The 57,239-nt window shown below is 55.6% G+C and carries 53 protein-coding genes and 4 pseudogenes (1 of these 57 running past the window's edge); 35 read left to right on the top strand and 22 right to left on the bottom strand.

Translation table 11 applies throughout. The features are described from left to right. The 12 genes in view from HX846_RS02815 to HX846_RS02760 are tightly spaced (at most 18 nt apart) and all read left to right on the top strand, a layout consistent with a single transcriptional unit that may run on beyond the window. A protein-coding gene (locus tag HX846_RS02815; RefSeq protein ID WP_178964936.1) for a hypothetical protein crosses the window boundary here: on the top strand, positions 1-288 show its 3' end. Its footprint begins 387 nt before the window's first position; the window shows 288 of its 675 coding nt (coding positions 388-675); its start codon lies beyond the left edge, outside the window; the stop codon is at positions 286-288. A 3-nt stretch (positions 289-291) separates the two neighbouring features. Then, positions 292-990, top strand: coding sequence for a DUF6682 family protein (locus tag HX846_RS02810; protein ID WP_177046964.1), 699 nt, complete (start codon positions 292-294; stop codon positions 988-990). Further along, complete coding sequence (locus HX846_RS02805; protein WP_177046963.1) at positions 987-1,532, top strand: hypothetical protein; 546 nt, start codon at positions 987-989, stop codon at positions 1,530-1,532. The genes HX846_RS02810 and HX846_RS02805 overlap by 4 nt, the downstream gene beginning before the upstream one ends. Beyond that, positions 1,529-3,145, top strand: coding sequence for a hypothetical protein (locus HX846_RS02800; RefSeq protein WP_177070476.1), 1,617 nt, complete (start codon positions 1,529-1,531; stop codon positions 3,143-3,145). Before HX846_RS02805 ends, HX846_RS02800 begins: the two co-directional genes overlap by 4 nt. Further along, positions 3,145-4,908, top strand: a complete 1,764-nt coding sequence (locus HX846_RS02795) for a DUF1983 domain-containing protein (RefSeq protein ID WP_177070478.1) — start codon at positions 3,145-3,147, stop codon at positions 4,906-4,908. The genes HX846_RS02800 and HX846_RS02795 overlap by 1 nt, the downstream gene beginning before the upstream one ends. Then, the gene (locus HX846_RS02790; protein ID WP_177046959.1) at positions 4,905-5,180 is read left to right on the top strand and encodes a hypothetical protein; all 276 of its coding nucleotides are present in this window, start codon (positions 4,905-4,907) and stop codon (positions 5,178-5,180) included. Before HX846_RS02795 ends, HX846_RS02790 begins: the two co-directional genes overlap by 4 nt. Further along, positions 5,177-6,010, top strand: coding sequence for a hypothetical protein (locus tag HX846_RS02785; RefSeq protein ID WP_177070480.1), 834 nt, complete (start codon positions 5,177-5,179; stop codon positions 6,008-6,010). Before HX846_RS02790 ends, HX846_RS02785 begins: the two co-directional genes overlap by 4 nt. Positions 6,011-6,028: 18 nt before the next feature. Next, positions 6,029-7,840, top strand: a complete 1,812-nt coding sequence (locus HX846_RS02780; protein WP_177070482.1) for an SGNH/GDSL hydrolase family protein — start codon at positions 6,029-6,031, stop codon at positions 7,838-7,840. 10 nt (positions 7,841-7,850) lie between these two features. Next, positions 7,851-8,315, top strand: a complete 465-nt coding sequence (locus HX846_RS02775) for a hypothetical protein (RefSeq protein WP_177070484.1) — start codon at positions 7,851-7,853, stop codon at positions 8,313-8,315. Beyond that, positions 8,312-9,001: a hypothetical protein gene (locus HX846_RS02770; protein WP_177070486.1), complete on the top strand. Its 690-nt coding sequence runs from the start codon at positions 8,312-8,314 to the stop codon at positions 8,999-9,001. Before HX846_RS02775 ends, HX846_RS02770 begins: the two co-directional genes overlap by 4 nt. Next, positions 9,001-9,417, top strand: coding sequence for a hypothetical protein (locus tag HX846_RS02765; protein WP_177070488.1), 417 nt, complete (start codon positions 9,001-9,003; stop codon positions 9,415-9,417). Before HX846_RS02770 ends, HX846_RS02765 begins: the two co-directional genes overlap by 1 nt. Positions 9,418-9,421: 4 nt before the next feature. Continuing rightward, positions 9,422-9,670 (top strand): bacteriocin, encoded by a 249-nt coding sequence (locus tag HX846_RS02760; RefSeq protein ID WP_178964935.1) that lies wholly within the window; start codon positions 9,422-9,424, stop codon positions 9,668-9,670. Here HX846_RS02760 and HX846_RS02755 read toward each other — a convergent pair. Then, positions 9,663-10,076, bottom strand: a complete 414-nt coding sequence (locus HX846_RS02755; RefSeq protein WP_177070490.1) for a hypothetical protein — start codon at positions 10,074-10,076, stop codon at positions 9,663-9,665. The two genes, HX846_RS02760 and HX846_RS02755, sit on opposite strands and share 8 nt — an antisense overlap. Before the next feature lie 118 nt (positions 10,077-10,194). Between HX846_RS02755 and HX846_RS02750 the strand changes: the two genes are divergently transcribed. The 4 genes from HX846_RS02750 to HX846_RS02735 all read left to right on the top strand — a co-directional run bounded on the left by HX846_RS02750 (position 10,195) and on the right by HX846_RS02735 (position 16,605). After that, positions 10,195-11,784, top strand: a complete 1,590-nt coding sequence (locus HX846_RS02750; RefSeq protein ID WP_177070492.1) for a hypothetical protein — start codon at positions 10,195-10,197, stop codon at positions 11,782-11,784. Continuing rightward, positions 11,784-14,942, top strand: coding sequence for a hypothetical protein (locus HX846_RS39420; RefSeq protein WP_256349121.1), 3,159 nt, complete (start codon positions 11,784-11,786; stop codon positions 14,940-14,942). The genes HX846_RS02750 and HX846_RS39420 overlap by 1 nt, the downstream gene beginning before the upstream one ends. 231 nt (positions 14,943-15,173) lie before the next feature. Then, positions 15,174-15,740, top strand: a complete 567-nt coding sequence (locus tag HX846_RS02740) for a hypothetical protein (protein WP_177070494.1) — start codon at positions 15,174-15,176, stop codon at positions 15,738-15,740. A gap of 97 nt (positions 15,741-15,837) precedes the next feature. Further along, the gene (locus tag HX846_RS02735; RefSeq protein WP_177070496.1) at positions 15,838-16,605 is read left to right on the top strand and encodes a DNA adenine methylase; all 768 of its coding nucleotides are present in this window, start codon (positions 15,838-15,840) and stop codon (positions 16,603-16,605) included. A 181-nt stretch (positions 16,606-16,786) separates the two neighbouring features. On the opposite strand, the gene HX846_RS02730 is transcribed toward HX846_RS02735, so the two are convergent. Next, positions 16,787-17,218: a VOC family protein gene (locus tag HX846_RS02730; RefSeq protein ID WP_177046941.1), complete on the bottom strand. Its 432-nt coding sequence runs from the start codon at positions 17,216-17,218 to the stop codon at positions 16,787-16,789. 267 nt (positions 17,219-17,485) lie between these two features. Between HX846_RS02730 and HX846_RS02725 the strand changes: the two genes are divergently transcribed. Continuing rightward, positions 17,486-18,055: a TetR/AcrR family transcriptional regulator gene (locus HX846_RS02725; RefSeq protein ID WP_177070498.1), complete on the top strand. Its 570-nt coding sequence runs from the start codon at positions 17,486-17,488 to the stop codon at positions 18,053-18,055. A gap of 24 nt (positions 18,056-18,079) precedes the next feature. On the opposite strand, the pseudogene HX846_RS02720 reads toward HX846_RS02725, so the two are convergent. Both HX846_RS02720 and hchA read right to left on the bottom strand, forming a co-directional pair. Beyond that, positions 18,080-18,740: pseudogene (locus HX846_RS02720) on the bottom strand (SOS response-associated peptidase family protein). A gap of 350 nt (positions 18,741-19,090) precedes the next feature. Beyond that, entirely contained in the window at positions 19,091-19,969 is an 879-nt protein-coding gene (gene hchA / locus HX846_RS02715) for a glyoxalase III HchA (protein ID WP_177046935.1), read from the bottom strand. Positions 19,970-20,136: 167 nt separating this feature from the next. On the opposite strand from hchA, the gene HX846_RS02710 reads away from it, so the two are divergent. Beyond that, entirely contained in the window at positions 20,137-20,868 is a 732-nt protein-coding gene (locus HX846_RS02710) for a PA1136 family autoinducer-binding transcriptional regulator (RefSeq protein ID WP_177046933.1), read from the top strand. A gap of 187 nt (positions 20,869-21,055) precedes the next feature. Continuing rightward, positions 21,056-21,958 carry an acetoacetate decarboxylase gene (locus tag HX846_RS02705; protein WP_177046931.1) on the top strand — a complete coding sequence of 301 codons (903 nt, stop codon included), beginning with the start codon at positions 21,056-21,058 and terminating at the stop codon, positions 21,956-21,958. Between the two features lie 634 nt (positions 21,959-22,592). On the opposite strand, the gene HX846_RS02700 is transcribed toward HX846_RS02705, so the two are convergent. Continuing rightward, the gene (locus HX846_RS02700; protein WP_178964934.1) at positions 22,593-23,594 is read right to left on the bottom strand and encodes a hypothetical protein; all 1,002 of its coding nucleotides are present in this window, start codon (positions 23,592-23,594) and stop codon (positions 22,593-22,595) included. A gap of 654 nt (positions 23,595-24,248) precedes the next feature. After that, complete coding sequence (locus HX846_RS02695) at positions 24,249-24,704, bottom strand: hypothetical protein (RefSeq protein ID WP_178964933.1); 456 nt, start codon at positions 24,702-24,704, stop codon at positions 24,249-24,251. A 568-nt stretch (positions 24,705-25,272) separates the two neighbouring features. Between HX846_RS02695 and HX846_RS39415 the strand changes: the two are divergent. Then, positions 25,273-25,397 (top strand): annotated as a pseudogene (locus HX846_RS39415) (MFS transporter); the annotation flags it as partial. Between the two features lie 205 nt (positions 25,398-25,602). Here the strand turns inward: HX846_RS39415 and HX846_RS02690 are convergent. The 5 genes and pseudogenes from HX846_RS02690 to HX846_RS02670 all read right to left on the bottom strand — a co-directional run. Further along, positions 25,603-25,907, bottom strand: a pseudogene (locus HX846_RS02690) (DeoR family transcriptional regulator); the annotation flags it as partial. A 114-nt stretch (positions 25,908-26,021) separates the two neighbouring features. Next, positions 26,022-27,365: a CitMHS family transporter gene (locus HX846_RS02685; protein WP_087694034.1), complete on the bottom strand. Its 1,344-nt coding sequence runs from the start codon at positions 27,363-27,365 to the stop codon at positions 26,022-26,024. A 119-nt stretch (positions 27,366-27,484) separates the two neighbouring features. Beyond that, complete coding sequence (phbB, locus tag HX846_RS02680) at positions 27,485-28,228, bottom strand: acetoacetyl-CoA reductase (RefSeq protein WP_087694035.1); 744 nt, start codon at positions 28,226-28,228, stop codon at positions 27,485-27,487. Positions 28,229-28,361: 133 nt separating this feature from the next. Beyond that, positions 28,362-29,150: a hydroxypyruvate isomerase family protein gene (locus HX846_RS02675; RefSeq protein WP_178964932.1), complete on the bottom strand. Its 789-nt coding sequence runs from the start codon at positions 29,148-29,150 to the stop codon at positions 28,362-28,364. Positions 29,151-29,179: 29 nt separating this feature from the next. Further along, a complete protein-coding gene (locus tag HX846_RS02670) occupies positions 29,180-29,839 on the bottom strand; it encodes an aspartate/glutamate racemase family protein (protein WP_087694037.1) in 660 nt (219 codons plus the stop codon). A 163-nt stretch (positions 29,840-30,002) separates the two neighbouring features. On the opposite strand from HX846_RS02670, the gene HX846_RS02665 reads away from it, so the two are divergent. Beyond that, a complete protein-coding gene (locus HX846_RS02665; protein ID WP_178964931.1) occupies positions 30,003-30,941 on the top strand; it encodes a GntR family transcriptional regulator in 939 nt (312 codons plus the stop codon). Here HX846_RS02665 and rraA read toward each other — a convergent pair. After that, the gene (gene rraA, locus HX846_RS02660; RefSeq protein ID WP_087694039.1) at positions 30,934-31,416 is read right to left on the bottom strand and encodes a ribonuclease E activity regulator RraA; all 483 of its coding nucleotides are present in this window, start codon (positions 31,414-31,416) and stop codon (positions 30,934-30,936) included. The genes HX846_RS02665 and rraA overlap by 8 nt on opposite strands. Before the next feature lie 260 nt (positions 31,417-31,676). On the opposite strand from rraA, the gene HX846_RS02655 reads away from it, so the two are divergent. The 5 genes from HX846_RS02655 to HX846_RS02635 all read left to right on the top strand — a co-directional run bounded on the left by HX846_RS02655 (position 31,677) and on the right by HX846_RS02635 (position 37,130). Next, positions 31,677-32,747: an isocitrate/isopropylmalate dehydrogenase family protein gene (locus tag HX846_RS02655; RefSeq protein ID WP_087694040.1), complete on the top strand. Its 1,071-nt coding sequence runs from the start codon at positions 31,677-31,679 to the stop codon at positions 32,745-32,747. A gap of 106 nt (positions 32,748-32,853) precedes the next feature. Then, entirely contained in the window at positions 32,854-34,122 is a 1,269-nt protein-coding gene (gene otnK / locus HX846_RS02650) for a 3-oxo-tetronate kinase (protein ID WP_087694041.1), read from the top strand. Further along, the gene (locus HX846_RS02645) at positions 34,112-34,993 is read left to right on the top strand and encodes a LysR family transcriptional regulator (RefSeq protein WP_087694042.1); all 882 of its coding nucleotides are present in this window, start codon (positions 34,112-34,114) and stop codon (positions 34,991-34,993) included. Before otnK ends, HX846_RS02645 begins: the two co-directional genes overlap by 11 nt. A gap of 35 nt (positions 34,994-35,028) precedes the next feature. Beyond that, a complete protein-coding gene (locus HX846_RS02640; protein WP_178964930.1) occupies positions 35,029-36,093 on the top strand; it encodes a lactonase family protein in 1,065 nt (354 codons plus the stop codon). Further along, positions 36,090-37,130 (top strand): AbrB family transcriptional regulator, encoded by a 1,041-nt coding sequence (locus tag HX846_RS02635; protein ID WP_087694044.1) that lies wholly within the window; start codon positions 36,090-36,092, stop codon positions 37,128-37,130. The genes HX846_RS02640 and HX846_RS02635 overlap by 4 nt, the downstream gene beginning before the upstream one ends. A 37-nt stretch (positions 37,131-37,167) precedes the next feature. Here the strand turns inward: HX846_RS02635 and HX846_RS02630 are convergent, their stop codons facing one another. Beyond that, positions 37,168-37,908: an ABC transporter substrate-binding protein gene (locus tag HX846_RS02630; RefSeq protein WP_087694045.1), complete on the bottom strand. Its 741-nt coding sequence runs from the start codon at positions 37,906-37,908 to the stop codon at positions 37,168-37,170. A gap of 214 nt (positions 37,909-38,122) precedes the next feature. Between HX846_RS02630 and acnA the strand changes: the two genes are divergently transcribed. Continuing rightward, positions 38,123-40,807, top strand: a complete 2,685-nt coding sequence (gene acnA, locus HX846_RS02625; protein WP_178964929.1) for an aconitate hydratase AcnA — start codon at positions 38,123-38,125, stop codon at positions 40,805-40,807. 65 nt (positions 40,808-40,872) lie between these two features. Here acnA and HX846_RS02620 read toward each other — a convergent pair whose 3' ends face one another. The 3 genes from HX846_RS02620 to HX846_RS02610 all read right to left on the bottom strand — a co-directional run bounded on the left by HX846_RS02620 (position 40,873) and on the right by HX846_RS02610 (position 44,252). After that, positions 40,873-41,511 (bottom strand): aldolase, encoded by a 639-nt coding sequence (locus HX846_RS02620; protein ID WP_178964928.1) that lies wholly within the window; start codon positions 41,509-41,511, stop codon positions 40,873-40,875. A gap of 20 nt (positions 41,512-41,531) precedes the next feature. Next, entirely contained in the window at positions 41,532-42,473 is a 942-nt protein-coding gene (locus HX846_RS02615; RefSeq protein ID WP_087694048.1) for a GntR family transcriptional regulator, read from the bottom strand. 156 nt (positions 42,474-42,629) lie between these two features. Beyond that, positions 42,630-44,252, bottom strand: a complete 1,623-nt coding sequence (locus tag HX846_RS02610; RefSeq protein ID WP_178964927.1) for a methyl-accepting chemotaxis protein — start codon at positions 44,250-44,252, stop codon at positions 42,630-42,632. A 309-nt stretch (positions 44,253-44,561) separates the two neighbouring features. On the opposite strand from HX846_RS02610, the gene pyk reads away from it, so the two are divergent. The 7 genes from pyk to HX846_RS02575 all read left to right on the top strand — a co-directional run bounded on the left by pyk (position 44,562) and on the right by HX846_RS02575 (position 52,394). Beyond that, a complete protein-coding gene (pyk, locus tag HX846_RS02605) occupies positions 44,562-46,010 on the top strand; it encodes a pyruvate kinase (RefSeq protein ID WP_087694049.1) in 1,449 nt (482 codons plus the stop codon). 14 nt (positions 46,011-46,024) lie between these two features. Beyond that, positions 46,025-46,186 (top strand): hypothetical protein, encoded by a 162-nt coding sequence (locus HX846_RS02600; RefSeq protein WP_177409858.1) that lies wholly within the window; start codon positions 46,025-46,027, stop codon positions 46,184-46,186. Next, a complete protein-coding gene (gene eno / locus HX846_RS02595) occupies positions 46,179-47,480 on the top strand; it encodes a phosphopyruvate hydratase (RefSeq protein ID WP_178964926.1) in 1,302 nt (433 codons plus the stop codon). The genes HX846_RS02600 and eno overlap by 8 nt, the downstream gene beginning before the upstream one ends. A gap of 3 nt (positions 47,481-47,483) precedes the next feature. Beyond that, positions 47,484-48,281, top strand: a complete 798-nt coding sequence (gene tpiA, locus HX846_RS02590) for a triose-phosphate isomerase (protein WP_178964925.1) — start codon at positions 47,484-47,486, stop codon at positions 48,279-48,281. Positions 48,282-48,359: 78 nt separating this feature from the next. Next, positions 48,360-49,985, top strand: coding sequence for an NADP-dependent glyceraldehyde-3-phosphate dehydrogenase (locus tag HX846_RS02585; protein WP_087693302.1), 1,626 nt, complete (start codon positions 48,360-48,362; stop codon positions 49,983-49,985). 8 nt (positions 49,986-49,993) lie between these two features. Then, positions 49,994-51,517 carry a 2,3-bisphosphoglycerate-independent phosphoglycerate mutase gene (gene gpmI, locus HX846_RS02580; RefSeq protein ID WP_087693303.1) on the top strand — a complete coding sequence of 508 codons (1,524 nt, stop codon included), beginning with the start codon at positions 49,994-49,996 and terminating at the stop codon, positions 51,515-51,517. A 160-nt stretch (positions 51,518-51,677) separates the two neighbouring features. Continuing rightward, positions 51,678-52,394, top strand: a complete 717-nt coding sequence (locus tag HX846_RS02575) for a TerC family protein (RefSeq protein WP_077182840.1) — start codon at positions 51,678-51,680, stop codon at positions 52,392-52,394. A 52-nt stretch (positions 52,395-52,446) separates the two neighbouring features. Here the strand turns inward: HX846_RS02575 and HX846_RS02570 are convergent, their stop codons facing one another. Genes HX846_RS02570 through HX846_RS02560 form a run of 3 tightly spaced genes read right to left on the bottom strand, consistent with a single transcriptional unit; the run spans position 52,447 to position 54,439 of the window. After that, positions 52,447-52,932, bottom strand: coding sequence for a MaoC family dehydratase (locus tag HX846_RS02570; protein WP_087693305.1), 486 nt, complete (start codon positions 52,930-52,932; stop codon positions 52,447-52,449). A gap of 31 nt (positions 52,933-52,963) precedes the next feature. Beyond that, positions 52,964-53,797, bottom strand: coding sequence for a 3-methyl-2-oxobutanoate hydroxymethyltransferase (gene panB, locus HX846_RS02565; RefSeq protein WP_087693306.1), 834 nt, complete (start codon positions 53,795-53,797; stop codon positions 52,964-52,966). Between the two features lie 24 nt (positions 53,798-53,821). Continuing rightward, positions 53,822-54,439, bottom strand: a complete 618-nt coding sequence (locus HX846_RS02560; protein WP_087693308.1) for a LysE family translocator — start codon at positions 54,437-54,439, stop codon at positions 53,822-53,824. Positions 54,440-54,586: 147 nt separating this feature from the next. Between HX846_RS02560 and HX846_RS02555 the strand changes: the two genes are divergently transcribed. Next, a complete protein-coding gene (locus HX846_RS02555; protein ID WP_087693310.1) occupies positions 54,587-55,039 on the top strand; it encodes an Lrp/AsnC family transcriptional regulator in 453 nt (150 codons plus the stop codon). Positions 55,040-55,325: 286 nt separating this feature from the next. On the opposite strand, the pseudogene HX846_RS02550 reads toward HX846_RS02555, so the two are convergent. From HX846_RS02550 to HX846_RS02540, 3 genes and pseudogenes are all read right to left on the bottom strand, one after another. Then, a pseudogene (locus tag HX846_RS02550) lies at positions 55,326-55,609 on the bottom strand (Arm DNA-binding domain-containing protein); the annotation flags it as partial. 245 nt (positions 55,610-55,854) lie between these two features. Continuing rightward, entirely contained in the window at positions 55,855-56,697 is an 843-nt protein-coding gene (locus tag HX846_RS02545) for a CmcJ/NvfI family oxidoreductase (protein ID WP_178964924.1), read from the bottom strand. A 28-nt stretch (positions 56,698-56,725) separates the two neighbouring features. Further along, a partial coding sequence (locus tag HX846_RS02540; protein ID WP_178964923.1) for an SDR family NAD(P)-dependent oxidoreductase occupies positions 56,726-57,239 on the bottom strand: 514 nt, incomplete at its 5' end.

Here is a 57,239-nt window from a genome sequence, read left to right as displayed (position 1 = left end):
GGGCGTCACGTTGGGCCTATCTCCGTGAACGGCGAAGACGGCCAGGTGTACATCCCGCAGGCACTTGTCGATGAGATGAGCATCCCCGGCATCAACATGAAGTTGGTGGCAGGCGATCCACCGAAAGCCCAGCCCGAAGCTCATGCGCCGGACCTCGAAGACGTTGACGATGAGCAGGAGCGTTCGGTGCCCGTCACCGGCAATCGCCTGCTGCGCAACACCAGAACCGGCTGTGAGTTCGTATGGACCACCGAGCTGGCGAAACTTTCCTACATGCACGAGGTGTAAACCGTGGCCGTGACGACTGTAGGCAACATCCTGACCCGAGCCAAAAAGATCCTGCAGGAAGTCACTTCCAACGGCACCCGGTGGGCAAACACCGAGCTGCTGGACTGGCTGAACGAAGCGTATGCGGCGATCTGCAACATCAAGCCCAACGCAAGTTCTGTCACGGCCGAAATTACTTGTTCCCCGGGCACCAGGCAATCCATTCCCGAGGGCGGTCTGCGCCTGCTGGAGGTGGTGCGAAACATCACCCCCGCGGGCGGTGGGCTGAGCGTGATTCTCACGACCCGGGGTGCCATCGACTCAACCAGGCGGCGGTGGCACGCCGAGCAGCAGGTTGAGGAGATTGAGCAGTACATCTTCGATGAGGCGGCGCCGAGACAGTTCTACGTCTACCCGCCGGCGATGGCCACCAGCAAGCTGGAGATCATTTACTCGTCGGTGCCAGACCCGCACACCCAGGCAATGGCGACCGATTCAGCCGCTGAGAAAATTCGCCTGGACGATTCGTTTGCGCCGGTGTTGGTGGATTACATCCTCTCCAGGGCCTACGCGAAAGACGCCGAACACGCGGCAAACCTCAACCGCGCAACGATGCACTTTCAGATGTTCCAGACTGCCCTGGGCATGAAGGTGCAGACGGATCGCATGCTTGGCCCTCTGCCGGTCGCCGCCACATCTCAGCAACAGGTACCGCAGCAATGAACGTGAGCCAGCTGGTCGACCAGATCCTGCCGAACTTGCCGGGGGTGGTAATCGCCTCCATCCGCGATGGTGTGGCCTGGGCGTTGCGCGAGCTGTGTACGGAGGTGCCGGCCTGGAAGGTCAGAATCCAGCTGTCCGATGGTGAGCAGCAGATCACCGCCGGGCCAGGCCTGGAGCCTATCCGCATCCAGGCGCTGTATCAGGATGGTCGGCCTGCATATTGCCAGGTGTTCCAGCCTTCGCCGGACACGGTCATTGTCACCGGCGGCACTCCGGGGCTGACCGCTGATGTGGTTGTGCGACCCACGTTTGGTTCCTCCGTAGCTGTGCCCCCGGACTGGCTGCTGGATCGTTATTGCGAGGCGCTGACGCTCGGCACCCAGTACTGGCTACGCAAGATGCCCGAGAAGCCGTGGTCCGACATGCAGCGCGCCTTGATGGACCAGGCGGCGTTCTATGCCCTCTGCACCAATGCCCGATCTGAGGCGCTGGCCGGTCACCAGTACGGCAGCACAAGGATGAAAACACCGAGGTTCCCATGACATCGATTGCGATCACGTCTTTCAAGGGCGAGTTGCCAGCACTGACTCCGCGTCTTTTGCAGCCGACCAACGCCCAGGCGGCCCGCAACGTAAATCTGCGCAAGGGTTCACTGCGGGCTGAAAATGCGCCGCTGCCCGTGCTTGGAATTGGCGGTGTGATCAATCCGTCATCTATCTACCGGTACCCATTCGGTAACAATGGCGCCGGGTTCTGGTTTGCCTGGGGCGCTGGCCAGCAGGTCAATGCAGCCAAAAGCCCGCTGGCGAAGGATGCTTGGTCGCGGGTTTATTGGACTGGCGACTCATTTCCAAAAATGGCACCGATTGGTGTCGCAACTCAGGGGGCTGGACCTTACCCGTCAGGCTTTTACCGCCTTGGAGTTCCAGCCCCAGACGGCGCGCCGCTGGTGACCGAGGCCGGCGACAGCGGTACTGCCCCGGCCACAGTGGTCAATGCAACGTACATCGTTACCTATGTCACGGCGTACGGCGAGGAAGGGCCTCCCAGTTCAGTATCGAACATCATCACGCGCTGGGATGGCGCCGAAGGTCAGTTGCCTGGCAAGGTCAACGTTCAGTTGCCGGCGGCTCCGGCAGGCCCTTACAACATCGTCACGAAGCGCCTCTACCGGTCAGAAAGTGGTGGCGAGTTCCTATATCTCGCTGACTTTCCCGTGGCCCAAAATAGTTGGGTGGACGATATCAACAGTGACGAACTTGGCATCGCGTGCCCGTCGCTCACTTGGGATATGCCAGACGCCACGATGGTAGGTTTGGTGGAAATGCCGAACGGCATCTTCGCCGGTTTTTTTGACAATACGCTGTGTTTTTGCGAGCCGTACTATCCTCACGCCTGGCCCGTCGACTACCAGATATCGTTTCCCGACAAGATCGTGGGAATTGGTGTGACCACTGCCGGGTTGGTGGTGGCCACCACTGGGCGGCCTCGGCTCGTTACTGGGACTACGCCGGCCGCAATGACGGCCTCAGACCCTGATGCCGACCGCGTATGCATCTCCAGGGGATCAGTGGTGGATATGGGGGAGTATGTCGTCTATGCCTCAACGGAGGGGCTGGTGGCGGTATCTGGAGGCGAGCCCCAGCTGATCACTGACGGAGTTCTAACACCTGAGCAATGGCAGGCGCTCAATCCATCCTCAATCCACGCCTGCCGGTATGAGGGGCGATACCTGGCCTTCTACAGTGGCGGTTGTTTCGCCCTGGCTCCGGGAGAAGGCATTGAGTTCATCGATGCGGCCGCCGCCAATTCCTACTACGACATTGCTGCATCGTCTCTGTACCTCATCCAAGGCAGCAGCATTTCCAAGTGGCGCGGCGGGCCGCCGATGCAGTATCGATGGAGGTCGAAGATCTTCGAGTTTCCACCTGGAGCTGCAAACTTCAACTGCGGAAAGGTGATTGCCGACGCTTACCCAGTTCAATTTCGGGTGTTTGCGGACAAAGCGCTGGTGCTTGATATGCCAATTGAAGCTGGCGGAATGTTTCGGCTGCCTGCTGGGTACGCGGAGGCGCGTGAGTGGCAGGTCGAGGCGGCAGGCTCTAACGAAGTTTTCTCAATCCAAATCGCGAATACGCCCTCTGAGTTGACCTAATGACGACCAAACGCTCAAGCCTTCCTGCACCAAGCAGCAAGGTTTCGGCGGAGTTGCGCCCGTTTTTCAGTGCTCTCACCGAGATCATCGAAACGGGCGAGGGGAATCGCGGGAACGGCCTCGACAAGAAGCTGACCTTCCGGGATCTGCTGGAAAGCGGGGCGTTCACGCTCCGACCAGGCTGGAAGCCAGGTGGTACCGGTGGTTTGGTTCCAACGCCTGGCATTCCAGATCGCGCAGTACCGCCGGCCCCTGTCGGGTTTCAAGCGGTCGGCGTCTTCGGCATGAACACGCTGACCTGGGAAAACCCCTACAAGCTCTACCGCAACCACTCGCTGACCAACATCTACCGCAGCGAAACCGACAACTTCGGCCAGGCCACGCTGATCAGTCGTGCCACCGGCATGATCTACAGCGATCCGATTCGCGGTGATGCGGTAGATCCTGATGACCCGAAGAAAGGCATCAGCTATTACTACTGGATCACCTGGGTTTCGACTTCAAACGTAGAGGGGCCGCCTAACAGCCCTGACGGCACTTACGTTGAGTCTATGCTTGATATCGACTACCTGCTGGAGCTGATAACAAAGGAGACGAGTCAGAGCGAGCTGGCGAAGGCACTGGCCAAGGCCATCGACCTCGAAGGATTGGACCAGACGATAGCGATGCTTGGTGCAGCCGCCCAGTCCGCGAAATTGATGACTTCGGCCGAGCGCTATCTGCGCGATGATGAGAACGTGCAGATCCGGCGCCAGGTATCAGATCTGCGGGTGCAGACTGGAAAAGACATCACTGCCGCTATCACTCAACTGCAGGAGGTGATTACCTCCGACCAGCAGGCTATCGCGCACCAGATTGACCTGATGCAAGCCAGCATCGGCGAGAACTCCGCAGACATCGTCTCTGAGCGTACCGCGCGGATTAATCTGCAAGAGGCCGCCACTGAGGCGCTGAACAGCATGTCCTCGCGCCTTGAGGGCGCTGAGGCTGTGCTGACTCAGTACAGCGAAACCTTTGCCAGCGCGATCGAGGCCCAGGCCAGAAATCTGGAAGGACTGGTATCGCGGATGGATAACACCGCGGCCCAGTACCTCAGTGACCAGCAGACCATCGCCAATGAGTTTGAGGCGACGGCGAATTCGATCACCTCACTGCAAAGTAGCGTGAATGAGCAATCTGCGGCCATCCAGCAAACACTGAGTACGCACACCACGGCGCTTGAGGGGCTTTCCGCTCAATACACGCTGAGGCTCGACGTAAACGGGCTGATCAGTGGTTTCGGTGCGTACAACGACGGCACGGTTGCCGACTTTGCAATCCTGGCCAACCGCTTCTGGATTGCAACGCCAGGCGTGCACGGACCGAACTATGTGAATCCCTTCACCATCGATGGGGAGAAGGTCTACATCAACACGCTGCTGGTGAAAGAGGCATCCATCCAGCAAGCCCAGATTGGACCGATCAGTATCGGCAAGCTCACGGCAAACGATGGTGTAACACCGGTGACAACGGTCGGTGGTCAGCTGCGTGCTGAGGCAATCGACGTTGCCAACATCACTATCGGGTTCGGGCAGGTGTACGGGCAACTCAAAAGCTCGCAGGTCGGCGCCGGTGGCCTGCCGAGGTTCGTGATTGACCCGCAGGCGGGGATTTTCATGAACGGCCTCCTTGGCGGCACCAGAATGGTGATGACCGACAGCTATCAGCGCTGGTACGACCCCGCCGGCGACTTGCGAATTGAAATTGGGGAGTTGCTGCTATGACATCGATCATCCGATGCCGCGACAAAAACAAGCAGGTCACCTTCGACAGTTCGGTGAGGACTATTCGCAAAATGGAGTCGGTCAGAACTCAGAGCAACGCCGCCGGCAGCCTGGATCTGACCCCCTACGCCGGATTGAAGTTGGACATCAGCCTCATGCCCGCCGAAAACGTCGGCCTCTCGCCGGTTCCGCTGGTGGTGGTCAATGGCAACTTGCTTACCTGGTCGGCTGCGCCTGTGTCGTGTTTTCTGATTTTAGGGATTTCGTCATGAGTACCGGTTTCAGGGTGAAAAACGACTGGGGAAACCTTTCGGTCGATGAAAATAACCCCATCTTTGTAGCTGTGGGCGATGGTGCCGGACATATTGATAACGGCGGATGGACAGACGTTCGTCTTTACAAAGAACGGGACGGCATTCCTCCTGTAGCCATATTTTTTGAGTACAGTTTTTTCGGGGTTTCAACCAGCCCGACACCACCTTTAGTGTTCGCACGGCCACGCAACATTGCTTCTCAGGTTGCGACAGTAATCGGGTACATCGCGCCCAAAGGCGCCCCTGGCGCTTGGACGGGCGTAATAGTGGCCTTCACCATCGTTAACTTGCCCGGAAACCCTCAAAACCACGCTCAGCTTTATCCGCTTATGCGCGCTTATATGTGCGAGTTCATGGTCATTGCATCCGGTGGATACATCAGCGGAGAAACCCATGGGATTCGGGTATGGGCGCCTGGTTCTGTAGTCGTGTTTGACTCGGGCAATAACGCGGTCAGCTACAAACGCTCCAGTGGCGTGTGGAACTACAGCAGCAGGGACCAGGTAGAGCCAGACCAATACGTCGAGTTTTGGCAGGGCTCTGACACGTTCGGCGCTCGCAATGAGTGGATGCTCGTCAGCTCCATCGGTACCGGCTATTTCATGCGCTACAACGGTGAAGTGGCTGGCAGCCGACTTTATGTGCCCGGCCTCATCGGCGAGATCATTCCCCGAGTCATCCTGACAGGGCGCTCTGGAACGCTGATTCACATGCCGTTTTTGTTCATCGAAACCAGAAGGCCAGTCGATCAAGGGATCATCCTCCCGGCCGGCCCCGGTCCCGCGTAATCCATCTCAGGAAAACTTATGGCTACCCATATCTACCGCGCCGGAACGGTCTCTATTGCTGCGGGCGCAGTAATTGCGACCGGCGCCGGCACTTCATGGTTATCGAATGCCGTGCGCGGCGACGTTTTGGTGGTGCCTAGTGGTCAGTGCTTCGAGCTGGTCACTGTGGAGACCGACACCCGCGTGACGCTGGACGCCTCACCCAATGCGGAAATAACGAACGTCCCATATGTGTTACTTCGCTTTGTCACAAACCAAGGCATCCGAGATCTGCTGGAAAAGATCGAGGAGTTCCTGAAGGATCGCCAGGTCAATTTGGCTGAGTTCGCCGACTGGACTGCCGGAACCGCCGCCGGCGGGCCAAACCACGACGGCAAATACCCGCTCACCGACCGCTATGGGACAGTTACGCTTGCCGAGTGTCCAGCCAAGCTGGCGGCAATCGCTGGACAGGGTGGCGGTGGTGGCGGCTCGGGCACAGTCAAGCAGCTGAACGATGTGCTGCCCAATCCCGAAGGTAAGCTGACGGTAACTGCTGGAGATATCGGCGCCGCCACGGCTGAGCAAGGTTCCAAGGCTGATAGTGCGGTGCAAAAGGCCCAGGCGATGCTTTACCGGCCGTTGCTGACCGATGTGCTGGTGCTGGGCGATAGCCGCGCCTTTCAGTGCACCAAGGGCAACGTGGGCTTCGCTGACTGGGCTGTCTCCGAAACGGGTGGCCTTGCCGCTTTTCCGCTGACCCTCAACAAAGGGATCGACGGCAACACCACTTCTCAAATGGTGGCCCGCCTGCAAGCTGATGTGATTGCCAACAGCAACGCCTTCGACGTAATGGTGCACTTCGGTACGGGCAACGACCGACTGAACGGGATGAGCCTGGAGCAGACGATCCGCAATCTGGAGTATCTGTATGCCGCGCTAATCAAGCGTGGAAAGGTGGTTATTGCCATTGCGGAAACCCCAGTGATCGGGGCAAACGTTGGACTACCTATTCAGCAGACGGCGAACCACTTCGCGGTGCACAACTGGTACTTGAACGTTGCACCGAGCTTGGGTGTCATCGTAGTTAACCCGTGGGATGAGATGGTCGATCCTGCGTCTGGCACGAGCTACTGGCCCAAAGAGGGTATGACGGGAGACGGCCTGCACCCGACACCAATGGGGGCTCGAATCATCGGCCGTAAGGTGGGTGAAGCGTTGAAGCGGCTGTTCACCTTTCCGGCGATCCTTCCAACATCGAGCGTGCTTTACGACGCTGCAGCGGTGCCCGGGGGCAGCCTGATCCCCAACGCGCTGCTGACCGGCACCAACGGCACGCTGGGCGCAGGGAGCAACGCTACGGGCCAATTGGCGACGTCCTGCACCTTGCAGGGCACAAACCTCAATGGTTTGGCTGTGACGGCGTCGAAAGAGGCAGCAGATATCGGGGAAAAGCAGGTTTTGCGTATTACCGGCATGCCAAGCGCAGCAACCCCGACGCTTACCCTCGAGCAGTCTGTGGACGTCTCCAAAGTTGCCGTTGGCCAGCGCTTGCGCGCTATTGCCGGCTGGGAGTTCTCAAGCGTCAACACCAGCGTGCTGCAGGTTGCCCTGCAAGTCGTGGCGGTGAGCGCAAGCGGTACGACCATTGCTCAGATCGGGCAGAACCAGGAGCTCAATCACGCGATGCCAATCGGCAACATTGCCGGAACCCTGGTGACCCAGATTTTGGCGCTGGCCCAGGCGCCCACAAGCCTGAAATTCAGGCTTTCCATCATTTTCAAAACCGGCACCGGCCAAGACGCAACGATAAAACTGCGCCAGGCCGATCTGACCCGTATTTTCGCGTGAGGGCTAATCGATGAGTGAAACACAAGAGCAGCTACTTGCCCGGGTTCTTAAGGGTGACCCTAACGCCATTACGTTTTGCGAAACGCTTTTCGCGATATCGCAGACGCTCGACGACATCGTCGACGGTGACAAAGCTCTCACCACGAACGACATTTACCATGCCTTCTGGCTGGCACTTATCGAGCTGCCGATCAACCCGTTTTACCGCCATTTCGAGCATTTTGTTCGCCCGTTGATGGCGGCTGCGCTTCAAGATTGGCGCGACAGTGTCACGCTTGAGCTGGACGGCGACCATCATGGACGCAGCCTGGCTTTTGTCCTCAGGGACCAGCTTACCGGCCTGGTGGTGCAGTGTGCGTACCTGATTGGAGGTACCGCCTGGATGGCAGAAGTATCTGCCAGCATTCGCCGACACTTTCACGATGAGACCTTTTCTGCCTACAACCAAGACCTGATCAAGCGAGGCGAATTATGAGCGGCGGAAGCAAGACCGATAACTCAATCCAGGATACGCCGGAGCAAAAGTATGCCGCGCAAGTGGCGGCTGAAAAGTGGAACTATGCCCAGGAGCGCCTGGCTCCGGTTGAAAATGCGTACATGAAGCGTGTTGACGACATGGATTCCGAAGGGAGCATGGCCTACGTCCGCGGCAAGACCAACGCCGGGACGCAAAAGGCGCTGAGCTCCGGAATGGAGCAACTGAACCAGGGTGTCACCCAGCAATATGGACTGAATCCGAATAGTGGTCGCTTCACCTCTGCCCAGGGCGATCTGGCAACAAGTGTAGGGACGGCCGGCGGCGACACTATGGCGCGCGCGCAGTTTGAACAAAAAAGCCAAAAAATCGCCGGGCTCAGCAATGTCGCGGCAATTGGTCAGGGACAATCATCCCAGGCACAGGCCGGCCTGAACACCGTTGCAAGCCAGGCGGCTCAGGATGCCCAGGGGGCGGCCTTCACCAACTTCAACCGTAAGTCAGCGAACCTACAACTCGCTGGCACGGCGCTTGGTGCTGTCGCAGGTGGAGTCTCCTACGGTCTCAACAATATGGCTCCAGCAAAGACAACTGCGGCCAATTCCACCGTTCTCAATCCATCAGGTACCAGCGGCAAGCTTTATGACAATGTCGCAGGCGGTGCCAACTTCGCGGGCTACGCATAATGACCTACTACGTTGATCCGAGCGCCGCGTTCGCCGGCAAACAAGGAGCCTCCAATGTTCTTGGGCAGCTCAGCCGAGCTCAATGGGACGACTGGAAGGCGCGCTTTCAGCCATACGTCGACAAGCTGGCGAACATCGCAACCAGCGATTCTTTTGCCGGCGAACAAGCAGCGACCGCCACCGAGTCGGTGAACAAATCTTTCGATAGCGCGAATCAAGGGCTCCAGCTACAGCAGCAGGGGATGGGCCTCGTCCTGTCACCTGCCCAACAGGCCGCGCAAGACCGGAAAATGCAGCTTGGTCGAGCCTCGGCTTCAGTGGATGCGAGCAATAACGCGCGAATCTCCGCGCGTGACCTGCAGGAGCAAATCATGGCTGGCGGCATGGGCCTCAGCGGCCTGAAGCAGGGAGGGTAAGGCTATGGCATACGGATTGGTTGGACTGAAGCAAGAAATGCAGGGTGAGGCGATGCAAGGCCTCTCCCAGCTGTCACAACAGCAGCAACAGGCAAAGCTGGCCGAGGACCAGATGAATCAGCAGGCGAAGGCTAACAAGCAATCTAGCCAAGTAGGCATGGCAACCACCGGTGCGATGGTGGGGGCTGCGTTTGGCCCAATTGGCACTGCGATCGGCGCGGGCGTAGGGTACATCGCCGGCTCATTTATGTAGCTGCACAGCCAGTCTTTGCATTCCCGATGTAAAAAGATGCCTTATTTCGCGATCCAGCACCGGACCTTGCTTGCGTCATGTACGCCTTGCCAGCGTTGGCGTCGATCGACCAGGTTTCAATTACCGCTTGGTCGTTCGGGTACGCATAAAGGAGCGTGCTTTCGTTGATTTTCATCAGTTCGCCGCCTTCGTAAGAAGCCTTGGCGCCGTTCACGGCGATCGAGGGGCTGTGCTCGCTGATGTTCAACCAAAACACGGTGTTGCCGATCTTGTCGTCGGTCACTGAGTAGTTGTCGCTGGCGAAGGCTGCTTTCCCCTTCAGGTCCGTGATAATCCAGCAACTGTCGGCAAAAGTCTGGCTGGAGATGAGGGCCGTAGCCCCCAACAAAGCATGCATCCATTTCATGAAGGTGTTCCCCTTTTGGGCCATCTTTTTGGCCTGAACTCATGCAGCTTATGCAATTATTTCCGCGCAGACGAATTATCTACGCGGCACCTCAGAAATTATTGTCGGGAGACAACAGATGGCAGGCGGATTAGATACCCGTGGCGGAATGGATGGTTTCGCCCAAGGCTTTGGCCTGGTGACCAACCTGCTCGCGCAGAAGGATCAGAAAGAAATTCAGCGCGCCCAGCTCGCCCAACACGCCGAGGATCGGCAATATGGCCGAGAAATCCAGCAGCAGGAGATGGGACTGCGAAAGGATGATCTCGCATACCGTCGGGAGACGGATCAACGAAATTATGCTGACACACAGGACCAGCGCCAATACCTTCGGCAGCGTGATGCCGATAACGCTTCACGCCAAGATCGGCAGTTTCAGGCGTCCTATGGTCTCCAGGCGGCGGGTCAGCAGCAAGCAGCAGCACGCATGCAGCGGGAAGATCAGCGCTTCGACATGCAACAACAGCAGTTCAGCCGGCAAATCGACCAGCAGGACAAAGCGCAACAGCAGAAACAGGACGCCTTAATCGCAAAGTCCGCGTATGCGAAGATAGCGGCGGGTGGTGACCTCGACGAAAGCGACCTGCAAGTGTTCAAGCGCAACCCGTGGATGGACCCCCGACACGTCCTTTCTCCACAAATGAAAAGTGACGTTGATACCGCTGGGCGTGTATTTGCGGGCGACCTGAACTCAAATGCGCCGGAGGCCCTGGACGCGGTCAATCGTGTGTTCGGCCCGGATATCCAGAAGGGTGGTGGTGGCCAAAAGAAAATCGTGCAGGTGCTTCCTGGGCAAACCAAGGGCACTGTTGTTTTCGAGCTTGAAGTAACTGGTGAGGATGGCCAGAAATACAATGCACCGATGACCAAGAATCGCGGGACCACAACCGACGGTGATGAGGATGTGTTGGAGGTCCCGATCGAAAAACTGGTCGATCGCGTGTCTGGTTACAAGCTCCTCAGCGGTGCTTTCAATACGCCTGAAAACCGTCATGCGGCTTTGCGGTACGGCCAGCAGATGGGTTTGGCGCCTGTGGATGCATCAAGTAAACCACTGGCCGCTCCAATCCAGAAAGCCGAGGACGGCGATCTAGACGCCATCGCCAACGCTCAAACGATGAACCAGTCACTCAGCCGCATCAGCAAGCAGATCTCTGACGGGAAGCTCAATCTTGGCCCGATTGCCAACAGGGTATCCGAAGTGCGCAACTCAACCGGTACCAGCACCGAGGAGTCGCGCAACTACGGATCGCTGAACGCAACTCTAGAGCGACTGAGAAATGACAGCTTACGTCTGAATGCGGGCGTGCAAACCGATGGGGACGCCCAGCGCGCTTGGAACGAGCTTGTTACAAACCTCAACGATCCGAAACTGGTCCAGCAGCGCCTTGATGAGATTTCGTCCCTGAACGAAAGGGCTATTCAGCTCAAGACGAACATGATCCAGCAGCGCCGCCAAAACGCCCGGGCTGAACCCCTGGATATTGGTACCGTTATTCCCCAGGCGGGCACGGCTCAGCAGCGAGGTTTGCAATTGCCGCAAGCAACTCCGCCGGCCCGGCAGCAGAGTGCCGCTGCGCCGAGCATCGCGACTGACGATGACTACAACCGCTTGCCGTCTGGCACGGTGTTCATCGATCCAAATGGAAAACAAAGGGTGAAACCATAATGGCCGCTTGGGAAGATGCCCCGCTCTATGACGCGGGTGCCGGCGCAACGGGTGCGGGCACTGTCGCAAAATCGGAAACAGCCTCTACCAGGCCAGCTTGGGAGGCTGCACCGCTCGCAGACAAGGAAGAGCCCCGAGAACGAGGCTTTCTCCAGGGTGTGAAGGAGATGTTCGCGGGTGCCGAGCGTCAGACGCGCGCCACCAAAGAATTGCCGGAGTTGCAGAGCTCTGGCCTGCTCAAAGGTCTCGATATTCCAGCCGGGCAGCAGGCGGCACTTTTTGCAGCGCTGCCGACCACTACCGATCCGGGCGAAATTGCAAAAATGCTGCGCTCCAGCTCTCCCTACATCGGTATTTCTCAGGATGAAAAGGGAAACCTGATCGCGGCGAACAACAAGACCGGTGTTCAGGCGGTCATCAACAAGCCGGGGCTGACAGGGCTTGATGTCGCCCAGGCTGTAGGCATTGGCGCGGCGTTCACGCCTGCCGGTCGTGTCGCAACATTGGCTGGTGGCGGTCTGGCCCGCCAGGCGGTGGTGTTGGGGGCGGGCTCTGCCGCTACCCAGGCCGGGCTCGAGGGCCTGCAAGAAAATGCCGGCGGTAATTTTGATAGCGGCGATATTGCAATTGCTGGAGCGCTCGGCGCGGCAACTCCATTTGTAGCGAGTGCCGCAGGCGGTGTTGTGGACGCCGGCAGGCGTGCAGTCAGGGCAATGAGAAATCCTGCTCAGGGTGAAAACGCTCAGCTTGTTCGGGCCGCCGAGCAGACCAACATCCCATTGATGACTTCCGATGTATTTCCACCTGAAACGTTCATGTCGCGCAGCGCGCAGGTAGCCGGTGAGCGAATTCCGTTCGCTGGTACGGCTGGGGCGCGGCAAGCGCAGCGAGAAGCACGGATAGCCGCGGTTGAGGATCTCAATACTCAGTACCCGCCTCCCCAGGCTGATCAGATTATGGAAAGCCTTCAGGCAAGGGTGGGCCGCCGCCGCCAAGCTGCTGGTAACAGGATTGGCAGGTACGAGGCCCAGCTGGATCAGGTAGGAGTGGTGCCTTATGCCAGAACCACTCAAGCTGCGGATGACGCTCTTGCCGAGCTAAACCGGCCGGGGATTGTAGGGAGCCCGGAGGCGGCGAACGAAATCCAGCAGTTCATGCAAACGCTGAATGCGGCGCCGCAAACCTACTCCTCACTCCGGGAGAACCGTACAGCCTTGCGAGACATCGTTAAGTCTTTCGACGGTGCCGCGCGAAGCCAGTTGCCGACAAGGGCCAAGGCATTGCTGACACGACTGCAATCGTCGTTATACGACGACATGAATGATGTTGCGCAGGCGAATCTACCTGCTCAAGACGTGCTCAAGCTTCGCCAGGCAAATGCGATTTATGGCGAGGAGGCCGGCAAAGTCAGCAAGTCGCGCATGAAGTCAGTGCTTGATCGCGGAGATGTCACTCCGGAACTGGCCGAGAGCTTGTTGTTCAGTCGCAAGCCAAGCGAGGTTAGGAACCTTTTCCAGAGCCTTGACACGGAAGGTCGGCAGGCAGCGCGGGCAACCATTATCCAGAGACTTCTCAGAAACTCGCAGGGCGCTGACGGGTTGTCTCCCGATCGATTCATCAACAACATGAACAAGATGCCGGCTCAGGCCAACATCTTTTTCAGGGATGCTGACCGTCGGCAGCTTGAAGGGTTACGGCAGGTTTTAGATGCGACTCGTCGTGCGGGCCAGGCTGGCGTCATGACCAACACCGGGCAACAAAACTACAGCATTGGAGGTTTTGCCGCCGCGTCCGCGGCTGGTCTCAAGGCGATCCCTATCGCTGGCTCGATCGGTGGGTTTGCCAGGCTTTACGAGAGCGCACCAGTGCGAAACGCACTGATTCGTCTCGCAGAGAACCCAAATACTGGGGCTTCCGCTGCATCTGCCCGGGCTCTGGCGGCAAGGTTTTTTCCGTACATCCAGGCCTTACAAGCCGGTGGTGGTGACGAGGACAACTCCGAGGCGACTGAGTCTGTGCAAAGGCCTGCCGCCGACGGGCAGCCCGTACTGCCAACATTGCAATCTGCCGATCCAACGCCGGAACCGTCAGGGGGCGCCGCAGTGCTGCCCAATCAGGGCTTACAGGCTCAAGAGCAAGAGCAGCAGGCTGACGATGCTGGCTTGCCTGGATCTGGCAGAGGTGGCCTGATCACCGCCGGCAACATCGACCTGAACGCCAGGCCAACGGTGCGCAATGCGGATGGCTCTATCAGCACCGTGCGCTCGATGTCGATCGGAGTTGACGGTAAGGAGGTTCTAATTCCGACAGTCAGCGATGACGGCAGGATCATGTCCGACCGGGAGGCGATCAAAACGTATGAGCGAACTGGTAAGCACCTAGGGGTCTTCAAGGATGTAAAAAGCGCCGACGACTATGCCCAGAAGCTTCATGAGGACCAGGCAGAACAGTATGGTGACAAGGAAGACACGCAGCCGACTGATCAGCTGCCTTCTTCTAAAGCCGATCGCGCGAGTTTGCCGCCGACGGAAGCCTTGGACCTTGCGGCACGTGACGCAGCAACTTCTCCCGATAACGATCTGCCGGAACCCAGCACCGCCCAGAAAGAGGCGGGTAACTACCGGAAAGGCCATATCAACCTGCAAGGGCTGAATATTGCGATCGAGAACCCCCGAGGCTCGGAGCGCAAAGGCGTCGACAAGGATGGCAATGAGTGGTCGCGTTCAATGTCAGATCACTATGGTTACATCAAAAGAACGACCGGTGCCGATGGTGACCAGGTTGATGTCTATGTGGGGCCTGAGCCATACAGCCAGCGCGTTTTCGTGGTGGACCAGAAGGACCAGGCCTCCGGGAAGTTTGACGAGCATAAGGTAATGCTTGGCTACACAAGCCAGGCTGCTGCTGTGAAGGCCTATAAATCGAACTTTGACAAAGGCTGGGACGTAGGCGATGTAACCGAGATGAAAATGCCAGACTTCAAGGCCTGGCTGAAAGCGGGAGATACCGCCAAACCGCTGGCCTCTACTGGCGCGAAGTCATCGACCCAGGCGATAAACGCCAAAGTGGCGGCCGTGCGCCTCAGCGGCAAGAGTTCGGCGCAGAAAGACAAAGAGCTGGCCATGCTGACCAAGGAAAAGGAGAAGCTTGCCAGTTGATTCAACCGAGTGGCCCGTCTGTTTCGGGGGCACTCTTGCCTGACAATCCGGCCGTGAGGCCCTATACCGCAGGTGCTTAATATGCCTGGAAAACCTCCAGAATCAGTAACGCCGCCGTTTCAAGACCCTGATCGCATCAGGCCCGGCGAGCCCGAACCAATCGCAAACCTCAAACCCGTTCCACTGGCCGGGCAGCCGCTCTGTTCCTGCCGTTGTGGTTGGTTTGGCCCAATGTCTCAGCGCCAGGGGGGCGCATGTCCTGCCTGCACATCAACCAAGGCTCAAAAGCCGAGCAAGGCGTCGGTCCATATCTATGAGGCGATGGTCGGCCTGCTTTGTGCAAAGCAGGACCAGGCGGAGCGCACAAAGGGCGAGTGTCTGTCGCTGCGCTCAATGGTGGATCAATCGATCAGCAACTGCCGAGCGCTACAGGATGTCCATACCCGACTGATGGAGAAGGCGGCCGCCCTCGACGCGGCAATGCAGCTGATTGGCTTTGCTCCAGATGTGGAGCCCAGCGAGTTGCCCGTTGCACTGCAATCAATCATGGCTGACCAGCTGCGTTATGCACTGCATCGCGACGTGCTTCGGCTCGACCCGGCGGCCTGGGACAGCGTTCAGGACTTCCCGCAACAAAAGGTGTCTGCTGCTGAGTACGATCACGCGACCGATCGTCATATCTCGCGCTGGCGACAAATCCAGCAGCATCAGCAGCGGCTTGAGGTGCTTCGCCAAGAGGAAGCTCGTCAGGCCGAGTTGGCAGAGAGCTTGGGTAATCAGGTGGATGCCGCTATTTAGGTCGAGTTATCACGAACCAAGGAGTTACACCGAAACGCGTCACCGTTTCGGACATTTTGCGCCCAGGAAGGGCGCGTAAACGCAAAGGAGTGCAATGATGGCGAATCCAATTGTTCCATGGATGGGCGGTAAACGGCGACTTTCCAAGCGCCTGCTGGCGCTTTTCCCTGATCACGAATGCTATGTGGAAGTGTTTGCCGGCGGCGCCGCGCTTTACTTCAAGCGCGACCAGCCTGCCCGAGTAGAAGTCCTAAACGACCTCAATGGCGACCTGGTGAACCTATACCGTGTCGTTCAGCACCATCTCGAGGAGTTCGTACGCCAGTTCAAATGGGCACTCAGCTCGCGGCAGATCTTTGAGTGGCAAAAAATGGCGGTGCCGCAAACCCTGACGGATATCCAGAGGGCTGCACGGTTCTTCTATCTTCAGCACCATGCTTTCGGCGCCAAGGCAACCGGACAAACCTTCGGTACAGCTACCACCGGCCGACCCATCAACTTGTTGCGGATCGAGGAGAACCTGTCAGAAGCCTGGCAACGCCTTTCTGGGACGTACGTCGAAAATCTTCCATGGCTCAAGTGTGCGGAGAAATATGACCGACCCTACACGTTCCACTATATGGACCCTCCGTATTGGAAGACCCAGGGCTATGGGGAGGACTTCGGCTTTGAGGAGTACGAACGAATGGCCGACTTCATGCGGAAGTGCCAGGGCAAGGTGATGATCAGCATCAACGATCATCCAGACGTGCGCCGTGTGTTCGATGGGTTCCGTCTGGAGATGATGGATATCCGCTACAGCACCGCCAATCCAAGGCAGGGGAAAGCTGCGGTCACCGGTGAGCTGGCAATTATGAACTGGTAGATAGGTCGCCTGGGTTGAGTCCTGCTGTTGCCAACACCGCGACCCGCGACCAAGGGCTGTTCACGCGACGGCCTGCCAGGGGTATATCGGATTGACGCGGATCTGATAGTGGATTGTAAACAGCAGTACCCACCTAAGAAGTGGGTACCGGTGGTGGCTTAGCCTTTCAGTTCCTTAAGGATTAAACCGGCAAACTACCTGTATGGCTGGTGTAGAACGTTATGCCATTTCCATCAGGGTCGGTTAATTGGAAGAAATTGTGTCCGAATAACTGATCCTGAGAAATTTCGCCTACGTCTAAACCGCGGCCGACCAAGGTTGATCTGTATTGTTCGAGGTCGCCCTTGGACGAGCCTGCAATCATCAAGTCCAACTGCTCATTGAAGAAGGCGCTTCGCTGGCCCAGGTGGCTCGAACTGATCTTGAAAGGCAGTTCCTCGTGCTTGCTGAAAATCAAGATGTGGGTCCCGCCTCGCAATTCGATAATCGCCACGTCTGGATATTTTGCGAACGGTCGCAGGCCGAGCTTCGTGTAGAACTCGTAGCTGTGATCTATGTTCTCGACTTTGAGAACGAAGTGTCCGATTGCTGCTGCGGGTAAGGTGCTGTTCATTTTTTAGGCTCTAAATACGGTCAATAACGAGTTTGAGTTACGCACTCTTATCCGTGAGTTTTTTTCTGTAGCGACATGGCTTTTGCGATGGTCACCGATAGAGCTTGCCTTCGTTGGGACCTGTCGCCTCGCTCAATGCGGTGTTGAGTCAGCCCTACTCCGAAGGATGAGCAATGCTGATTTGGTACACTCAACCTATCGATGGAACCATCACCTGACGCTAACAGAATAATCCGTCTAGTAAGACGGATAAAAAGAGGCTAGCACGTGACTCGTAAGAAAACAATAGATCCAGATCTCGTTTTAGATGCCGCAAAATCTGTCGTTATTGAGACGGGCGTCCAGCGATTTACGCTTGAGGCGGTCGCGAAACACGCCGGAATAAGCAAAGGCGGTCTGCTTTATATTTTTCCCACCAAGGACCAATTGATTCTCGCGATGCTTGACAGAGAGGTGAGCCGGTTCGGTGCCGAAGTGTTGCAGAACGCAAAAAAACACTCGGAAGATCTGCATCCGACTTTGCTCGGCTACATAGACACGGCAAGGAGTGAGGACGTATCAATCGCAAACAAAGCTGCGAATTTGATGGCGGCCTTAATTCACGCCCCAGCAATGCTCGAGCCGGCGCGCTTGTTCTACTTCAAAATGCTTGGGCAATTTGATGCGCCTTCGAGCGCGGGGCGTCGCGGCCGTCTTGCCTATCTAGCCGTCGAAGGGGCGTTTTTTCTGAGGGCTCTGGGGCTGAAGGAAATGACAGAAAAGGAGTGGCTCGAAATTTTGGCAGATGCTCAGGAAATGTACCTTGAAGCTAGGACCCTAACTAAAACACCGCAGTGAGTTTTTACGCGTACCAGGCCAACTTCAGGACTGTTGCGCGCTAAAAGGCCGGATAACTTCCGACCTTTTATTCCGCACATTTCCCACGGCCCTGTCGACCTTGAACCATTCGAAGGCCTCGGCCGGTTCGCCCTGATGCAGCACCATTTGCTCGGCGCGCTCCTTGGGCGTGTTCGGATCTAGCCATTCGCGGGCCAGGTCGGGCGTCAGCACTACGGGGCGCCGATCGTGTATGTCCACCATGCCGCCGGCGCTGTCGGCTGTGATGATCACGAAGCCATCATGCTCGCCCGGGCCTTCGTCACTGTCGGGCAGTTGGCCAATGGCTGCACACAGCACGGGCGCGCCATCCCGCCGGCGTACCAGGTAGGGCTGCTTCTTCGTCCCGCCTTCGTCCACCCACTCAAACCAGTTATCGATGGGCGTGATTGCCCGGTGTGGCCAGATCGCGCGGAAGAACGGTCCGTGGGCCACCTTCTCGACGCGGGCATTAATAGGCGCTACGCGGTCCTTGGCCCAATCGCCCTGCAGGTGGAGCAGGGCGACTTGGGTTGTCGGGGCGACGTTGTAGCGCTCGAGCGGTGTTTCACCGACGGAGTTCGCCAAGGCATTGTGCATGCTCAGCGCTGCAACGAAGTGCAACGAAGTCGTGAATGCCGCTGTACTGAGAAAGTCTTCCGCACATAATCGTCTCAGCTCGTCGGCCCCAATGAACCGCCAGCAATGGCCAGACTCTACTCGATAGACACTAGACGCGAAAATTTGTTATGCCGATCAACGTCGAACAGATCAACCCAATGGAGGCGTGGTTCCCCAAGGGCAACGATCTTGGCTTCATCTCAGCCACACAGGAGGAGAGCTACTAATCACCCCTCGCCTGGCTGAAGATATGAATGGGCGCGGCGCCCTTCAATATCCAGGCGTTCCGTGCTTGATGTCAAAATCGGGTGTGGAGCATCTGTCTAAGAACCAGTCGCCCCCCGTAAGTCCTGTACACATCAATGACTCTGAGGGGCAGCTCTTATTGTTTAAAAATCACAGGCTAACTTCTTTCAGCAATGCCTCGGCAGCTAGCTTTCCAAGGTTATTGGAAGCAAGGGGGCTATCGCCTGTAAGCAGTTTTCTGTCTTGAAAACACTGTCCAGTAATGCCTTTGTTTAGGATCTCCACGCCGAGTTTTTGCAAGCTTTCGCCAACTAGCCAAGGTAAGGGACCGGGCATATAGCCGATCTCAAGATTTGCTCCTTTATCCAGAGAGTCCGGAAATACGCAAATTTTGTAGCCCTTGAAAAGATAATCTTCTGTTTTTTCATCGACTGCTGCGGAGAGCAGTGAGGCGGGACCATGACACAACGTAATAATGAATTTGTCGTTGTCCATGGCCCATTGAAGTACTTTTTTTACTTCCTTGCTGTGTGGGATTCCAGCCAGAGCGCCGTGGCCGCCGGGAATGAATACAGCGATATATGGGGAGTTTTCTTCGAGACCTTTTGCCAAAATATCCGAGAGCTTTTGTGGTGATTTGAGTTCAGTCAGATATTTCTCGTAGATACTCCTGACGGCTTCGTCTTCACCCGGCATGGCCCACATTTCAAGTTTTACCGGATTGCCGGAAATGGTTGCGACATCGAATTCGAAACCAGCCATGTCGAGGTGGTACATAGGTAACAACATTTCAACCGGGTGATTACCTGTTGAAAACATCGTACCGTTCTGCATCAGGACATACCGTTCGTCGGTAGCGATTACCAAAACTTTCAGCTTTCCTTTGTAAGGATTTGGATAGTTAGCGCCATCGAAGTCGGTCTTTGAAGATGTGTACTGAGTGAGAGAGTAGCTAGAAGGGAAGAATGCGTTCTGCTCTGCCGGATCTGGCGTGGGCTTTTTGCTTGTATCGATACTTTCGGTGTTCATGATTGCTTCCTTTTTTCAGTGGTTGAGGTATCAATGCTTGGGACCCGGATGGGAATTCAGCCCTCAATCACAACCATATGCGCGCGGGGTAAAATAAGACATGAGGGATTTCCCCTATATGCCTCTGTTCCATACCCATGGATCATAAAAAAAATTCTGGAGGAGCGATGACAGACTTCGCGAAAACCCTGTTCGAAAGCGTAGCACAGGCAAGGAGAGCCCCTGACGCAAAGGCTGTCTGTCAGTGCGTAATCGACTTTTCTGCGAAGTTGGGCTTCGATCGCGTCATTATTTGCGGAATATCGCCAAGGCCGACCGTAGAAAAACTTATCGAGGAGTTGTTCTTCGTGCATGGAGAATGGATTGAGGGGTGCAGTGCAGATGAGCGGGATGCTTACCTCCTGCACTGTCCAATAACCAAGCATATCCTTGAGACGGAAGAGCCATTTTTCTGGTCGAAAAGTCCTTCGCGCAATTCAGACAAAATGACCTATCGCATAGTTAGGGGCGTTCGCGATTTGGGGCGGGTCAACGGGATACAAGTGCCGATCTTTGGTAGGGCAGGTCTGGAAGGTGCTTTTTCGTTCGCCGCTGAGGATATTGACCTGAGTCACGGGGTGAAGTTTAGCGCTCAAGCGTTCTGCAGCATTGCATTTTTGGAGCTAAAACGGCATCGCGGCCCCGGAACGTATAGTGAGATCCAGTCGCTCACCAAGCGTGAGCTCGAGGTATTGCAATGGATTGCACTGGGTAAAAGTCAAGCGCATATAGCAACGATTATGATGATTTCCGAGCGAACAGTGGAAAACCATTTGCGTGCCGCTCGGCACCGTCTAGGCGCATCCTCTACCGCACATGCTGTTGCCCAAGCAATGAAACTGGGGGACATCGAAATTTGAATTGTTAATGACAAAAGTCATAGTCACGCCAGGCTTTCAAACGAACACACAGTTCACGTTTAAATTGCAGGCGATCTAATTAGTATGTGGGCACAGTGTGCGACACCTTTCGTGCCATTTGATTTGCATGGTTTGAATGCAGTTTCTAGTTCATAAAATACATAAAGCCAACCAAGGAGATGTTGATATGAGCAGTCCTATATGCCTTTCCCGCAGAGAGGTACTTGTGACAGCAGGTATCGGCCTTGCTGCAGCGGCGTCACCCCTTCTTGCACAGACCTCGCACGGGGGAACAACTTATGGACGCTCCACGGGAGGCTTATTCCTTCCAAACTTGTCAGCCGGAACGCCGCTAACTTCGGAGAGTATTCGCCAGAAGGCTTTTTCGATGCCGATTCACGCGCCGGCATACGCGCAACCGCCAAGCTGGTTTCTCGACCGGCCCTCGCTAACGATCAGCTATCGAACGGATATCGAGCTCGCACGGGCAATCGTGCCAGAGCCACTTGTCGTAAAGGACGCAATCGTCAGTCTTTCTTTTCTTTCGATGGTTGCGCCAGGAATTGGTGACTATTATGAATTTGCCCAAGGCATCTCGTGCTTCTTGGGTGAGGAAGCGGTTAGCTTCCGTCCTTTGATGGTGGCTGAGAACGTCACCGCAATCATGCTTGGCCGAGAAGTCTGGGGTTTACCGAAGAAGTTCGGACACCCACGTGTTGGTCAGAACAACGAGTCGTATGTCGGAACTCTTGAATACGACGGTGCGCTGGTGGCCCGTGCGAGCATGGCTTACAAATTCAAGGAGGCAGATTTAGCCGAGGCGACGAAGTCAATGCGGGTGCCGGGCGTCGTGCTCAAAATCATTCCAGACGTTGATGGGAAAACGCCACGCATCGCCGAACTGGTTAGGTTCGAGTATTCAACAGTTGATCTCAAAGAGGCTTGGACGGGGGCTGCGAGCTTGGATCTATTCAATCACGAAGCTATACCGATCGCAGCACTACCGATCCTTGAGATCGTTTCTGTACGTCATACGCTCGGCAACTATCTTCTTGAGCCCGGCAAGGTGGTTCACGACTATCTCAAGTAGGTACAGCTAGGACTGTCTAAAACTACCTCAAGCTACCGCGCTTTCATTGACCAAACCCGCAGTTAAATGACGGTAGAGTTTTAGACAGTTGATCTCCGAAAGCCACGAGTAACGTGGCCTATGCACTTCTGCAGCCCATACTGCTGCATTAGAGGCGCTTGAGTCATAACGAGCTCCGCAAATCCACAGCTTGTATCAAGGGCTCTACTTCGGCCAGGGTGAATCTGCTGCCGTCATAGACGAAGTACAGATAGCCCTGTTTGGGGACGTTGAGGTAGGCCATTCTCGCGAGGATTTTCTCGTAAACCGAGAGCACATTAATAACCCTTTTACAATACGGAACCGCAGAAGACAGAGTCCCTTCAACTGCGGCATATCCGTGCCGCTGAACGGAGTCAGCGGCCTTATAGATGTTTTCGTGGTGCTGGAAAATCCTTGTCATTTCTACTCCCTCAGAACACTAAACGCTGTAATTTAGCCCGGCATAACTGCGCTGATTTTGGCCGGTCAGGCACAAAAAGTTACTTGTGGAATTCGCTAAGCACCTGATTTTAAATGATTATTTTGTGGGCGGGATGAGCGCATCTAGCCCACGTAGTACGTGGCTTTCAGCGTTCAAGCTACCATTTTGCTGTCATTCATCCGAGTATGAGTCCCTAAAGATATCCTGCGCTTTCCCAGTGGCGACGTAATCGGCTAGACCTTGAAGGCGCCTGAAATATGCGAGTACGATTTTTACCGCCGAAAGGGGATCGCCGCTTGCAAGGGCTAGTATATGCTCACTATGTTCCTCCAGCCCGAACGCTTTGCAACTTGTGTCAAGAAGCTCAATAAGCTCTTTAAGGTCGGAGTCTGATAAATCAATATCCACGTCGGACTTGCTGAGCCAGTTTCTATTCTGAAGGAAAGTTCTGGCAGCTTTATAACTCTCTTGAGCAGGGCTTTCATCATCATTGATGTCCAAGACCAACTCTCTTATTGAGTCGGCTACGTCGCCGTTCATATAGAACTTGATTTCTCCAGGGGATGCATAATTTATCTCCCTGATCCCTGCTCGATCTTCTTGAGGAATATTCTTGTAGAGTTCCTTGAAGAAGTTTACTGAGCTGAAGCCTCCTCTCCAAGGGTGCTTATGGAAAAGCGAATCAATTTTTTCCTTCGCAGCATTACCGGTGGCACCGAGCAGAGCAAAGCCAAATGAATAGCAGTCTTGTACCAGATCCGAAAACTTCCGAAGGTCGCTTATCTCCCACCGTCCATCGATTTCTACTACTTTGTAATCACTGTTTAGGCTCTCTGGCGCATGACCAGGTATGAACATTCCTGGCTCTGGGAGGAGATCTGGGTCTATCTCAGCGGTGCGCTTAGTTTTAAACTCTTCACCGGCTTTTCCCCATAATTCGCCAAGTTCGTACTTCCCTTTATGTAGCTTTGTAATTACGTAGTGTACATCTATTTTTTCGGCATAGAGTAACTTCAAGTGCTCGGTTTTTACGCGAGAGAAATAGAACTTGTGACCCCGTTCTGCATCGTCATAATTTAATCCAAGAAATCTATCGCCAGTGCCCGACTTTGCAAGAACTACCAGCGGTATTTCGTAGCTCAACAAAACTTTTTCTATCGTGAGCTTAGCCATTTAGCGTCTCCACTTCCCCAATCAGACTCACTGGGTCGGTAGTTAGATATGGCCACCAATTTACATGCGTTTCGCTATCCTTGTGCCAGATGCCGCACAACGGATCGTAAGGGATAGGGACGGCGTGGCTAAATTTCATCCTAGGGCTTTTGACGACAGCGCGGCATACAGCTAAGGAAGTCACCAGAGAAACCGATCTAGCCAAGCACTCGTCATCATAATGACGGGATGGTAGGCGTTCTCTCTGAGAATGAAAATCAGCAGCTGACGGCGACCCTGATTTAATCAGGCGCCATAAAACCGGCTCATTAGGCGCATTCACCGTGGCCGGCGGGCAGCTTTCCGGTAGCTGTTCGAGAAACTCAAGTCCATTTGTCTGAGGCATGAATCTAATCCGAAGGTGGATAGCGAGTGCTTAATCGACGCATTCTGGGTGACCGTTCACTAGCAGTCAAAACCTATATTTCAGTCAACCCCTATCCTCTTGAATGTACTGGCATTTGTATATGTACGATGTTCAAGGAGGAGTAGCTAGGTCTTGTTCCTCGGAGAAATCCTTGCGAGGGAGGGCGCATTTAGATCAGTCGCTTATGGTGCTTTCGGGGTCACCTTGACATGGTGGTCGGCAGAGGCCAGCAGGTACCCCCCGAAAGCTTAAGAGGCCACTAGGTTAGGCGTTACAAAGACCCACGCGGCATAGGTGAAGAAGCACATGCCAGTGCAGAAGCATATAAATCCAATCAGGCCGGCTCCCCACATCCAAATATCCCACCAACCAGATGTTTCCGTTGACTGTTCACCTGAGTCTATCTGCCGGCTGTTGAGTTGGCCGAACCTATAGTCCCTACCCAGCATCAGTAGCAGAGTGAATCCAATCAGCATCATGGCCGCAGTCAGACTCACCCATGCTCCTCTGACTGGATAGATGACCTCGATGGGCAGCACCACTCCTGCCGAAAAAAAACCTGCACACACCGCCAGTGCACCACCACTCACCAGGAAAAACATTTTGACGATATCCTGGGCTCGCTCCGTGATTTTCTCTTGAGACGCATTGTGCTCTTCGACCAGCAAGTTATGTTGATCGACATCCGTTTCGGGCTTTGACACCTTTTATTCCTTTTCGCTGATGGGGTGGGCGACGAGTGTGAAAATGTTCTTTTCGGAAAGGCCATAGCCTGATTAGAGTTTAGCTTTCTATGAGCGCATAAGATCTGCAGTGTGCGCAAAACCTACGCTACAGGCCACGGAATCCCGTTTGCATAAGCACAAAAAAAACGTGTTTTTTGCCACCCAAAATAGGGGTTGTATTCGTTTTATATCAATGAGTTATGCCTGCACAGGCCCCAGCATGGGGTGCTAGGGGTCGAGTGTTCGAATCACTCCGTCCCGACCATATAATTCAAGGGGTTGCGAGATTTTATCTCGCGACCCTTTTTTATTTTTGGTCGTTTTTACCCCTACAAAACGACGGGCTCTGGGTGGGTTTTTCGGATGTGTTACCAATATCGGATTTTGTCCTAGAGGCTTTTGGCAGGCGGATTGCTCCGGCCTACCTAGCGGCCATTCGATGATGGGATGAGAATTCAGTAACGACCAAAGGCACATTACGGCTCTGTCATCACGCCATCAGCTAAAGAGGGGCCCCCTGACTGGCCGATTCCGGCACTCCATTGGTGCTATTGCAGCACCCGTCGGCTGGTGGAGTTGGATTGCGCAAGCGCTACCCGGGACGGCGGCGGCCTGATGGTGGTCGTGATTCAGTTGGCCCTCGCTTTGGGGTCTACCGTTGGCGGCCTGCTCCTGCTGTTCGATTCTTTAGTGCGGCCTAGATGACGAACTGCGGGCCGCGTACCTTTGACGGAGAGCTTTACTCGTGATGCGGCTCGTCGATGAAAGTCAGCGAACTGATTAAGCTCTGCTTGTCTACCGGCACATCTTTGGGCATTGGCAGCGTGACTTGAGCAGCGATGATGTTCAGGCCCTTGTTGCGCACTTTGATGCGTGCACGGCCATCCTTGTTGGCCATGGTCTGCTTCTGTGGCAACTCGACCAACGCCCTGAGCTGATGGCTGTGCTCACTATGGAGCTGACTGGCGATCCGCACCCCACCCGTTACCGAGTAAGCACGACCTTCCTGCTCCAGCAACGCGATGTCGCGGCGAATAGTCATGTGCGAACAGTCGAACATTTCCATCAATTGATGAACGCTCAGTACCTGATGCTTGCGCAACTGTCGCAGCATCAATTCACGGCGCTGTTCAGGGATCATCGGTGCGCCGCTTTCGGCGGGATGTCATTTTGGCTAGGCATTAGGGTTCCAAAGTGATCTTTGATTGAGCGACCACAAAAAATCCCGAAGACATTTCTGTTTCCGGGATTTTTCATTGTTTCGCAGCGGTGACGCCTGCAACTCGCCTCTTTCCCTTAGATACCAGCTGCCAGAGGGAACAGTCCCAGCAGCAAGCAAGCGAGCAAAATAAGGAAGCTCAACGCGAACGCCCATTTCATGGTGTATTTCTGGTGGTCACTGAACTCCACACCTGCCAAGCCACAGAGCAGGTAGGTCGAGGCCACAAGAGGACTGAGCAAGTGGACAGGTTGACCCACCAATGACGCTCGTCCGATTTCTGCTGCGGAGATGCCATAAGCTGCAGCAGCTTTGGCAAGCACGGGCAGAACACCATAGTAGAAGGCGTCATTGGACATGAAGAAGGTGCCCGGAATACTCGCCAACGCAGTGATCGGTGCCATGTAGGGGCCCCAGGTCGCTGGCAGCATGGCCAGGAAGCTCGCTGACATCGCATTGACCATGCCCGTTCCGGACAGAATGCCTGCCAGGATGCCGGCTGCCAGAAAGATCGCGATCTGGTTCAAAGCCGTTGGAGCGTGTGAGGAAATACGGCGACGCTGATCGTTTATATGCGGGTAGTTGATCACCAAAGCGATGGAGAACGCGACCATGAACAAAATGGAAAGTGGCAACACCTCTGTCACCAGGCCAGCCATCAGGCCGATCGTCAGAGCGGCGTTCAACCAGAACATTTTTGGACGACGCAGCTCGGCATTCTCGTCTGACATTGATGGCAGACCTTCGTCGTCAGCTTCATCGTCAAACACGGTGGCGGCAGCGCCCAGCGACTGGGGAAGGGTAAGTGCACCCAAGCGTTGACGCTCACGAATGCCGATGAAGTAAGCCAGTGCCAGAACGCCCAGGAAGCCCACCACCATGACCGGAATGAGCGGGACAAACAGCTCGGAAGTATCGACCTGCAAGGACGCAGCGGCACGAGCCAGTGGACCGCCCCATGGCAGTAGATTGGTCACGCTCGCTGCAAGAATAACCACGCAGGTAAGGGATAGTGGTTCGAGTCGCAGGCGCTTGAACAGCGGCAGCATCGCGGTGACGGTAATCATGTAGGTCGTCGAACCGTCACCATCGAGCGATACGAGGCCTGCCAGCAGCGCGGCAAAAACCACCGCCTTCATCGGGTCGCCGTTGATCAGTTTGATGAACTTGCGAATGATCGGATCGAACAGGCCGGTATCGAACATCACGCCGAAGTAGAGGATCGCGAACATCACCATGACCGCGGTTGGCGCCACCTTGCGCAAACCTTCGATCATCATATCGCCCATATCCGGGCCAAATCCGGCCAGGAGAGCGAATACGATCGGAACTGTTGTCATCGCTACCAACGGCGACAACCGCTTGGTCATGATCAGTGCCATGAAGGTCACGATCATGCCGTAGCCGAGTAATGAGAGCATTTGTATCACCTTGACGTAAAGTACAATTTTTTTTATGGGATCTGCGCTGAAAGCGCATCAAGGTTCCCGCTGCATTTTTGGTTTGATCCAGCGGGTTGCCGCTGAGTCTCACACGAGTGTCAACTCATGTGAAGGCCACCATTCAGCGAGAAGTCAGCACCATTCGCATACCCGGCCTCATCAGAGGCAAGCCAGGCACACACGGCGGCGATCTCCTCAGGTGTTCCAAGGCGCCGAGTCGGAATGTCCTGGATGATGCGGTCCATGACGTCGGCAGTTGTGACGGATTTAAGCTTGGCAGTGGCGATGTATCCGGGAGACACGGTATTCACTGTGACGCCGCGGGATCCGACTTCTCGAGCCAGAGCGCGAGTGAAGCCCCGGATTGCAGACTTGGCGGTGGAGTAGTTGACCTGACCCACCTGGCCCAGCTGGGCATTGACTGAAGAGATGTTGATGACCCGTCCCCAGCCTCTTTCGGTCATGCCATCGATAACCTGTTTGGTCACGTTGAACAGCGAATTGAGGTTGGTGTCGATGACGGTTGTCCAGTCATTGGGCTGCATTTCCTGAAAGACAACGTTGCGAGCGGTTCCGGCGTTGTTGATCAGGACATCGACTGGCCCGACATTTTTCTTGATCTGCTCAAACGCTTGGCGGCAAGAATCCCAATCAGCAACGCTCCCTTCAGAGGCAATGAAGTTAAAGCCAAGCTCCTTTTGCTGAGCGAGCCAAGTGTCTTTCAATGGGGAATTGGGACCGCATCCTGCGACAACGGTAAATCCATCTCGGGCGAGTCGCTGGCAAACTGCTGTGCCCAGGTTTCCCATGCCAGCAGTAACAAAGGCGATCTTCTTAGTCATGCGTTAACTCCTTTTGTGTTTTTTGTTGGGAGCATTGCGTGCAACCTTCAAGGGCTACTGGTCCCTAATAAACTCCACTAGAAATTGTTTTGCAAGGCAACGCAGTACAATTTATCCAAAAAGAAACGATTTCTTACCAGCGGTCATCTTCGTGCGGATTGGGTTTCATCGTCCTCCATAAACCGTCGAGTCCGTCGACAGTGCCGGCGCGAGGGCGATATTCGCAGCCCACCCAGCCCTGATATGCACGGTCTTCCAGCATCGAGAGCAGCTTCGGGAAATCAATATTGCCTGTACCTGGTTCATTGCGACCTGGGAAGTCGGCCACCTGGATATGCTTCACCCGCGACCACCATCGATTGAGCGTACTTAGGCAATCCTTGCCGAGTAATTCGGTGTGATAGGTGTCCAGGATCAGGCCAAGGTTTGGTATTGCCTCCAGCATCTCCTCTGCAAAGTCGAAGCGGCTCATCAGGTAGCCTGGGACCTCATTTGAGCTGATGACTTCAATCAAAGGCTCAATGCCTTCTCCAGACAAGAACTCAGCCGCGTACTTCAGATTGCGACGGTAAACGCTGCCATTGGCAATCACCCCAAGCTCAGCCTGCGACACCCCTGACATCAGGTGAACCATTTTGCAGTCGAGCACTTTTGCGTATTCAACAGCCTGGGTCAGCTCCGAGAGGAAGACCTGCTTCGAGCTGCAAATACCGGTATTGCCTTTTGTGGGCCCGGATGGCGCGGCAAATTGCACCATTCCGAGCTGGTGCTCATGCAGAAGCTGCGCTATCTGCGTCGCTTCATATTCATAGGGCGAGGGGAACTCGACTGCTTTAAACCTTGCTTTTGCGGCTGCTGAAAACCGCTTCAGGAAGGGTAACTCCGTAAACTGGAAACCAATGTGTGCATTCAACCTGGTCATGTCTTACTCCTTCAGTCTTTGAAACTGCATCAGGCTTGCAGAAGGCTACGCAGTTTCAACACAGCGCTGTCAGGTGTGGTCAATACTGGCAGGCCGCTCACTTGGCTCGCCTGTTGCGCTGCGCTGGTCATGGAAAATTGCGCGAAACACAGCAGTTCGCTGTTCGTTGGCGTTCGAGCGCTATCGACAATCAAAGCGTCGTGACGATCAGTGTTTCCCTTGCGCAGCTCGTCGAATGCCCCAGGGCAGACAAAGGTGTTGAGTTCGATCTCGACGTCTTGCTGCCGGGCATAGCTCTGAAACTCTTCAGTCATCGATGCGATGGCAGGCTCGAAGGTCGCGAGGATGGAAATTTTTCGAGTCCGTTGAATGGCTTCCTCGATCATGGCTTCGTTCGGTTTCAGCACCGGGATGCTTAGGGAGCGTTTGCACCGATCAATAGCGTCGCCGAATGCCGAGCAGGTAAACAAGATCGCATCAGCACCCGACTCTGCGGCATAGGTAGCGAGTTTCAAGAAGCGCTCACTCAATGCGGGCGTGAGTTCACCGGCTTGCGCCAGGTCGCTGGAAAGCGAGTCTTCCAGCAGATTGGCCAGCCTGGCTTCGGGCCAAAGTCGTGTGAACGCTTCAGTGATGGGTGCAATGGCTACCGGTGTTGCATGGATCAAATAAATGCGTGGTGCGGTCATGATGTTTCCCCGAGTTGTAATGGATTGATTTGGTGGGCTCTGTGTCACCTGTAGTGCAGCGGCGTGTGGCTGGTCATCAGGTGTGGTATTTTTTCTTTCACACCTCGAATACTGGTTTCATCAATTGAATCTAGAACAACCCTTGGCGGGCGAACCATCCAAAATGAAGCCCAAGATCAAAAAAGACCTTGCGGAGCAGTTGGCTCCGAAGATCATCGATATGGCGCGAGCCAGGTCGATGCGCGCTGGTGATCCGCTGCGCGAAGAATCTTTCGCCAAGGAGTTGGGGGTTTCGCGTTCGCCGATACGACGTGGTTTCGCATTGCTGGCCGAGTTGGGCCTGGCCACCAAGGAGCCGAATCGAGGCTATTTCCTGACGGCTGACGCGCGAGGAATCGATAGTCGTAAGCTCCCTTTGGAAGTCGACCCGTTTGAAGACTTCTATCTGCGCGTTGTTGACGACGTACTGCGCGGCGACATCCCCACGACTTTTTTTGAAGCTGAACTGATGCGCCGATATGAGGTGCCAAGAGGGCAGCTCATGAAGGTTCTGACCCGGTTGGCCAATGAGGCGATGATTGAGCGCAAGCCGGGGCAGGGGTGGGAGATCAACAGTTTTCTGCACGACTCCAAGGCGCATATTCAGAGCTACCGTTTCCGCATGGCAATCGAACCGGCTGCCGTACTGGAGCCTGGCTACGAGGTGGATAAGGCCGCGTTTGCCAAAGCCCGGGAAGTCCAGCAGCAATTGCTGGATGGCGACATTTTCACCTTGTCGCGATCGCAGCTGTTTCAGATCGGTGCGCAGCTTCATGAACTGGTGGTCCGCTGTTCGGGCAACGCTTTTTTTCTGGAAGCTATCCGCCGGCAGAACCAGTTGCGTCGATTCATGGCCTACAAGGCCAACGTCGATCGGCCTCGGCTGATCAACCAATGTAAAGAGCACATCCATCTTCTGGATCTCATCGAAAGTGGGCAGCGAGAGGCTGCCGCGGAGTTCCTGCGCAACCACCTCGATGTCGTCGGGCGGCAAAAAACCGACAAAGAGGCCAAGGATGAGCTGGAGTACCAGCGCAGCCTTGAGGTCTCGGTGGTCAGTTAAGGCGCGGTTCGTTCAGCAACACCACGCCGTCATCGTCGCCGTACAACTGGTCGCCGTCAGCGATGGAGTGTCCGGCGAACTCCAGCGTTATTCCGATTTGCCCCTCGTTACGCTTGACGGTCTTGCGCGGTGAAGTGCCCAGTGCCTTGATCGCGATCGGCATGTCGCGCAAAGCGGCTTTGTCGCGGATGTATCCGTAGATCAACACGCCGGCCCAGCCGTTCTTCACCAGGTCCTCAGCAATCACATCGCCGAACAACGCGAAGCGATCACTACCCCCACCGTCTACCACCAGCACTCTACCTTGACCCGGCAAACTGCTTATTTCCTTGATCCTGGAATTGTCCTCAAAGCATTTCAGGGTGAAGGCACGTCCCTCGAAATCGTTCTTGCCGCCAAAGTCCTGAAACATTGGGGTCAGAATGCGAATTGAGTCTGGGTACTGATCGCACAGATCGGATGTTTTAACTGTCATGGAGGATTCTCCTGCTTCGATTGGTGGATGACCGTTGAGCGAAAAGATTGCACAAATTGAATATTCATGCAATAAAATGCAATCTGTCGAAAGCGAGAACGACACTGCTCCAGAAAAATCTCAGGACGAACGGGAGCAAATGGTTAAGGACTTCGCCTCGCCAATATTGTACTTTGTATTTACGATGTACATAAATGGAGCTGGTTTCTGACACACCGGCTTCGAAAAATTCAGCTCAAACAATAAGTAAGGGGTTTGCGATGCGTATTTTGGTTCTTCCTGGTGATGGTATTGGTCCAGAAATCGTTGAGTCTTCGATGTCGGTGCTGAATGCAGCGAACACAAAATTCGATCTGGGCCTGAGCTTCGATTACGACGATGTCGGTTTCACGAGCCTGGACAAATACGGCACCACCTTGCGTGATGAAGTGTTGGAAAAGGCCAAAGGCTATGACGGCATTATTCTCGGCACCCAATCGCACGCCGACTATCCAGTCCCTGAAAAGGGCGGTCGTAACGTTTCCGCGGGCTTTCGTATCGGCCTGGATCTCTACGCCAACGTGCGTCCTGCCCGCACTCGTCCATTCCTGACTTCGAACATGAAGGAAGGCAAGACGATGGACTTGGTGATCATGCGTGAAGCGACTGAAGGGTTTTATCCGGACCGCAACATGAGCCGTGGTTGGGGTGAAATGATGCCAACCCCTGATATGGCTTTATCCACGCGTAAAATCACACGTCATTGCAGTGAACGTATTGCTCGTCGCGCATTCGAGCTGGCTATGAAACGTGGCAAGAAGGTCACCGCCATTCACAAAGCCAACAGCTTCCACATGACTGATGGCCTGTTCCTGGAATGCGTTCGCAATGTAGCGAAGGACTTCCCTGAAGTCGCTTTGGACGATTTGCTGGTCGATGCGTCGACGGCTCACCTGGTGCGCAGCCCTGAGCGCTTCGACGTATTGGTTGCCACGAACTTCTACGGCGACATCATCAGTGACCTCGCCAGCGAACTGTCGGGCAGCCTGGGTCTCGCCGGTTCGATGATGGCCAGCGATGTTCATTGCTGCGCCCAGGCACAGCATGGCTCCGCACCGGACATCGCCGGTCAGGACAAGGCCAACCCGGTCTCGATGATCCTCTCCGTTGGCATGCTCCTGCAGTGGATGGGCGAGCACCATAACAATGAAGCATTGATCAACGCCGGCCTGGAAATGGACAAGGCTGTCGATGCAGTTCTGAAAGATCCTAAGCAGCGCACTCCGGATCTGGGCGGTTCCAGCGGTACCAAAGCTTTTGGTGAAGCCGTCGCCAAGGTGATCCTGGGCTGATCGACTCGGGCGGCATGCCAGTCATGCCGCCCGCTTGCGGAATTAATATCAAGAAATGCCTGTTCTTCCTTGAGGTCATCCAAGGAGAGGGCTAGAGGAGAGTGCAGTGAGTCAATTACTACTCGGTTGCATCGCTGACGACTTCACCGGCGGTACGGATCTGGCCAGCACGTTAGTGCGTGCCGGAATGCGCACCCTGCAAGTGATTGGCGTACCTGAAGGGCCGTTGCCGGACGATATCGATGCTGTCGTCATTGCTCTGAAAAGCCGCACCATCAGCGCCGAAGAGGCCGTTACTCAGTCGCTCGAAGCGTTGGAGTGGTTGCGTGCTGCGGGTTGCCAACAGTTTTTTTTCAAATACTGCTCGACGTTTGATTCCACGTCTCGCGGGAACATCGGCCCGGTGGCGGATGCCCTCGCCGATGCACTGGGTGTGTCATTCGCCGTGGCTTGCCCTGCGTTTCCGGAAAACAAACGCACCATTTTTAACGGTCATCTGTTCGTTGGCGAGCAGTTATTAAGCGAATCCGGGATGCGCAATCATCCGTTGACGCCCATGACCGACTCCAATCTGGTTCGGGTGTTGCAGCAACAGACGCTTAAGCCGGTCGGGCTCGTTGCACATTCGGTCGTCAGCAAAGGCGCGCAAGCCATTTCGACGGCCTTCAGTAACCTTGAGGCGCAGGGCCAGGGATACGCCATCGTCGACGCGATCGACGACGAGGATCTGTATGCAATCGGCGGGGCTGTTGCAGACCATAAGCTCGTTACCGGCGGGTCCGGCGTTGCGCTGGGTCTACCTGAAAACTTCCGCCGTGCAGGTTTACTCGGTAAATCCGAGACGGCTTCGGTGCTACCCGCCATTAAAGGGTTGGGCGCGGTAGTTTCCGGCAGTTGTTCAGTGGCGACCAACAGCCAGGTCGAGCACTGGCAAAAGAGCCGTCCGAGTTTCTCCCTTGATCCACTGCTCCTGGCGAATGGTCATGATCAGGTAGCCCAAGCACTCGCCTGGGCGAAGGACTTGATTCAGCAAGGACCGATTCTGATTTACGGCAGTGCGCAGCCAGAGACGGTCAAGCTTGCCCAGCAGAAGCTCGGTGTTGAAGCCGCTGGGCAGATCGTTGAAGACGCGCTGTCCGCCGTGGCTGTTGGCCTGTATGAGATGGGCGTGCGCAAGCTCGTGGTGGCCGGTGGCGAAACGTCGGGTGCTGTGGTCAAGGCACTGAAGATCAAAGCTCTGAGAATCGGAGCGACGATTGATCCAGGCGTCCCATGGACGCTCGGTTTGCGGGACGACCCGGTAGCCCTGGCGCTGAAGTCCGGCAATTTCGGAACAGTAGACTTCTTTGAGAAGGCATTGGCCAATGCGCCATGATCTGTTGAGTCTCGAAATCTTCATGGCAGTGGCAGAGCAGCGCAACCTGACAAAGGCTTCGCAACTCTGCCACCTGGCGACGTCCGCGGTGAGTAAACGGATCAGCGAGCTTGAAGAAAAAGTGGGCTCAGCGTTGTTCATTCGATACCCACGCGGAATGGAGCTCACTCCTGCTGGACAGTCGCTTCGCCACTATGCTTTGCAGCTCAATGAAACACTCCAGAAAATGGATCAGGAGCTAAGTGAGTACGGTGCGGGTATCAAAGGTCACGTTCGCTTGCACGCCATTACCTCCGCGCTGGCACAACAGCTAAGCCTGGACATCGGCACGTTCCTGGAAACCTATCCCGACATCAAATTTGACGTCGAAGAACGTGTCGGTGCGGCGATCGTCCGAGCGGTGTCGGACGGTCGCGCGGACGTCGGCATCATTGCCGAACAGACGCCATCCCTGGGGTTGGAAACACTGGCCTATCGCGTGGACGAATTGGTGATCGCAGTTCCCGAACACCATCCATTGGCGGGGCACGCGCACGCCACGTTCGATCAGGCGTTGCACTATGAATTCATCGGTCCTCACGTAGAAAGTTCTGTGCACCTGCTACTGACTGAGCAAGCTGCATTGTTAGGGCAGACGGTCAGGCAGCGGGTTCGCGTTTCCAGTTTTGAGTGCATGTGCCGGATGGTCTCGACCAATCTGGGTATCTGCATTTTGCCTCGCGATGTATTGCGCCCTTATCTGCGTCCCTTTCAATTGCACGCTGTGACGCTGGCCGAGCCTTGGGCCAAGCGTCAGTTGCAGATCGTTGCTCGTCGATTCGAATCCTTGCCACCGACTGCCCGCGCGTTCGTCGCGCACTTGACCGCGTGACAGGCGCCGTTCAATTCACCCTTTGAGATGAGCTCATGTTTATTTACGTTGGCTGTCGTACCACTCGTGAAAGAAATGCTCGGGGTAACGGGATCAACGTCTACAGCGTCGACCCGCAAACGGGATGCCTGACTCATGTGCAGTTGGTCGATGGCTTGGTTAACCCCTCTTTTCTGGCCATCAGCAAGCAACAGGATTTTCTGTATTGCGTCCATGGCGATACGGACCAAGCCAGTGCGTTCAGAATCAACTCCGATGGCACGCTGAGCTATCTCAATAGCCAAAGCACCCACGGCCACAATCCCGCGCATCTGGCGATTTCACCGGACGGTGGTTTTCTGGTTGTGAGCAATCATTACAGTGGTTCAGTTGTTGTTCTGCCGATCCTCGCCTCGGGTGAGCTGGGCGAACTCTGTGACCAGGTGCTGACCGAAGGGCCGATCGGACCTCATCGGATTGAGCAAAAAGGCCCGAAACCTCATTTCAATCCATTCGATCCCAGTGGAAAAAATGTGGTGGTGCCGGACAAAGGGTTGGACCGAATCTTCATCTATCGATTCGATTCGCAACTGGGCAAGCTGCTGCCGGCTGCTTGCCCGTTTGTGGCCACTCGCAAAGGGGCGGGGCCTCGGCACGTGGCGTTTCATCCTGGGCTGCCGGTGGTCTACTCGGTCAATGAGCTGGATTCCACCGTCGGCACCTACCGCTTCAACAACGAAAGCGGCGAGCTTCAGCCACAGCAGGTGATCTCTGCGCTACCTGATTCTTTTACCGGCGACAGCACGGCGGCAGAGATCGAAGTCGATGGAACGGGGCGATTCCTGTACGCCTCGAATAGAGGCAGCGACACCATCACGGTCTTCAGAATCGACCCGCAATCGGGTTGGTTGACATTTGAATCGGCGACGCCAACGGAAGGCAGGACACCACGATTTTTTGCGTTGTCACCCGACGGAAAAGCCATGTACGTCGCCAATGAGGACAGCGATACGATCGTGGTTTTCTGTGTTGATCCGGCGACTGGAGCCTTGACCCCGACGGGTGAAGTTGTCGAGACGGGAAGTCCGGTATGCATGGTCTTCGGTGGATCGAGGGCATGAAAGCGTTTTTCACCTCAATGGGATTGTGGTGGGCAACACCGTTGGTGGGAATTGCCGGGGCTCTGCTTGCCAGCTACCTGAACTGGCCTTTGCCCTGGATCATTGGATCAATGTTGGCGGTGATCCTGGTGCGTTGCCTGGGCTGGCGGGTGGGGGAGATTCCCAATGGACGCCTGACTGGGCAGTGGATGATCGCAACGTCCATCGGCTTACACTTTACGCCTGTGGTGCTCGAGCAGATCCTGGGGCATTTCGCGATGATGCTGTTCGCGGCGTTTCTCACCCTGTTCCTGGCGCTGCTCGGCGTAGAGTTCATGCGGCGTCGTGGCATGGACCTGACGACCGCTTTCTTCGCCTTCATGCCCGCCAACTTTTCAGAAATGATTCAATCGGGAATCAGGCATAAGGCCAACGTCAGTCAGATTGCTGCGGCTCACAGCGTACGTTTGGTGTTGATTGTTCTCTGTGTGCCGCCGGCGATGTTTTTCACCGCGAAAATCTCTCCGGCAGTGGTTCATGCCCGTTTTCCCAGTGATTGGTATTGGCTGCTTCCGTTGCTGATCGGTGGGGCGCTGACGGCAATGATCTGGAAGCGCTACAAGCTACCGAACCCCTGGATGTTCGGGCCGATGGCCCTGTGCGCGTTGTTCACGGCCAGCTTCAATTTGCAAACTGCGCTGCCTGTGGAGCTCAGTCATTACGGCCAGCTCATGATCGGATGCGCGCTCGGCGGGTATTTTGATCGACAGTTCTTCAGGGCTTCGCCGAAGTTCTTGCTCAAGGTCTCGCTATTCAACCTGATCATGATCTTCTGCACCCTGGTTCTGGCGCTTGGAATAGGCTATTTGCTGGGCTTTCCAGTGTTGACCCTGGCGTTGGGCATGATGCCGGGAAGCAGTACGGAGATGTACCTGACGGCCGAAGCCCTGAACCTGGGTGTCGGCGTTGTCACGGCGATGCAAATCATGCGTCTGGTGGTGGTGATGCTCTGTGCCGAGCCGGTGCACAAAGTCTGGTTGAAACGTCTTCGCCGCTGAGCGGGCAAGTGCGTTTCAACCTGCCATGTGCGATGTGTTAATGGTCCTGCAAGGGGGCGACGGTGACGTCGCTCTGACCGCTGTCGACGAGTGCCTTGAGGACGAAGCCGTTGGCTTTCTGTTCTTCCAGGAACTCCCTGACGTAAGCCGCGGCCGCGACACATTGCACAGGAACGCCCATCGCTTGGCGAATCGACGTGAAGTAACCGTCCAGCACACGCAGTTCTCTATTAGCTTCGGCAACCTTGAGCAGTGGCTGGCGCACCCCCGCAGCAGCCTCCAGGTTTTCGTCGAGAAACAGATCGACCGCGCCAGCGGATGTCGGCGCACGGACGAGGGTCGCGTGCTGTTGAGTTCGGCTCAGGTACAAGTCGTAAGCAGCACCCTTGCCAACGGCGATCCGCACGCCGGGCTGATCCAAATCTTCCATTTTGAAGAACGGGGAGCTGTTTTTGACCAGATAAGTACCTTCGATGATCACGTAAGGTTCGCTGAAGGCGACTTGAGCTTCACGCACAGGTTCGATGGCCAGGAATGCAATGTTCCATTGCTTCTGCGCTAAAGCTTCGAACACCTTGCCCGCAGCGTCATAGGTAATGAACTCAACAGGGACGCCTAAGTGCTTGCCCAGTGCCACAGCCAGGCTGACGGACACCCCTTGAGGCTTTCCTGTCTCGGCGTTGCGCTGTGCAAGCACCGGGTTGCCGAAGTTGATGGCGGCACGGAGAACGCCAGTCGGCGCCAGATCACTGAGGACTTCTGCGGTAGGGGTGGGCATAAATAGTCTCCTGGGAAAATGTCATCGGTCCCGAGAGTAGGGAAGTGCGCAAGACCTGACAATTTCAGGCTCACCAAGGCTGCGTTCTCCGTGGACGAACGATGGCTTGCTCAACGCTCAATTTTACTCGGGCCGGCCTTTGATTACGCTAGGTCCAACTGAACGACCGAATAGAGTCGTTTGCTCATGCACTCAACCGGTGAATGATAAACCCATGATTTCAGCTATCGACGCACGTCATCAAAGCCACCTTCAAGTGGGCGACACCCGTTACGCCTACGTGGATCTGCACAAGATACTGACCCCGGATGAGCTCCGTAGCTTGCCCTATTCGATTCGCATCCTGCTGGAGAATGTGGCGCGTTGTTCACCGGCGTCTCTGGACAATTTCATTGAGTGCATACGCGAAGGCGCGCCGGCCTGCGAAGTGCCTTTTTATCCCAACCGGTTGATGTTCCACGACACGACGTGCCTGCCGGCGCTGGCTGACTTTGCCGGCATGCGCGACATGGTGGCGGAAATGGGCGGTGCACCGGAAACCATGAACCCGATGATTCCTGCAGTGCTGGTCATCGATCATTCGGTGATTGTCGAGCGCTACGCCGAGGCGGATGCCGTCGAGAAGAACCTCGACATCGATTATCGCCGCAACTCCGAGCGCTATGAATTCATCAAGTGGGCACAAAAGAGCCTGACCAATTTCAAGGTGGTGCCGCCGGGCACCGGGATCATCCACCAGGTCAACATGGAGTCACTGGCGACTGTTGTCTGGGAAAGCCAGACTGCCGACGGCCAGCCGCTGCTGCATCCTGACGATATCGTCGCGACCGATAGCCACACGCCCATGATCAACGCCATCGGCGTGCTGGGCTGGGGCGTGGGCGGGCTGGAAGGGCAGGCTGCCATGCTGGGCGAGCCGGTGCCGATCAGCTTTCCTGACGTCGTCGGCATACGCTTGAGCAACGAACTGCGGCCCGGCGTGACGGCTACCGATCTGGCATTACGCATCACTCAGATGCTGCGTGCGACGGGCGTGGTGGGCAAGTTCGTTGAATTCTGTGGGCCCGGTCTATCGAAGCTCAGTTGGGCGGCACGGGGGACGCTGTCGAACATGGCCCCTGAGTATGGCGCCACCGTAGTGTTCTTCCCGTTCGACGACAACACCATGGAATACATGCACCTGACCGGGCGGAGTGAGGACACTATTGCGCGTATTCAAACGTACCTTGAGGCGCAAGGCTTGTGGCGCCACGACTCGTTGCCCGAGCCGCACTTCGATGACCTGATCGAGCTGGACCTGGCGGCCATCGAGCCGAGTGTCGCCGGGCCTCATCAGCCGCATCAGTGGCGCAAACTGGCGGACGCTGCACCGTCCTTTCGCCAGGATATTCTGGGTGAGCGGGAAGGCGTGATTGCTCGCTCCTCGGACACTGAGACCGAGTACTTCGAGCCTTCGTTTGGCCAGGCGCTGACCCACGGCGCCATTTCCCTCGCGGCGATCACCAGCTGTACCAACACCGCGAACCCGAGCCAGATGATCCAGGCCGGATTGGTGGCCCGCAACGCTCAGCGTCGAGGTTTGCGCAGCAAGCCTTGGGTCAAGACATCCCTGTCGCCCGGATCGCGCGTAGTTGCGGACTACCTGGAAAAAGCCGACCTGCTGAGAGACTTCTCGATCCTGGGGTTTGACCTGGCCGGATTTGGCTGCATGACCTGCATCGGCAACTCCGGCAGCCTCGAAGAACACATGGAGCGCTTCTCGGACCAAGGCCTGAAAACCGTGGTGGTGCTGTCAGGCAATCGCAACTTCGAAGGGCGGGTCAATCCACGGGTGCAGATCGGTTACCTGGCTTCGCCGGCGCTGGTCGTGGCCTACGCGTTGGCCGGCACTATCAACATGGACATCCAGGCTGAGCCGTTGGGTCAGGATTCGGCGGGCAACGACGTGTATCTGCATGAACTGATGCCGACCGAAGAGCAAATTCAAGCGCTGGTCAGCGAGACCGTTCGCCCGGACCTGTTCCGCAAACGCAACGCCATGCTGTGGGACGGCACTCATCACTGGCAGGCACTGTCGGCCAGTGGCAGTGTGCAATTTCCTTGGGCGCCGGATTCGACTTATCTGCGTCGCCCTATTTATCTGCAAAACGTCAAACCCCAGGCTTCCACTGAGCTGTCGATTCATGACGCGCGGGTGTTGATGGTGCTGGGCGACAACGTCACCACCGACCACATCTCACCGGCCAGTGCGATTCCACTTCAAAGCCAGGCTGGACAGTGGTTGACCGAGCGCGGTGAAAACCCGAACGATCTCAATCAATACTCGACACGGCGCAGCAACCACGAAGTGATGATGCGCGGCGCGTTCGTCAATCGGGCGGTGAAAAATCAGTTGCTGGATCAACAGCCGAGAGAGGGTGGCTTTGCCAGGGCTTACGACGGCTCGATTCAGCGGGTATACGACGCGGCGCTGAGCTATGCCGCCAAGGATGTACCGCTGGTGATTTTCGCCGGGTTCAACTACGGCGCAGGCTCCAGCCGTGACTGGGCCGCCAAGGCGCAAGCCACACTGGGCGTCAAAGCCGTCATCGCACAAAGTTTTGAACGTATCCACCGCAGCAACCTGATCGGCATGGGCATTCTGCCCATCACCTTTGCAGCAGGCGCCGATGCCCAGAGCGTGCAGCTGACGGGTAGTGAGTCACTGGACTTCAGCGGACTGGAGACGTTGCAGGTGGGGGCCAACCCGGTGTGCCTGACGATCAGTGGTACTGACAAAGGGCTGACGTCGGTGTCGTTGATTCTGCAACTCGATTCCCAGCAGGAGATTCTGTACTTGAAGGAGGGCGGGATTTTGCCCTATGTCGTGCGTAAGGTTGTCGCTGAGGCGGAGGCCTAAACGAAAGACTGGCCCTTGAACACTGTCTGCTCCGTGCTCAAGGGCCGCTTTGGCGGAAAGAGGGATTACCACTTAACAGAGAACACCCGGCGCAAGTCTTCAATTGCCTCTTCGCCCAGCGGTGCAGGCTTGGGATTGCTCATCATCCAAAGCTTGGCCGTTTCCTCAAGCTCTTCCAGCGCAAAGCTGGCTTTCGACACAGAGCTTTCCCAAACGACAGGGCCCAACCGCTCCAGCATCACGCCTCGCACAGTGTTGGCTAATTGCGCCACTTGCACAGCCACATCTGGAGAGCCGGGACGCTGATAAGCGATCAATGGGATGTGACCAACCTTCATGACTTGGTAAGGCGTCAAGGGTGGAAGGATATCGTTGTTGTTCCAGACCCCTGCAAGTGTCAGCGCTACGAGCGAGGTCGAATGGGTGTGAACCACGCCGTTCACTTCAGGGTTGCGGTCATACACTTGGCGATGCAATTCCAGGGTCTTGGACGGTTTGCTGCCCGAGACCCAAGTGCCGTCCTTGCTGACTTTTGCGATCTCTTGCGGCGTCAATCTTCCCAGGCAGGCGTCGGTGGGGGTGATCAACCAGCCATCTTCCAAACGTGCACTGATGTTGCCTGCACTGCCCACGGTATAACCGCGGTCATAGAGACTTTTTCCGACAATGCAGATTTCTTCGCGTAGTTGCTCTTCGGTACTCAACGTGTGCTCTCCTCGAGTAGTTATGTGGGGCCAGTGTTGAGGCCTGAAAGTGAGGGGGTAATTTCGGCGGACTCCGATCGCAGTTTCAGGATCGGCGATTTGTGAGCAAAAGAGCCGCTCAAGTGCTGCTTCATCAAATGTGCGGCTTCCAGGTTATTGCCCTGTTCCACCAGTTCGATCATCCGAATGTGTTCGGCACATTGCTTGTAGAGTCGCTTGCGGTCGATCATTGAGCGGTATTCGATCAGCCGCCGCATGTTGTTCATCTGCACCAGGATCATGTGATACAGCGGGTTACCAGAGAGCTTGATGAATTCTTCGTGGAAGCGAATACCATTTTTTAAGAGGACATCTGCCGGCAGGCTATCGATGCCACCATTGAGCATGTCCTGCTGTTCTTTTTTTAGACGTTGGAGCTTGGACAAATCGTGCAGGTAGGTCGGCTCCAACAGTGCCGCTGGCTCGATCAGCGAGCGCACCTTGTAGATTTGTTCAAGGGTTTCCGGTGTCTTCGCCACTTCCAGAAAACGCCAGCCGTAACCCGGTTTTGGCTCAGCCCATCCGACTTTGGCGGCGCGATTGAGAATGTCGATGACTTGGGCTTTTGTCAGGTCATAGCGAGTGCGCAGAAACTGCTCCGTCACTTCACTCGGGATTGCGTTGTTCAGCCAGTCTTCCGAGAGTCGGTAGTATTCGTCCGGCTCTTCAAGAGGAAGTACCTCGTCTTGGATTTGCGAAGGATCCTGCACTGATTCCAGTACGAAGAACCCGCGATTGGGAAGTTGCTCAAGGACAGTTTGCTCCGAGAGCAAGACCAGTGCTTCGCGCGCCGGAGAGCGTGAGACGTTGAATTCGTCGGCGACTTTTTGTGCACTCAGGTGAGCGCCCAGCGATAGCTCGCCGGTCTGGATTTTCTGCCGGATTTCGGCAGCGATTCGTTGTACGAGGGCGCTTGAGGCCATATCTGTGATCACTTACAAAAGGGGGTGGCGACAAACACAAACCGGTAGGACCAGGAATGTGAGATCAAATGAGGCATACCTTGATTCGATCAGGTTTTGTCGCGCGTGACTACTTTTTAACGTGGCATTATGCAAAAAATTGCACGGTTGCCTCCGCTACATCTTGAAGTGTTGAACCATGGAATTCAGCTCAAGGGCCAGCAACCCGAGGGATTGAGACGCACTGGTGGTTTGTTGTGAGCCTGTGGCTGATTGAACAGACAGGTCTCGGATGTTGAGCAAGTTCTGGTCGACCGAACGCGCAACATGGGCTTGTTCCTCAGTCGCCGTCGTGATCATCAAATTTCGTTGGTTGATGTCGTCGTTGGCGGCCACGATTTCTGCCAAAGCACTTTGGGTGGACTGGGCTAAAGAGAGTGTGAGGCGGGTGTTTTCACTGCTGCTGAGCATGGTCGACACGGCAGTATCCGTTCCGCTCTGGATCCCGCTGATCATGTCTTCAATTTCTCGCGTGGACTGCGCGGTACGGTGAGCGAGCGCACGGACTTCATCGGCGACCACAGCAAATCCTCGCCCCGCATCACCCGCCCGCGCTGCTTCAATGGCAGCGTTCAGCGCCAACAGATTGGTTTGTTCGGCGATCGTGCGAATCACGTCCAGAACCTTGCCGATGCCTTGTGCCTGATCCGCCAGACCTTCCACTTGTTTTGAGCTGAGTTGCACGTCTCGGGTGAGTGTCTCGATTGCACCGAGGGTTTCTACCATGCGCTGCTGGCCGCGGAGAGCAATGTCCCGGGAAGCCAGTGACAACTCTGAGGTCGACAGCGCATTACGGGCCACCTCCTCAATGGCTGCTGTCATCTCATTGACTGCCGTGGCTGCCTGTTCGATCTCTGCATGTTGCTGATGAATATCCTGGCCTGACGCCGCTGTGACGGTGTTCAGTTGAGCGGTGGCGCAGGTCAGTTGCTTCGAAGATCCTGAGATTTGACTCAGGGTTTTGATCAGGTTGTTCTGCATGGTCGCCAGAGATTCGAGCAGGCGAGTGGCTTCATCATTACCGGTTGGTTGGATCGGTTTACTTAAATCACCCTCGGCGATTGTTCTGGCCGCTCTTACGGCTTCATTCAGCGGTGCAGTGATGCTACGGGTCAGTAGCCACGCCACCAGAATTGTGCCGATGCCAACCATGATGATGACCAGCACCACGCCTCTGATAGCACGTTGATAGGCATCGATTGATTGATTACCCGCGGCTTCTGCCCCTTGGTTCGAGCGATCAATCAGGTCATCGAAGTTCTTGGTCATCTGGTCGTATGAGTCTCTGATGGTCATCAAAAACTCCCTTGCCCCGGGCTTATCGCCTTGACGAGATAGCTTGAGCAATTCGAGGTGATTCTTTGCATACACCTCCAGGCTGGCGTTGAACGCGCTCAAACGGCCCTTGTCTTCATCACTGATCAGCAATTGAGCGTAGGTTTGCATTTGCTCCCGAACTTGCTGTAACCGCCCGGCGGTTTTGTCCTCGTAGGACTGCATGTCTTTTTCGCTGACCGAAAGGATGTGCTGCATCGATCCCATCCGATAGCGATTCAGTGCGGCACTCGCGGCACCTAACGCACGGACTCGCTGAAGCCAGTTGTCCTTGATTTGGATCGATTGATCTTGCACCTCGTCAATCTGCCGCAGTGCGAATACCCCCAGGGCGACGCTCAGCGCAGCAATGATGAAAAACCCGAGAACCATTCGACTGGCGATTGAGAGGTGTCTTGGCAGCATGAGCATTGTCCCTTTGGCAGGATCCGGGTCTTGGCCGGATGCGTGTATTTGTGCTGATTAAAATAGTATTGCATTTTGGTGTGTCAATGTGCCAATATTTTTTAGGCGATTTTTCTAGACAGCTCACCTCGAAGATTTGTGTGTAAGGCAGAACCTATGAGGTTTAAAGGATTTAATCGAGCCGAGGTTGTTAGGGCGACCGATCAGATTGCTTTGCTCTGATTGGTTATTTACACGCTAATAGCCATAAACAGAATCCGGAATTCCTTTGCATTCAATAATAAAACCCTGTTCGAGGAAGCATCTGTCATGCAGCGCAGAACCAAGATCGTGGCCACGTTAGGGCCAGCAACAGAATCATTCGAAGCCATCGAGGGATTGGTGAAAGCGGGCGTGGATGTCGTGCGTCTGAATTTTTCCCACGGCAAGGCTGAGGATCACATTGCCCGTGCCAGATTGGTCCGTGAGTTGGCTGCCAAGCACGGTCGCTTCGTGGCGGTGCTGGCAGATTTGCAAGGTCCGAAAATTCGAATTGCGCGGTTTGCTGAAGGAAAAGTGATCCTCGAAAAGGGTCAGCAGTTCGTTCTCGACGCTTCTCTGGACAAGAATGCGGGGGACAAGCAGCGAGTCGGTATTGACTACGAAGCGCTGATTACCGATAGCCGCCCAGACGACATTCTGCTGCTTGATGATGGGCGAATTGAGCTTAAGGTCTTGAAGGTCGAGGCCACACAATTGATCTGCGAAGTCCTGGTCAGCGGGCCGCTTTCGAACAACAAAGGCATCAACCGTAAAGGCGGCGGGTTGTCTGCATCGGCACTGACGGAGAAGGACTTCGCCGATATCAAGACTGCCGCAGAAATGCAGGTGGATTACCTCGCCGTGTCGTTCCCGCGCGATGCGTCGGACATGCAGTTGGCTCGTCGACTGCTGCATGAAGCAGGAGGGCAGGCAGGTCTGATCGCCAAGATTGAGCGCGCAGAAACCGTCAATGACCTACGCATTCTGGATGCGATCATTGAAGCGTCGGAAGGTGTCATGGTCGCTCGTGGCGATCTAGGTGTTGAGATTGGCGACGCAGAATTGGTTGCCGTGCAAAAGCTGATTATCGACCGTGCCCGCACGCTGAATCGCGTGGTAATCACGGCGACGCAGATGATGGAGTCGATGATCACTCAATCAATGCCGACCCGCGCTGAAGTTTTCGACGTTGCCAATGCGGTGCTCGATGGGACCGATGCGGTGATGCTCTCCGCTGAAACTGCGGCCGGTGCCTATCCGATCGAGACGGTTGAGGCCATGCACCGGATTATCATCGGTGCGGAAAAGCACCCTCAGTCCCATCGCTCCAAGCATCGTGTCGATCAAGTGTTCCACAAGATCGATGAATCCATTGCCATGTCGGCAATGTATGCAGCGAACCATCTGCATGGCGTCAAAGCCATTATCTGCATGACGGAAAGCGGCGATACCCCTCGTTTGATGTCGCGCATTCGCTCACATCTGCCCATTTTTGCGTTTTCTCGCAATCTGGCTACTCAGAATCGGGTCACGCTTTTCCGTGGTGTCACCACCATTCCTTTCGACAGCGATGATTTCGCCCCAGAGTTGGTGAACGAGAAGGCCGTTGCGGAGCTGACCCAGCGTGGCGTCGTGAAGGCTGGCGATCACGTTCTGATTACCAAAGGCGACTACGCCAACGCCCAAGGCGGCACTAACTCCCTTCGAGTCGTGTGTGTCGGTGAAGCCATTCGCTGAGTGAGGAAGCACTGATGAGTGAGATCAGTTCAGTAGACCAGGACTCGACTGAAAGTGAATCGTGGCCAAGAGATTTCAATTTTCGTGAGCAGTACGCGGAGCAGCAGGAATTACTGACGTCGCAGAGCGACGACACGTTAGCTCCGAACCATCCGAAGGGGGAAAACCATGCTTAACAAGAACAGCCAAATACAACGAATCATCGCTCGGGAAATTCTGGACTCGCGAGGGAACCCGACTGTTGAAGCCGTGGTAACTCTCGTGAATGGAGTGACGGCCACCGCCAGCGTCCCCTCTGGTGCCTCGACCGGTTCACGTGAGGCGCTTGAACTGCGAGACAACGCATCGCGCTACATGGGCAAAGGTGTCATGCGGGCAGTCGAGAATGTAAACAACCCGATCCGCGAGTGCCTGATCGGACTGGATGCATTGAATCAGCGCGAAATCGACAATGTCATGATCGCCCTGGATGGCACGGAAAGTAAGAGCATTCTGGGAGCCAACGCGATTCTTGCCGTTTCGCTGGCGACCGCCAAAGCGGCTGCCAAGGTTCAGAACATTCCCTTATACGAACATTTGGCTGCGCTATACGGCTCGCCGGGCAAGTTCAGCATGCCGGTTCCGATGATGAACATCATCAACGGTGGTGAGCACGCCGATAACAACATTGATATTCAGGAGTTCATGATTCAGCCAGTCGGAGCATCGTCGTTCCGGGAAGGGCTGCGCATGGGCGCCGAGGTGTTCCATTCCTTGAAGAAAGTGTTGTCGGAGCGTGGCCTGAGCACCGCGGTGGGGGATGAGGGTGGTTTTGCTCCTTCCCTGGCCTCCAACGAAGAAGCGCTGGTTGTTATCAAGGAAGCAGTCAGTAGAGCGGGTTACGAGCTGGGAAAAGACATTACCCTGGCACTCGATTGTGCTGCCTCTGAGTTTTACGAGGGCGGTCAATATGTGCTCGCCGGTGAAGATCAGGCATTCAGTTCGGCAGGCTTCGCTGATTACCTGGCGATGCTCTGTGACAAATACCCGATTATTTCTATTGAAGATGGGATGGACGAAAGCGATTGGGACGGCTGGGCAGGTCTGACTCAAAAACTGGGTCACCTGCAATTGGTGGGTGACGACCTGTTCGTAACCAACACCAAAATACTGCGAGAAGGAATTCAGAAAGGAATCGGTAATTCGATCCTGATCAAATTCAACCAGATTGGAACACTCAGCGAGACGCTGGACGCCATCCGCATGGCGCAAGATGCCGGGTACACCGCAGTCATTTCCCATCGTTCGGGTGAGACCGAGGACACCACCATTGCCGACCTCGCCGTCGCCACTTGCGCGGGACAGATCAAGACAGGCTCCCTCAGCCGCTCGGATCGTGTAGGTAAATACAACCGTTTGTTGCGCATTGAAGAGGCCTTGCAGGAGCGAGCGCCTTACAACGCCGCTGCGCTTTTGAACAGGAAAGCCTGAATCATGCAGACCTCTTCGAACAAAAAAAAGCTGGTGATCGGCAACTGGAAAATGAACGGGAGCAGCACTGCCAATGCGTCATTGCTGCGTAGCGTACTTCCGGTGATTTCGCGTTTTGAAAGCGTTGAAGTAGCAGTCTGCCCGTCGTTTCCCTACCTGACGACGGTCGCTGATTTGCTGGATGATTCAGACGTTTCGCTGGGGGCTCAGAATCTTAGCTCCCAGCTATCAGGCGCTCATACCGGTGAAGTCAGCGCTTCGATGCTCCACGACATCGGCTGCCGCTTCGTGTTGGTCGGGCATTCGGAACGCCGGGCACTTTACTCAGAGAACGATGACCTGGTGGCAGAGAAATTTGCTGCTGCGCTTCGCGCTGGGCTCATTCCGGTTTTGTGTGTGGGCGAAACCCTGGCGCAACGTCAGGGCGGCGAAACTGAAGCGATCGTCACCACACAGTTGAGCGCGGTACTGAAGGCTGTTGGCATTCATGATCTGGTTAAAGGCGTCATTGCCTACGAGCCTGTCTGGGCGATTGGTACCGGTGAAACGGCGACGCCAGAGCAGGCGCAAGCAGTGCATCGACACATCCGCCAGTGGTTGGCTGACGAAGACCGCGCAGCCGCCGCTGATTGCCGGATTTTGTACGGTGGAAGTGTCAAGGCCGACAACGCCGAGCAACTGTTCAATCAACCCGATATCGATGGCGGCTTGATCGGCGGAGCTTCTCTGGATGCGATGTCTTTCGCAGCCATTTGCAGGGCAGCTGAGGCCAACCCAACGACCGAATCTATCGCGATCTGAATTCTTTTCAATGTGTAGGCGCTGCGTATCCATTCACTGTTTACGGGCAGCGCCTGGTGCAGGCACCGAGGTATAAAAATGACTTTGAACAATCGACTTGAAGCACTGTTTCCGAGTGCTGACGAAATCCCCGCCGCTTTCCGTCCAGGACCGGCCATCGAACAGCGCGACTATCTCGTCAATGGTGAGTTGCAATTGTGGGACGGTCCAATAGCTCCGGTCCGTAGCCCTGTGTGCCTGAAGAAAGAGTCGGGATACGAGTCAGTCATTTTGGGCAGTACACCGCTTCTTGATGCGCAGACTGCCATGACCGCATTGGATGCTGCGGTGCAGGCCTATGATCGTGGTCAAGGCGCCTGGCCCACGATGCGTGTGGTCGAGCGTATCCGTCACGTGGAGGCTTTCCTCAAGCGTATGCGCGAACAGCGCGAAGCCGTGGTGAAGTTGTTGATGTGGGAGATCGGCAAGAACCTGAAGGACTCGGAGAAAGAGTTCGATCGCACTTGTGATTACATCGTCGACACCATCAATGCCCTGAAGGAACTGGATCGTCGTTCAAGCCGTTTCGAGCTTGAGCAAGACACCTTGGGACAGATTCGCCGCGTTCCCTTGGGTGTGACTCTGTGCATGGGGCCTTACAACTATCCCCTGAACGAGACGTTCACTACGTTGATCCCGGCTTTGATCATGGGCAATACCGTGGTGTTCAAACCCGCCAAGTTCGGTGTTTTGCTGATCCGACCTCTGCTCGAAGCGTTCCGTGACAGCTTTCCGGCAGGGGTCATCAACATCATCTACGGCAGTGGCCGAGAAACTGTCAGCGCTTTGATGGCCAGCGGCAAGATCGATGTCTTCGCGTTCATCGGTACCAACAAGGCTGCCAGTGATCTAAAAAAGCTGCACCCAAAGCCGCACCGCCTGCGTGCAGCACTTGGCCTGGATGCGAAAAACCCAGGCATCGTCCTGCCTGATGTCGATTTGGATAACGCCGTTTCAGAGGCCGTTACCGGTTCACTGTCTTTCAATGGCCAACGATGCACGGCGCTGAAAATTCTTTTTGTGCATGAAAACGTCGTTGATGCCTTCCTCGATAAATTTCAGTCGAAGCTTGCCCAGCTGAAACCGGGCATGCCTTGGGAGGCAGGGGTTGCTTTAACGCCACTGCCAGAGCCCGGCAAGACTGATTTCCTCACCGGTCTTGTGACCGATGCTGTCAGCAAAGGCGCCAAAGTCGTCAATGCGGGTGGCGGTCAAGTCTGCGAAACATTCTTCTATCCAGCCTTGTTGTACCCAGTGACATCTGACATGCGCGTGTACCACGAGGAGCAGTTCGGCCCGGTGGTGCCAGTGGTGGTTTACCGCGATCTGGACACAGTCATCGAATACGTCCTGGATTCGGATTTCGGCCAACAGCTCAGTATTTTCGGCAAGGATTCCGCGCAAGTGGGCAGGTTGGTCGATGCCTTCGCCAATCAGGTGGGGCGTATCAACATCAACGCACAATGCCAGCGCGGTCCAGACAGCTTTCCATTCAACGGTCGCAAAAACTCTGCCGAAGGGACGCTATCCGTTCATGACGCCTTGCGCGTGTTCTCCATTCGCACGCTTGTCGCCACCAAGTTCCAGGAAAGCAACAAGGAACTGGTCAGCGACATTATTCGCAATCGTGCGTCGAGCTTCTTGACCACTGACTACATCTTCTAGGGGGCAAGATGACTGCGCGCTCTTTGATTATTCTTGATGGCGTGGGTATTCGGCAGGCTACTGAATCGAATGCTTTCGCCGCAGCGAGAAAGCCGACGTTTGATGCGCTGCTTAAGCGTTTCGCCCACAGCGAGATCGAAACGTCAGGTCTTGCTGTTGGACTGCCAGAAGGTCAGATGGGGAACTCCGAGGTTGGCCACATGAATCTCGGTGCGGGGCGGGTGGTTTACCAGAGTCTGACCCGAATTGATAAAGCGCTCGCGGACGGAGAGTTCTCACAAAACCCGGCACTACAGGCGTTGCTCCAAGGGGTGAAGAGTCGCGATGGTGCTGTGCATGTGATGGGGCTCCTTTCTCCGGGCGGAGTGCATAGTCATATCGATCAGATTATCGCGGCTTGTGGTTGCCTGGTTGAGCAGGGTGTCGAGAAAGTTTATGTGCATGGCTTTCTCGATGGCCGAGACACGCCGCCCAAGAGCGCTTTAGCCTCACTGGAAGCCTTGGAAAGCGCGTTCGCGAGACAGGGGGCCGGGCGCATTGTTTCACTGGTCGGCCGCTACTATGCAATGGATCGCGACAACCGCTGGCCTCGCGTTGAATCGGCCTACCGACTGATTGTTTGCGCTGACGCCGAACAGCAGGCTGAAACAGCTGCTGAAGCCTTGTCTGCCGCTTACGAACGTGGGGAGTCGGATGAGTTCGTCAAGCCGACCACGATTGGACAATCCGTGAGTGTCGGTGCCGATGACGCCATGATCTTCATGAACTTTCGCCCCGACCGGGCGCGGGAATTGAGCCAGGCGTTGATCCAGCCGAATTTCCCGATGTTCGAGCGTCCTTTCGTGCTGGACAAGGATCGCTTGCTGACATTGACGCAGTATTCCGAAGAGCTGAGTTGCCTCTGTGCATTCCCTCCCGAAGCTATTCACAACAGCTTGGGGGAACACTTGGCCAGACTTGGGAAGACACAATTGCGCATTGCCGAAACCGAGAAGTACGCCCACGTGACGTTCTTTTTCAACGGTGGTAGAGAGCAGCCTTTCGAGGGGGAGGAGCGGATCCTGATTCCTTCACCGGACGTTGCTTCCTACGATCTCCAGCCTGAGATGAGCGCCCCCCTGTTGACGGACAAACTGGTCAACGCTATCGCCGGCGGCACATTCGATCTGATCGTTTGCAACTATGCCAATGGTGACATGGTGGGTCACACCGGGTCTTTTGACGCTGCTGTAAAGGCCGTAGAAGTGCTTGATGACTGTCTGCGCCGGGTGGTTGAGGCGACGCTCGCCGCAGGTGGCGAATGCCTGATTACAGCCGACCATGGCAACGTCGAACAAATGCTCGACGTCGAGTCTGGTCAGGCACACACGGCTCACACCTTGAATCCGGTTCCGCTGATTCTGGTCAGTGAGCAAAACAATCGTAAGGGGCTGAAGAGCGGCCGGCTGTGCGATATCGCGCCAACCTTGTTGCAGATGCTGAATGTGCCGATTCCGTCAGAGATGGATGGCAAGTCGCTTCTTACCGTCTGATTGGCTGACAGGTGCCATCAGTGCATCGCCGTACCGACGATTGGTTTGGTCGCCCCCGTCGAGGCGATGCGGCTTACCACGACTCGCTCATCTGAGCATGCGGGCATTGCCACTTTTGGCAGTGCCTTTTTTTTTCTGAGCAATCGAGAGTTTTGACGTTATGGAATGGTTTCTCAATCCGGAAATCTGGATCGCGTTTTTTACCCTGACAGTGTTGGAAATCGTCCTGGGTATCGACAACATCATCATGATTTCAATTTTGGTCAGCCGAATGCCCAAGGCCATGCAGCCGAAAACACGTTTCTTTGGCCTGGCGTTGGCCATGGTCACCCGCATTCTTTTACTGCTGTCCATCACCTGGATCATGCGCCTGACGGCTGATCTCTTTCATGTCTTCGATCAAGGGATCTCAGGGCGTGATTTGATTCTGTTCTTTGGTGGATTGTTTCTATTGTGGAAAAGCAGCAGCGAAATCTTTCAGGAGCTGGAAGAAGGCGAGGAGGGCGAGTCAGCGTTTGGTAAGAAGGGCGCAGGCTTTCTGAGCACGATTATTCAGATCGCGATCATCGATATCGTGTTTTCCCTCGATTCGGTCATCACTGCTGTGGGTATGGTCTCTCATGTACCGGTGATGATCGCCGCCATTGTCGTCGCTGTGCTGATCATGATGCTGGCTGCCGGAGCTATCAGTGCGTTTATCGACAAGCATCCAAGTTTGAAAATGCTTGCCTTGGCATTCTTGATTGTCGTGGGAGTTGTGCTAATCGCGGACGCCATGGGGCAACACGTGCCTAAAGGGTATGTCTACTTTGCCATGGCTTTTTCGCTGGCGGTGGAGGCATTGAATATTCGGTTCAGAACGCTAAAGGCCGCATAAAATCGTGACAACGGGGCAAGGACGCCTCACTTCAGTGACCATTTCCAAGCTATCAATTCATGGAATTGGCAGCACCGTTGGTGGGATCTCCTTCAGAGAGCATCAGCTTGAGGCATTCACGCTCTTCAGTTCCAGGTAGCACACCAGAAGTTGTTGCCTCCATTACAGTGATGCCTTCTGCATTCATTATCCTGACTTCGGCTTTAGCATGGCCGCGTTCATCGATGTCCGCGATGAGCCAGTGGCAGGTGATCTGCTCTCCCGCGTAAACCGGTCGCTTGAACACGAAATTCATCCCGGTTGCCAGCCAACCGATTTGCCCGCCAATCTCCGTCACTAAACTAGCTGTCAGAAGTCCATGGGCGATGGGTGCCTTGAACTTACGCAGCTGTGCATAGCGTGCGTCGCAATGGACCGGGTTGTAGTCGCGGGAAACCTGCGCGAAATGACGGATATCGTCATCTGAGAAACAGCGGGCTATTGTGAACTGGTCACCGACCTGGAGGCCTTCGGCGGCACGTTGTCTCAGACTCTTCATAAAGGCTCCCTGGATTGATGAGGGTGGGCGGTTAAAACGTATGTTCAGGACTTGGAAATGTCCCTTCACCGACTTCGCGTGCAAAGTCGCTCGCTGCCGTGTGAAGTACCGAACGAAGGTCGGCGTACTGTTTGACGAAGCGCGGTAGGCGACCGGTGCGCAGCCCTGCCATGTCCTGCCACACCAGCACCTGGGCATCGCATTGGTTACCCGCGCCAATCCCGACGGTAGGAATTGAAATGGCTTCAGTGATTGCTCGCCCCACATCCCCCGGCACCATCTCAATCAAAATAGCGAATGCGCCTGCTGCTTCAAATGCCTTGGCACTGTCTATCAGACGCTGTGCATCATCGCCCCGGCCCTGGACGCGGTAGCCACCCAGTTGATGTTCCATTTGGGGGGTGAAGCCAATGTGCGCCATGACCGGTATGCCTGAGCTAACAAGCTTCTCGACCTGAGGCAGCATTTCGATGCCGCCTTCGAGTTTGACCGCCTGCGCACCGGCCTCTTTCATGAATCGCACGGCCGTGTGGAAGCATTGCTCCGCCGATGCTTGATAAGAGCCGAAAGGCAGGTCGGCAATCACCAGTGCTCGCCGTGTCGAACGGCTGACGGCGCGAACCAGAGGAATCAGTTCGTCTACGGTGACGGATAACGTGGAGTCATTGCCGTAGACATTGTTGGACGCGGAGTCGCCCACCAGCAGGACAGGTATACCGGCCTCTTCGAAAATTGCGGCGCTGTACATGTCATACGCGGTAAGCATTGCCCATTTCTGGCCTTCAATTTTCATCTGCTTCAGATGCGGGATTCGGACTCGTGTCGTCGGTTTGGTGTTGCCATACGGGGAAGGCTGATCGCTCATGAGGTTGTCTCGCTGAAAAATGAATTAACCGAGCATCTGCTCGCTGAGCAAAACGACGGCGATGATGATCATGGCCGCTCCGGAGAAACGGCTGACGAATCGGGCCGCTGCGGGACGTGCTTGCAGTACGACCTGAGAGCCAAATCCGACCAGCAGATAGATCACGCCGCAACTGACGGTGTGGATGAGCCCCAGCGCAATCATCTGCATCGGCACAGACCAGGCAGCGGCAGCGTCGGTGAATTGAGGCAATAGTGCCAGGAACAGCAGAAACACCTTCGGATTCAGCCCGCTTACGCAAAGGCCCTTGATCGCCCAGCGCTTCCATGAGCCCGATGCCTGAATGTCATCTGCGTGGGGTGTAGCAGGGCAGGCAAGCATGTTGATGCCCAACCACAGTAAATAACCCGCACCAGTAACGGTAAGTACCGACAAGGCAACTGGGTGGTTCGCCACCAGCGTGCCGACACCACCTGCAACAATCACCGTTGCGAGCAAGTGACCGGACAACAGCCCGCCCACGGCGGGTATGACTACCCGTCCCCTCAACCCCGCCGAAATCGCGTAAGCCCAATCAGCACCTGGTGTGATGACGAACAAAATGGACACCGCCCAGAAGGCCACGAAAATACTTAAGGTCATGGCGCTACCCATTCCCGCAGATAACACACCGCGCTTTGCATCGTCCCGCTCCAACAATAATTTGTGTGAAGAAGAATAAGTAAAACTTGTTAGAATTTGTTTTCAAAAATGGTCATGAAACCATTTAAGAATGGGAGATTTTTCTAAATGGATAGGATTGATCGCAAGATTCTTTCTGAGTTGCAAAAAGATGGTCGCCTATCGGTCACCGAGCTTGCCGAACGCGTGGGGCTGAGCCTTTCCCCTTGCCACCGGCGGGTGCGGGCACTGGAAGAGTCGGGTGTGTTGCTTGGCTACAGAGCACAACTGGACCCGAGTGCATTGGGGCTCAACTTCTCCGCCATGGTATTTGCCACGCTGCGTGAGGGCGACAGGCAGGCTGTCGAAGCGTTTGAGACGGCACTCATCGATATCCCGCAAGTGGTCGATGCCCAGCGGTTGTTTGGCGAGCCGGACTACCTGCTGCATGTCATCACCCAGGATTTACCGGCCTTTCAACAGCTCTACGATGAGAGCCTTTCGACATTGCCCAATGTTCAACGATTGACCTCAACGCTTGTTATGAAGCGTGTCGTGCAGGATCGACCTCTGCCGCTGTAGCGTGAAATGCGGGAGTAGAAAACCTACGAGCTTGATCTGCCGAAGGTCCGTTTTTGGCTGTGGATTCAACAGGTCTACGCAACACAACCAAATTCTGTGAAAGCAGCCTGAGCTTGCCGTCAACGGTTGAATTACAGCAGTAATTTTGAGGAAATCACCCAACGGGATTGTTTGGATACTTTTACCGGCGGAGGAATTAAGTCACATGCACCTTTTGACTCGAAGACGAAGTCACTCCGGCGCCATCAGCACTGCGAGTGTCATATTGATAAACGCTTCGTTCCTACTGATTGCTTCTAAGGCGCCGCGTACCGTTGGGATTCATCTGTTCATCAATAAGTGCTCGGGTCTGGTTGCGTGCCTTGCGGATGTCCGCCAGGGATTTGCGCGGCCAAGACGCCGCAGGCGTACTCTTTGTTCTGCTCGCCCCACCGATAGCGAGAAAAAGCTGACCAACACACCGTCCTTACGGGCTGAAATTCGACCGGCGAGATTGCCATCCTCCCTGAGTATCCGGCCGGCATCATTAACGGTCAGCGACTCGAGTTCTTTGATGGTGATTTTGGCCATAAAATGGGTTCCCCCTACTTTTCCCCCCACAAAAACGTCGGCTCTTGATGGACGTTACTGGACTCTCGTAGAGCGGAACACCGCTGGAGCTCAAGTAAATACTCGCTTAGAAAAATCCAGAGTAAAATTTTGGAAGCTTTCAAGATGTATAAAAAAGGAGATGGGGTGCTAGGGGTCGAGTGTTCGAATCACTCCGTCCCGACCATATAATTTAAAAAGGCCGCGAGATTTATCTCGCGGCCTTTTTATTTGCCTGCATTCCCAAAAAACACCAACGCCCGCACCTCGATACTCCTCCTTGGCGGTGCATCCACCGGCGTAGTCGGGTCATCAAACGCCGTATGTGCGCTGCGCCTTGCAACATCGCTACGCGAGTCATGGATCTTCAACAGCAGCACTTCATCCGGCCGCAACTGCGGGTAGTAATACCAGCGATGTGCGGGATTGGCCTTGACCGAAAAAGTCTCGCCAACCTTGTCCGGATACACCAGGTCGCTGGGCAGAAAGTCGCTCTCGGCCATGCTTTGCGCATCGCACAGGGCGAGTGGGGTACTCAGGACCGGCGCACCAATCGGCCGCCAGACGTTAATAATCGCAAACCGCTCCAGCAGCCGCTGTTCAGCCTCATCCGCAGGCAAATGATCACGTACCCTGCGAATCGCCGAGCGCTCGGTCTGGTCGTTATGCACGTACCGCACCGGCTCACGCAGCCCGCGGTCCTCGCGTCCAGGCTCGTCCACCCGGATGGTGTGGTCGAAGATCACCACTTTCACCGCACCGGTCTGTTGCTTGAGCAAGGCTTCGGTTTCCGGATAGTAGTGTTCACGGACCTGATCATCGTTTTCCAGGTCAGGCACCGAGCTGGTGTGGTCGATCCTTTCGAAACCGTTGCGATCCAGACAAGCCGGTTCGTCGAGCGACCGGGCGTTGTGAATACTCACTTGGGTGGGGTCCAGCACGCCGTTGCGCTTGGGTGTGCCGTCTGGCTGCGGGAAGGTGTAGTTCACCGGTCGCTCGCCGGTGTCCAGCAGGTAGTTGAGTTCGCCGATGACCGATGGCGGGGCGAGATGAGTCTGATGAGTTCCCATGAACAATCCTCCAGCCGTGAGGCGGTTTTCAGAAGGGTTCCTTGAAGGGCCGCAGGTCCAGTTCCTGGGTCCAGGCGCTGCGCGGTTGGGTGTGCAGGTACCAATAGGCGTCGGCGATGTCTTCGAGTTTCAGCGCACCGTCTTCCCCCAGTCGCGCCAGGTAATCCGGGGCCCGGCTTTGCACGCGCTCACCGTCGATGGCGCCATCGATGACCACATGGGCGACGTGCACGTTTTGTGGCCCGAACTCGCGGGCAAATGACTGGCTCAGTGAGCGCAAGCCCGCCTTCGCGGCAGCAAAGGCGGCGAACGGTGGCTTGCCTCGCAATGAAGCGGTAGCCCCGGTGAACAACAGGCTGCCGCCACCACTGTCGAGCAGCAAGCGGGTGGCCTCGCGGGCAAACAGGAAGCCACCCAGGGTCGATGCCCGCCAGGTCTGCTCGAACAACTGCGCGCTCAACTCCAGGGTCGGCGCTGCGACGGAGTTGCCGACGTTGAAGATCGCGGCCTTGAGGGGGCCCAACTGGCTGATCTGCTGGCTG

Origin of the sequence: Pseudomonas sp. K5002, from assembly GCF_013386655.1 — a bacterium.
Classification (GTDB): domain Bacteria; phylum Pseudomonadota; class Gammaproteobacteria; order Pseudomonadales; family Pseudomonadaceae; genus Aquipseudomonas.
Note: the sequence above shows the minus strand (reverse complement) of the source record. Positions and strands in the feature narration are given on the sequence as shown.

Excerpts from the sequence above, each read along its gene's own strand:
- tpiA (WP_178964925.1), top strand. The coding sequence starts at position 47,484 with ATGCAGACCTCTTCGAACAAAAAAAAGCTGGTGATCGGCAACTGGAAA.
- eno (WP_178964926.1), top strand. The coding sequence starts at position 46,179 with ATGCTTAACAAGAACAGCCAAATACAACGAATCATCGCTCGGGAAATT.
- HX846_RS02555 (WP_087693310.1), top strand. The coding sequence starts at position 54,587 with ATGGATAGGATTGATCGCAAGATTCTTTCTGAGTTGCAAAAAGATGGT.
- HX846_RS02785 (WP_177070480.1), top strand. The coding sequence starts at position 5,177 with ATGAGTACCGGTTTCAGGGTGAAAAACGACTGGGGAAACCTTTCGGTC.
- pyk (WP_087694049.1), top strand. The coding sequence starts at position 44,562 with ATGCAGCGCAGAACCAAGATCGTGGCCACGTTAGGGCCAGCAACAGAA.
- HX846_RS02780 (WP_177070482.1), top strand. The coding sequence starts at position 6,029 with ATGGCTACCCATATCTACCGCGCCGGAACGGTCTCTATTGCTGCGGGC.
- panB (WP_087693306.1), bottom strand. The coding sequence starts at position 53,797 with ATGAGCGATCAGCCTTCCCCGTATGGCAACACCAAACCGACGACACGA.
- HX846_RS02750 (WP_177070492.1), top strand. The coding sequence starts at position 10,195 with ATGGCAGGCGGATTAGATACCCGTGGCGGAATGGATGGTTTCGCCCAA.
- HX846_RS02640 (WP_178964930.1), top strand. The coding sequence starts at position 35,029 with ATGTTTATTTACGTTGGCTGTCGTACCACTCGTGAAAGAAATGCTCGG.
- HX846_RS02795 (WP_177070478.1), top strand. The coding sequence starts at position 3,145 with ATGACGACCAAACGCTCAAGCCTTCCTGCACCAAGCAGCAAGGTTTCG.
- HX846_RS02655 (WP_087694040.1), top strand. The coding sequence starts at position 31,677 with ATGCGTATTTTGGTTCTTCCTGGTGATGGTATTGGTCCAGAAATCGTT.
- HX846_RS02740 (WP_177070494.1), top strand. The coding sequence starts at position 15,174 with ATGTCTCAGCGCCAGGGGGGCGCATGTCCTGCCTGCACATCAACCAAG.
- rraA (WP_087694039.1), bottom strand. The coding sequence starts at position 31,416 with ATGACAGTTAAAACATCCGATCTGTGCGATCAGTACCCAGACTCAATT.
- phbB (WP_087694035.1), bottom strand. The coding sequence starts at position 28,228 with ATGACTAAGAAGATCGCCTTTGTTACTGCTGGCATGGGAAACCTGGGC.
- HX846_RS02735 (WP_177070496.1), top strand. The coding sequence starts at position 15,838 with ATGGCGAATCCAATTGTTCCATGGATGGGCGGTAAACGGCGACTTTCC.
- HX846_RS02710 (WP_177046933.1), top strand. The coding sequence starts at position 20,137 with ATGACAGACTTCGCGAAAACCCTGTTCGAAAGCGTAGCACAGGCAAGG.
- HX846_RS02770 (WP_177070486.1), top strand. The coding sequence starts at position 8,312 with ATGAGCGGCGGAAGCAAGACCGATAACTCAATCCAGGATACGCCGGAG.
- HX846_RS02800 (WP_177070476.1), top strand. The coding sequence starts at position 1,529 with ATGACATCGATTGCGATCACGTCTTTCAAGGGCGAGTTGCCAGCACTG.
- HX846_RS02670 (WP_087694037.1), bottom strand. The coding sequence starts at position 29,839 with ATGACCGCACCACGCATTTATTTGATCCATGCAACACCGGTAGCCATT.
- HX846_RS02585 (WP_087693302.1), top strand. The coding sequence starts at position 48,360 with ATGACTTTGAACAATCGACTTGAAGCACTGTTTCCGAGTGCTGACGAA.
- HX846_RS02665 (WP_178964931.1), top strand. The coding sequence starts at position 30,003 with ATGAAGCCCAAGATCAAAAAAGACCTTGCGGAGCAGTTGGCTCCGAAG.
- HX846_RS02760 (WP_178964935.1), top strand. The coding sequence starts at position 9,422 with ATGGCATACGGATTGGTTGGACTGAAGCAAGAAATGCAGGGTGAGGCG.
- HX846_RS02630 (WP_087694045.1), bottom strand. The coding sequence starts at position 37,908 with ATGCCCACCCCTACCGCAGAAGTCCTCAGTGATCTGGCGCCGACTGGC.
- HX846_RS02755 (WP_177070490.1), bottom strand. The coding sequence starts at position 10,076 with ATGAAATGGATGCATGCTTTGTTGGGGGCTACGGCCCTCATCTCCAGC.
- HX846_RS02560 (WP_087693308.1), bottom strand. The coding sequence starts at position 54,439 with ATGACCTTAAGTATTTTCGTGGCCTTCTGGGCGGTGTCCATTTTGTTC.
- HX846_RS02730 (WP_177046941.1), bottom strand. The coding sequence starts at position 17,218 with ATGAACAGCACCTTACCCGCAGCAGCAATCGGACACTTCGTTCTCAAA.
- HX846_RS02575 (WP_077182840.1), top strand. The coding sequence starts at position 51,678 with ATGGAATGGTTTCTCAATCCGGAAATCTGGATCGCGTTTTTTACCCTG.
- HX846_RS02645 (WP_087694042.1), top strand. The coding sequence starts at position 34,112 with ATGCGCCATGATCTGTTGAGTCTCGAAATCTTCATGGCAGTGGCAGAG.
- HX846_RS02790 (WP_177046959.1), top strand. The coding sequence starts at position 4,905 with ATGACATCGATCATCCGATGCCGCGACAAAAACAAGCAGGTCACCTTC.
- HX846_RS02765 (WP_177070488.1), top strand. The coding sequence starts at position 9,001 with ATGACCTACTACGTTGATCCGAGCGCCGCGTTCGCCGGCAAACAAGGA.
- HX846_RS02635 (WP_087694044.1), top strand. The coding sequence starts at position 36,090 with ATGAAAGCGTTTTTCACCTCAATGGGATTGTGGTGGGCAACACCGTTG.
- gpmI (WP_087693303.1), top strand. The coding sequence starts at position 49,994 with ATGACTGCGCGCTCTTTGATTATTCTTGATGGCGTGGGTATTCGGCAG.
- HX846_RS02600 (WP_177409858.1), top strand. The coding sequence starts at position 46,025 with ATGAGTGAGATCAGTTCAGTAGACCAGGACTCGACTGAAAGTGAATCG.
- HX846_RS02570 (WP_087693305.1), bottom strand. The coding sequence starts at position 52,932 with ATGAAGAGTCTGAGACAACGTGCCGCCGAAGGCCTCCAGGTCGGTGAC.
- HX846_RS02700 (WP_178964934.1), bottom strand. The coding sequence starts at position 23,594 with ATGGCTAAGCTCACGATAGAAAAAGTTTTGTTGAGCTACGAAATACCG.
- HX846_RS02615 (WP_087694048.1), bottom strand. The coding sequence starts at position 42,473 with ATGGCCTCAAGCGCCCTCGTACAACGAATCGCTGCCGAAATCCGGCAG.
- HX846_RS39420 (WP_256349121.1), top strand. The coding sequence starts at position 11,784 with ATGGCCGCTTGGGAAGATGCCCCGCTCTATGACGCGGGTGCCGGCGCA.
- HX846_RS02675 (WP_178964932.1), bottom strand. The coding sequence starts at position 29,150 with ATGACCAGGTTGAATGCACACATTGGTTTCCAGTTTACGGAGTTACCC.
- HX846_RS02775 (WP_177070484.1), top strand. The coding sequence starts at position 7,851 with ATGAGTGAAACACAAGAGCAGCTACTTGCCCGGGTTCTTAAGGGTGAC.
- HX846_RS02805 (WP_177046963.1), top strand. The coding sequence starts at position 987 with ATGAACGTGAGCCAGCTGGTCGACCAGATCCTGCCGAACTTGCCGGGG.
- acnA (WP_178964929.1), top strand. The coding sequence starts at position 38,123 with ATGATTTCAGCTATCGACGCACGTCATCAAAGCCACCTTCAAGTGGGC.
- HX846_RS02705 (WP_177046931.1), top strand. The coding sequence starts at position 21,056 with ATGAGCAGTCCTATATGCCTTTCCCGCAGAGAGGTACTTGTGACAGCA.
- HX846_RS02545 (WP_178964924.1), bottom strand. The coding sequence starts at position 56,697 with ATGGGAACTCATCAGACTCATCTCGCCCCGCCATCGGTCATCGGCGAA.
- HX846_RS02610 (WP_178964927.1), bottom strand. The coding sequence starts at position 44,252 with ATGCTGCCAAGACACCTCTCAATCGCCAGTCGAATGGTTCTCGGGTTT.
- HX846_RS02685 (WP_087694034.1), bottom strand. The coding sequence starts at position 27,365 with ATGCTCTCATTACTCGGCTACGGCATGATCGTGACCTTCATGGCACTG.
- hchA (WP_177046935.1), bottom strand. The coding sequence starts at position 19,969 with ATGAACACCGAAAGTATCGATACAAGCAAAAAGCCCACGCCAGATCCG.